Annotated in this window: 55 protein-coding genes (2 of these 55 only partly in view); 28 read left to right on the forward strand and 27 right to left on the reverse strand. The window is 67.1% G+C overall.

The window, feature by feature from the left end; all coding sequences use genetic code 11:
- A protein-coding gene (locus M2282_RS17965) for a carboxypeptidase-like regulatory domain-containing protein (protein WP_280810139.1) crosses the window boundary here: on the forward strand, positions 1-1011 show its 3' portion. 600 nt of this gene lie to the left of the window's left edge; the window shows 1011 of its 1611 coding nt (coding positions 601-1611); its start codon lies off the left edge, out of view; the stop codon is at positions 1009-1011.
- A gap of 50 nt (positions 1012-1061) precedes the next feature.
- A complete protein-coding gene (locus M2282_RS17970; RefSeq protein ID WP_280810140.1) occupies positions 1062-1985 on the forward strand; it encodes a DUF2272 domain-containing protein in 924 nt (307 codons plus the stop codon).
- 10 nt (positions 1986-1995) lie between these two features.
- On the opposite strand, the gene M2282_RS17975 is transcribed toward M2282_RS17970, so the two are convergent.
- From M2282_RS17975 to M2282_RS17985, 3 genes are read right to left on the reverse strand one after another with little or no spacing between them, the layout of a single operon-like run.
- Positions 1996-2244 (reverse strand): DUF3297 family protein, encoded by a 249-nt coding sequence (locus M2282_RS17975; RefSeq protein WP_280810141.1) that lies wholly within the window; start codon positions 2242-2244, stop codon positions 1996-1998.
- Between the two features lie 57 nt (positions 2245-2301).
- Positions 2302-2763: a ribonuclease HI family protein gene (locus tag M2282_RS17980; protein ID WP_280810142.1), complete on the reverse strand. Its 462-nt coding sequence runs from the start codon at positions 2761-2763 to the stop codon at positions 2302-2304.
- A 38-nt stretch (positions 2764-2801) separates the two neighbouring features.
- Positions 2802-3245 (reverse strand): DUF4124 domain-containing protein, encoded by a 444-nt coding sequence (locus M2282_RS17985; RefSeq protein ID WP_280810143.1) that lies wholly within the window; start codon positions 3243-3245, stop codon positions 2802-2804.
- A 96-nt stretch (positions 3246-3341) separates the two neighbouring features.
- Here M2282_RS17985 and M2282_RS17990 point away from each other — a divergent pair, with 96 nt between their 5' ends.
- Together M2282_RS17990 and M2282_RS17995 are read left to right on the forward strand one after the other, a co-directional pair.
- Positions 3342-4487 (forward strand): hypothetical protein, encoded by a 1146-nt coding sequence (locus M2282_RS17990; protein WP_280810144.1) that lies wholly within the window; start codon positions 3342-3344, stop codon positions 4485-4487.
- Positions 4480-5520, forward strand: a complete 1041-nt coding sequence (locus M2282_RS17995; RefSeq protein WP_280810145.1) for a DNA methyltransferase — start codon at positions 4480-4482, stop codon at positions 5518-5520. The genes M2282_RS17990 and M2282_RS17995 overlap by 8 nt, the downstream gene beginning before the upstream one ends.
- Positions 5521-5678: 158 nt before the next feature.
- On the opposite strand, the gene M2282_RS18000 is transcribed toward M2282_RS17995, so the two are convergent.
- Positions 5679-6485 carry an IclR family transcriptional regulator gene (locus M2282_RS18000; RefSeq protein WP_280810146.1) on the reverse strand — a complete coding sequence of 269 codons (807 nt, stop codon included), beginning with the start codon at positions 6483-6485 and terminating at the stop codon, positions 5679-5681.
- 98 nt (positions 6486-6583) lie between these two features.
- On the opposite strand from M2282_RS18000, the gene M2282_RS18005 reads away from it, so the two are divergent.
- Both M2282_RS18005 and M2282_RS18010 read left to right on the forward strand, forming a co-directional pair.
- Positions 6584-8206 carry a GMC family oxidoreductase gene (locus M2282_RS18005; RefSeq protein ID WP_280810147.1) on the forward strand — a complete coding sequence of 541 codons (1623 nt, stop codon included), beginning with the start codon at positions 6584-6586 and terminating at the stop codon, positions 8204-8206.
- Between the two features lie 51 nt (positions 8207-8257).
- The gene (locus tag M2282_RS18010) at positions 8258-9580 is read left to right on the forward strand and encodes an MFS transporter (protein ID WP_280810148.1); all 1323 of its coding nucleotides are present in this window, start codon (positions 8258-8260) and stop codon (positions 9578-9580) included.
- A 6-nt stretch (positions 9581-9586) separates the two neighbouring features.
- Here the strand turns inward: M2282_RS18010 and M2282_RS18015 are convergent, their stop codons facing one another.
- Genes M2282_RS18015 through M2282_RS18025 form a run of 3 tightly spaced genes read right to left on the reverse strand, consistent with a single transcriptional unit; the run spans position 9587 to position 12077 of the window.
- Complete coding sequence (locus M2282_RS18015; protein ID WP_280810149.1) at positions 9587-10225, reverse strand: DUF6134 family protein; 639 nt, start codon at positions 10223-10225, stop codon at positions 9587-9589.
- On the reverse strand, positions 10222-11037 hold the full coding sequence (locus M2282_RS18020; RefSeq protein WP_280810150.1) for a DUF1295 domain-containing protein: 816 nt from the start codon (positions 11035-11037) through the stop codon (positions 10222-10224). Before M2282_RS18020 ends, M2282_RS18015 begins: the two co-directional genes overlap by 4 nt.
- Positions 11034-12077: an SAM-dependent methyltransferase gene (locus tag M2282_RS18025; RefSeq protein WP_280810151.1), complete on the reverse strand. Its 1044-nt coding sequence runs from the start codon at positions 12075-12077 to the stop codon at positions 11034-11036. Before M2282_RS18025 ends, M2282_RS18020 begins: the two co-directional genes overlap by 4 nt.
- 301 nt (positions 12078-12378) lie before the next feature.
- On the opposite strand from M2282_RS18025, the gene M2282_RS18030 reads away from it, so the two are divergent.
- The 3 genes from M2282_RS18030 to M2282_RS18040 all read left to right on the forward strand — a co-directional run bounded on the left by M2282_RS18030 (position 12379) and on the right by M2282_RS18040 (position 15330).
- Positions 12379-13914 carry a cryptochrome/photolyase family protein gene (locus M2282_RS18030; protein ID WP_280810152.1) on the forward strand — a complete coding sequence of 512 codons (1536 nt, stop codon included), beginning with the start codon at positions 12379-12381 and terminating at the stop codon, positions 13912-13914.
- Between the two features lie 31 nt (positions 13915-13945).
- Complete coding sequence (locus M2282_RS18035) at positions 13946-14221, forward strand: DUF3253 domain-containing protein (RefSeq protein ID WP_280810153.1); 276 nt, start codon at positions 13946-13948, stop codon at positions 14219-14221.
- A gap of 89 nt (positions 14222-14310) precedes the next feature.
- On the forward strand, positions 14311-15330 hold the full coding sequence (locus tag M2282_RS18040) for a LysR family transcriptional regulator (protein WP_280810154.1): 1020 nt from the start codon (positions 14311-14313) through the stop codon (positions 15328-15330).
- Here the strand turns inward: M2282_RS18040 and M2282_RS18045 are convergent.
- From M2282_RS18045 to M2282_RS18070, 6 genes are all read right to left on the reverse strand, one after another.
- Complete coding sequence (locus M2282_RS18045; RefSeq protein ID WP_280810155.1) at positions 15248-16096, reverse strand: ABC transporter permease subunit; 849 nt, start codon at positions 16094-16096, stop codon at positions 15248-15250. The genes M2282_RS18040 and M2282_RS18045 overlap by 83 nt on opposite strands.
- Positions 16097-16133: 37 nt before the next feature.
- Positions 16134-16922, reverse strand: a complete 789-nt coding sequence (locus tag M2282_RS18050; protein ID WP_280810156.1) for a taurine ABC transporter ATP-binding protein — start codon at positions 16920-16922, stop codon at positions 16134-16136.
- Positions 16923-16936: 14 nt separating this feature from the next.
- Entirely contained in the window at positions 16937-17947 is a 1011-nt protein-coding gene (gene tauA, locus M2282_RS18055; protein WP_280810157.1) for a taurine ABC transporter substrate-binding protein, read from the reverse strand.
- 904 nt (positions 17948-18851) lie between these two features.
- On the reverse strand, positions 18852-19847 hold the full coding sequence (locus tag M2282_RS18060; RefSeq protein WP_280810158.1) for a bile acid:sodium symporter family protein: 996 nt from the start codon (positions 19845-19847) through the stop codon (positions 18852-18854).
- 188 nt (positions 19848-20035) lie between these two features.
- Positions 20036-20437 carry a response regulator gene (locus M2282_RS18065; RefSeq protein WP_280810159.1) on the reverse strand — a complete coding sequence of 134 codons (402 nt, stop codon included), beginning with the start codon at positions 20435-20437 and terminating at the stop codon, positions 20036-20038.
- Positions 20438-20558: 121 nt separating this feature from the next.
- A complete protein-coding gene (locus tag M2282_RS18070; RefSeq protein WP_280810160.1) occupies positions 20559-21545 on the reverse strand; it encodes a quinone oxidoreductase family protein in 987 nt (328 codons plus the stop codon).
- Positions 21546-21652: 107 nt separating this feature from the next.
- Between M2282_RS18070 and M2282_RS18075 the strand changes: the two genes are divergently transcribed.
- A complete protein-coding gene (locus M2282_RS18075) occupies positions 21653-22561 on the forward strand; it encodes a DMT family transporter (protein ID WP_280810161.1) in 909 nt (302 codons plus the stop codon).
- Here M2282_RS18075 and M2282_RS18080 read toward each other — a convergent pair.
- From M2282_RS18080 to M2282_RS18100, 5 genes are all read right to left on the reverse strand, one after another.
- On the reverse strand, positions 22558-24315 hold the full coding sequence (locus M2282_RS18080; RefSeq protein WP_280810162.1) for a DUF5672 family protein: 1758 nt from the start codon (positions 24313-24315) through the stop codon (positions 22558-22560). The genes M2282_RS18075 and M2282_RS18080 overlap by 4 nt on opposite strands.
- Positions 24316-24345: 30 nt before the next feature.
- On the reverse strand, positions 24346-25140 hold the full coding sequence (locus M2282_RS18085) for an SDR family oxidoreductase (protein ID WP_280810163.1): 795 nt from the start codon (positions 25138-25140) through the stop codon (positions 24346-24348).
- A gap of 11 nt (positions 25141-25151) precedes the next feature.
- A complete protein-coding gene (locus M2282_RS18090) occupies positions 25152-26120 on the reverse strand; it encodes a DMT family transporter (protein WP_280810164.1) in 969 nt (322 codons plus the stop codon).
- Positions 26121-26141: 21 nt separating this feature from the next.
- Positions 26142-27755 (reverse strand): gamma-glutamyltransferase family protein, encoded by a 1614-nt coding sequence (locus tag M2282_RS18095; RefSeq protein ID WP_280810165.1) that lies wholly within the window; start codon positions 27753-27755, stop codon positions 26142-26144.
- 128 nt (positions 27756-27883) lie between these two features.
- On the reverse strand, positions 27884-28861 hold the full coding sequence (locus M2282_RS18100; RefSeq protein ID WP_280810166.1) for a Bug family tripartite tricarboxylate transporter substrate binding protein: 978 nt from the start codon (positions 28859-28861) through the stop codon (positions 27884-27886).
- A gap of 97 nt (positions 28862-28958) precedes the next feature.
- On the opposite strand from M2282_RS18100, the gene M2282_RS18105 reads away from it, so the two are divergent.
- Positions 28959-29885 (forward strand): LysR family transcriptional regulator, encoded by a 927-nt coding sequence (locus M2282_RS18105; protein WP_280810167.1) that lies wholly within the window; start codon positions 28959-28961, stop codon positions 29883-29885.
- Between the two features lie 330 nt (positions 29886-30215).
- Here the strand turns inward: M2282_RS18105 and M2282_RS18110 are convergent, their stop codons facing one another.
- The 7 genes from M2282_RS18110 to M2282_RS18140 all read right to left on the reverse strand — a co-directional run bounded on the left by M2282_RS18110 (position 30216) and on the right by M2282_RS18140 (position 36989).
- Positions 30216-31727 (reverse strand): tripartite tricarboxylate transporter permease, encoded by a 1512-nt coding sequence (locus M2282_RS18110; protein ID WP_280810168.1) that lies wholly within the window; start codon positions 31725-31727, stop codon positions 30216-30218.
- Positions 31728-31743: 16 nt separating this feature from the next.
- Complete coding sequence (locus M2282_RS18115) at positions 31744-32232, reverse strand: tripartite tricarboxylate transporter TctB family protein (protein ID WP_280810169.1); 489 nt, start codon at positions 32230-32232, stop codon at positions 31744-31746.
- A 110-nt stretch (positions 32233-32342) separates the two neighbouring features.
- Positions 32343-34139: a GspE/PulE family protein gene (locus M2282_RS18120; protein WP_280810170.1), complete on the reverse strand. Its 1797-nt coding sequence runs from the start codon at positions 34137-34139 to the stop codon at positions 32343-32345.
- Complete coding sequence (locus tag M2282_RS18125; RefSeq protein WP_280810171.1) at positions 34136-34918, reverse strand: spermidine synthase; 783 nt, start codon at positions 34916-34918, stop codon at positions 34136-34138. Before M2282_RS18125 ends, M2282_RS18120 begins: the two co-directional genes overlap by 4 nt.
- Positions 34918-35445, reverse strand: coding sequence for a DNA-deoxyinosine glycosylase (locus M2282_RS18130; protein WP_280810172.1), 528 nt, complete (start codon positions 35443-35445; stop codon positions 34918-34920). The genes M2282_RS18125 and M2282_RS18130 overlap by 1 nt, the downstream gene beginning before the upstream one ends.
- A 79-nt stretch (positions 35446-35524) precedes the next feature.
- Positions 35525-35998: a hypothetical protein gene (locus M2282_RS18135; RefSeq protein ID WP_280810173.1), complete on the reverse strand. Its 474-nt coding sequence runs from the start codon at positions 35996-35998 to the stop codon at positions 35525-35527.
- A gap of 130 nt (positions 35999-36128) precedes the next feature.
- Positions 36129-36989, reverse strand: a complete 861-nt coding sequence (locus tag M2282_RS18140; protein ID WP_280810174.1) for a TatD family hydrolase — start codon at positions 36987-36989, stop codon at positions 36129-36131.
- Between the two features lie 88 nt (positions 36990-37077).
- Here M2282_RS18140 and M2282_RS18145 point away from each other — a divergent pair, with 88 nt between their 5' ends.
- The 4 genes from M2282_RS18145 to M2282_RS18160 all read left to right on the forward strand — a co-directional run bounded on the left by M2282_RS18145 (position 37078) and on the right by M2282_RS18160 (position 41268).
- Entirely contained in the window at positions 37078-38070 is a 993-nt protein-coding gene (locus M2282_RS18145; protein WP_280810175.1) for a S1C family serine protease, read from the forward strand.
- Between the two features lie 20 nt (positions 38071-38090).
- Positions 38091-39116, forward strand: coding sequence for an AAA family ATPase (locus tag M2282_RS18150; RefSeq protein ID WP_280810176.1), 1026 nt, complete (start codon positions 38091-38093; stop codon positions 39114-39116).
- Positions 39117-39226: 110 nt separating this feature from the next.
- Complete coding sequence (locus tag M2282_RS18155) at positions 39227-40234, forward strand: DUF58 domain-containing protein (RefSeq protein WP_280810177.1); 1008 nt, start codon at positions 39227-39229, stop codon at positions 40232-40234.
- A complete protein-coding gene (locus M2282_RS18160) occupies positions 40231-41268 on the forward strand; it encodes a VWA domain-containing protein (RefSeq protein WP_013539797.1) in 1038 nt (345 codons plus the stop codon). Before M2282_RS18155 ends, M2282_RS18160 begins: the two co-directional genes overlap by 4 nt.
- Here M2282_RS18160 and M2282_RS18165 read toward each other — a convergent pair.
- Complete coding sequence (locus M2282_RS18165; RefSeq protein WP_280810178.1) at positions 41252-41920, reverse strand: TetR/AcrR family transcriptional regulator; 669 nt, start codon at positions 41918-41920, stop codon at positions 41252-41254. The two genes, M2282_RS18160 and M2282_RS18165, sit on opposite strands and share 17 nt — an antisense overlap.
- 81 nt (positions 41921-42001) lie before the next feature.
- Complete coding sequence (locus M2282_RS18170) at positions 42002-42604, reverse strand: phenylacetic acid degradation protein PaaY (protein ID WP_280810179.1); 603 nt, start codon at positions 42602-42604, stop codon at positions 42002-42004.
- A 149-nt stretch (positions 42605-42753) separates the two neighbouring features.
- Here M2282_RS18170 and M2282_RS18175 point away from each other — a divergent pair, with 149 nt between their 5' ends.
- From M2282_RS18175 to paaZ, 13 genes are all read left to right on the forward strand, one after another.
- The gene (locus M2282_RS18175; protein WP_280810180.1) at positions 42754-43557 is read left to right on the forward strand and encodes an enoyl-CoA hydratase-related protein; all 804 of its coding nucleotides are present in this window, start codon (positions 42754-42756) and stop codon (positions 43555-43557) included.
- 2 nt (positions 43558-43559) lie between these two features.
- Positions 43560-44003, forward strand: a complete 444-nt coding sequence (gene paaI, locus M2282_RS18180) for a hydroxyphenylacetyl-CoA thioesterase PaaI (protein ID WP_280810181.1) — start codon at positions 43560-43562, stop codon at positions 44001-44003.
- Positions 44004-44017: 14 nt separating this feature from the next.
- On the forward strand, positions 44018-45328 hold the full coding sequence (paaK, locus tag M2282_RS18185) for a phenylacetate--CoA ligase PaaK (protein WP_280810182.1): 1311 nt from the start codon (positions 44018-44020) through the stop codon (positions 45326-45328).
- A 33-nt stretch (positions 45329-45361) separates the two neighbouring features.
- Complete coding sequence (paaA, locus tag M2282_RS18190) at positions 45362-46372, forward strand: 1,2-phenylacetyl-CoA epoxidase subunit PaaA (RefSeq protein WP_280810183.1); 1011 nt, start codon at positions 45362-45364, stop codon at positions 46370-46372.
- Positions 46369-46668: a 1,2-phenylacetyl-CoA epoxidase subunit PaaB gene (gene paaB, locus M2282_RS18195; RefSeq protein ID WP_013539788.1), complete on the forward strand. Its 300-nt coding sequence runs from the start codon at positions 46369-46371 to the stop codon at positions 46666-46668. Before paaA ends, paaB begins: the two co-directional genes overlap by 4 nt.
- A 17-nt stretch (positions 46669-46685) precedes the next feature.
- Positions 46686-47465 carry a 1,2-phenylacetyl-CoA epoxidase subunit PaaC gene (gene paaC / locus M2282_RS18200; protein ID WP_280810184.1) on the forward strand — a complete coding sequence of 260 codons (780 nt, stop codon included), beginning with the start codon at positions 46686-46688 and terminating at the stop codon, positions 47463-47465.
- Positions 47462-47986, forward strand: coding sequence for a 1,2-phenylacetyl-CoA epoxidase subunit PaaD (gene paaD, locus M2282_RS18205; RefSeq protein ID WP_432422912.1), 525 nt, complete (start codon positions 47462-47464; stop codon positions 47984-47986). Before paaC ends, paaD begins: the two co-directional genes overlap by 4 nt.
- An 11-nt stretch (positions 47987-47997) precedes the next feature.
- Positions 47998-49083 carry a 1,2-phenylacetyl-CoA epoxidase subunit PaaE gene (paaE, locus tag M2282_RS18210; RefSeq protein ID WP_280810186.1) on the forward strand — a complete coding sequence of 362 codons (1086 nt, stop codon included), beginning with the start codon at positions 47998-48000 and terminating at the stop codon, positions 49081-49083.
- A gap of 43 nt (positions 49084-49126) precedes the next feature.
- Positions 49127-50275, forward strand: coding sequence for an ABC transporter substrate-binding protein (locus M2282_RS18215; RefSeq protein ID WP_280810187.1), 1149 nt, complete (start codon positions 49127-49129; stop codon positions 50273-50275).
- 199 nt (positions 50276-50474) lie between these two features.
- Positions 50475-51503, forward strand: a complete 1029-nt coding sequence (locus M2282_RS18220; RefSeq protein ID WP_280810188.1) for a branched-chain amino acid ABC transporter permease — start codon at positions 50475-50477, stop codon at positions 51501-51503.
- Positions 51500-53401: a branched-chain amino acid ABC transporter ATP-binding protein/permease gene (locus tag M2282_RS18225; protein WP_280810189.1), complete on the forward strand. Its 1902-nt coding sequence runs from the start codon at positions 51500-51502 to the stop codon at positions 53399-53401. The genes M2282_RS18220 and M2282_RS18225 overlap by 4 nt, the downstream gene beginning before the upstream one ends.
- Positions 53398-54129, forward strand: coding sequence for an ABC transporter ATP-binding protein (locus M2282_RS18230; protein WP_280810190.1), 732 nt, complete (start codon positions 53398-53400; stop codon positions 54127-54129). Before M2282_RS18225 ends, M2282_RS18230 begins: the two co-directional genes overlap by 4 nt.
- A gap of 162 nt (positions 54130-54291) precedes the next feature.
- Positions 54292-56004 carry the 5' portion of a phenylacetic acid degradation bifunctional protein PaaZ gene (gene paaZ / locus M2282_RS18235; protein ID WP_280810191.1) on the forward strand. 342 nt of this gene lie beyond the right edge of the window, so only the first 1713 of its 2055 coding nucleotides appear in the window; it begins with the start codon at positions 54292-54294; its stop codon lies off the right edge, out of view.

Below are 56004 nucleotides of genomic sequence, written 5' to 3' on the forward strand. Positions count from 1 at the left end.
ACGGACGGCGGCAGCGCATCCATCGAGAGCTTCGGCGCCCTGGATGCCAGCTTCGTCGATGCCGACGGCGCACCGCTGAACCTCGCGGCCGGCACGGACGCCACGGTGCGCATCGCGCCCTCGTCGCGCGCCGATGCGCTGCCGGCGAGCGTGCCGCTCTTCCACTACAACACCACCACCGGCCTCTGGGTGCAGGAAGGCTCGGCCACGCTGCAGGGCACGGCGCCCTTGCAGTACTACGAAGGCACCGTCACCCACTTCACGACCTGGAACGCGGACCAGATCTACAACACCGTGCGCATCAATGGCTGCGTGCAGAACGCGGCCGGCGAGCGGGTGGGCGGCGCACTGGTCGCAAGCGAAGGCAAGACCTACACCGGCCTGGCCACCGCCCTGACCAATGCGAACGGCGAGTTCTCGGTGGCGGTGAAGCGCGCGAGCGGGGCCTACGTCATCGCCAGCACCGCGACCGAAGTCTCCAACGCGCCCACGGTGACCGTCGGTGACCAAGACGTCACGCTGGATGCCTGCCTGACGCTCACGCGCTCGGCCGTGTCGGTCAAGCTGACCTGGGGAGCGCGCCCTCTGGACCTGGATTCGTACACCTTCGGCGCGAACGCCGACGAGCTGGTGTATTACGAGCACAAGGGTTCGCTCACCGAGGCGCCGTTCATCGGCCTCGATGTGGACGATCAGTTCAGCTTCGGCCCCGAAGTCACCACGTTCGCGAAACTCGCGAAGAACCGCACTTACCGGTTCGTCGTCCACAACTATTCCGATACCTTCGATCCCGGCCAGACGGGCTCTCCGGCGCGGATAGAGGTGGCCAACCGCGGCGTGCAATCGATCTTCGCCCCGCCGGCCGGCGAGACCTCGTCGACGCGGATCTGGCATGTGTTCGACATGACCACCGACGCGAATTGCCAGGCGACCATCGTCCCCGTGCAGCAGTTCCTGGCCGACCCGCCTGCGCCGATCAATACCGACAACGACGCGCAGTACTGCAATTAGCAAAGGCGCATGGCGACAGGCGCATGGCCCACGGGCTATGCTCCTTCGCCATGAATCCGCCCACCGCCATCTCTTCAACTTCGAAGCGCCTGGCCGTGGGCGTTTTTCTTCTTTTTGGGCTGGCGGCATCGGGCGCCGCATCGGCAGCGGACTGCCTGGACACCGCCACGCAGATCCCGCCGCCCTCTCGCGCACTTGCGATGGCGACCTTCGCACAGCTGGAGCACCAGGCCTTCGGCGGCCAGGCCATGGATGCCGAAGGCCGCCTCACCTTTGCCGGCGCCTGGGAGGCCGAAGACTTCCGCGCCACCGCACAGGACCTCGCGCCATGGCAGCGCGTGCTCGGCTACTGGCAGGCGACCGGCGTGCGCCTGCGCGGCACAGATGCCGACGCGGCGACCGACTCATCGGAGCCGCAGTCCATCGACAACGCATTGAGCCGCATTGCGGTGGTCGACGCGCCGTGGTCCGCCGCCTTCATCAGCTGGATCGCGCGGCAGGCCGGGCTGGCCGCGGATGAATTCGTGTTCTCCGAAGCGCATGCGGACTACGCAGGCGCCGCATGGAAGGCGGGCCTCGACGAAACCGCGGGCCGGCCGACACGCTATGCGATGCGCGCCTGCGACCTGATGCGCACGCCGCCGCGCATCGGCGACCTCGCCTGCCATGCACGCGGCACTGGCGCGGTGTACGACACCTTCGACAGGATCGGCGAAGTGCTGGCCCGGCGCCCCACCGGCGGCGAGGCACTGACCATGCATTGCGATGTGGTGGTGGGTGTCGATGCCACGGGCTTCGAGACCGTGGGCGGCAACCTGATCCAGTCGGTCACCTTGAGGCGCCTGGCCTTTGCGCCCGACACGCGCCTGCTGGATCCGAGCTACCTGCCCGAGGGATGCACGACCGGCCGGCCGGGGTGCATCGACCGCCACATGAGCCGCCAGCCGTGGCCGCTGCTGCTGCAGTGGCGCTGAGGGGGCTGCTTCAGCGGTAGTAGGCCTCGACCGTGCCCTTGAGCTTGAGCAGCAGCGGGTAGCCCTTGCGGTCCACCGCCTTGCCTGCGGGCACCTTGATCCAGCCTTCGCTGATGCAGTACTCCTCCACGTCGAGCCGCTCCTTGCCGTTGAAGCGGATGCCGATGGGGAACTCGAAGACGGCCGGCACGTGGTGCGGGCTGCGCGCATCGGTGGAGAGGTGATCGGGAAGGGGCGGGCGGGATGTTTCTTCGGTCATGGGGATCCGGGTTTTCGGGAACGACCCGAATGATAAGGACCTCGCAGCGCCACCCTTCTAGCGCCGCTTTTTCCAGGGCTTGGGCGGCGGCTTCGGCCCGGCGCCGAGCGCAGCGCGCGCCAGCGCATCGGCCTCGGCGTTGCGATGGCGCGGAATCCATTGCACGCGGGCTTCTTCGAACGTGCCGAGCAGCACGCGGGCATCCTCGAACAGCGGGGCCAGGCGTGCGATCGGCTTCGCATCGGCGGCGGCGAGCTGCTCGACCAGGATGCTGTTGTCGCTGTACACCACCACGGCGCTCGCGCCGCGGGCGCGCAGGTCCAGCAGCGCGAGCGTCAGCGCCCGCAGCTCGGCTTCGTTGTTGCAGCCTGTGGTGTGCGTGGCTTGCGAGAGCGTGTGACGGGTGCCGTCGGGCTGCGTGATGACCGCGCCGATGCCCATGCGCCCCGGGTTGGGCATGGCGCTGCCGTCGCAGTAGACGGTCCAGTGGCGAGGCCGCTCGGGCGCGGGAAGGGTCATGAATGGAAATGCGGGGGCCGGTGGTGCCCTGCCGGCGTTCAGCAGTTGCCGCGCTTGATGCCGGCGAGGTTCTGGCACGGCCGCTGGCCGGGCGGCGGACCCGGATCGCGCACGCGGGGCGGACGCTGCGCGTGCCGCTGCGGCCCGTCGTAGTAAGGCTCCGGCCCCAGGATGTAGACCGGCGGATCGGCCGGCGCCGCCTCGGCCACCGGGTGACGCGGAATGATCGCCGGACCCGACGGCGCAGCCACCGGCGGCGGCGTGTAGGCCGGCTGGCGCGATTCCTGGGGCGGTGGGGGCGGCATCGGTACCGGCGGTGGCGGCGAGTCGTCGATGGGCACCTGCCGCGACTGCCTGGTTTCCGAGGGGCACTTGCCGTCGGTGTACGAGATCTTGCCGTTGGCATCGGTGCAGCGCACCACGTCCGCATTCGCAGCCAGGGCGGCGAAGAGCAACGGAATGAGGAGGATCGATGTGCGCATCGGGCGGTTCTAACAGATTGCGCGGCAATTCCAATCGGCGGCGGCGCTGTCGTATCGTCGCGGGTGCGGCGATTTTCCGCCCTTCCAACCCCTGCCATGCGCCCCCTTGCCATCCCCGTCGAAGTTGCCCTTGCCGACCTGCCGCGCAGCGCGGGCTCGCCGCTCTTCGAACGGCTGCGCGCGTCGGTGGACCGGGTGAACCGGCGCACCCCGCTGCCGCATGAAGCCGCGCGCTGGCACACGCACACCCTCGGCGGCGTCGAGCGGCGCTTTGCGCAGCCCATCACCTTCACGCCGTATGCCTCGGTCAAGCCCTGTTCGGCGCGCTGCAGCTTCTGTTCGGAGAATCTGCGCAAGGCCGATGGCGGAACGCCGGCCTCGCGGCTGCGGCCCGCGCCCGATTACTTCGATGGCCTTTCTCGTGCGCTGCAGGCATTGCGCGGCGTGCCGCTGTCGTGGTCGCTCTCGGGCCTGGAGACGAGCGACGACGCCGACTGGATGCTTCGGTTGCTCCAAGTGCTCGCCGCGAGCGAAAGCCACGGCCCCCTCGTCGAAGACCGCGTGCTCTACACCAACGGTGCCGGCTTCGCAGCACCGCAAGGCGAGGTGCTGCGGCGCGCGCTGCAGACCTTCGGCCTGAGTTGGCTGGAGCTTTCCCGCCATCACCACGATGGCGCAACCAATCAAACCATCATGCGGTTCCGTCCCGAGGTGGCCGTGGGCGACCAGGCCGTGTTCGAACGCACCGCAAGACAACTGGCCGACGCGGTTCCGCTGCGCCTCGTGTGCATCCTCCAGCGCGGCGGCGTTGCTCAGCCGCAGGACGTGGTGGCGTACCTCTCGTGGGCAGGGCAATGCGGCGCCGGCACCGTCGTGTTCCGCGAGTTCTCGCGGCTGGACGACGGCTACCGGGACAACGCCACCGCGCGCTACCTGCGCGCAGAGCGCGTGTCGATGGACGCACTGCTGGCCGCCTGCCTCGACGACCGCGAGGTCTCCCGCGACTGGACCCTCGAGAGCCTCACCGAGGGCTACTACTTCTGGAACCTGCGCCTGCGCACCGCGAGCGGCCTCGCCGTCGTCTTCGAAAGCGCCGACTACGGCGCGATGCACGAACGCCACGCGACCGGCGACGTCTACAAGCTCGTCTACTTTGCAGACGGCCGACTCTGCGCCGGCTGGGAGCCGGGGCACGATGTGCTGCTCGACACGCGCATCGAACAGGCACAGACCCATGCCTAGCCACAGCTGGCTGCTGCTCGACCGCGAATCGCCGCGCTACCGGCTGCCGGACGACCTGCGCGCGCACGACCCGATGGCCGGGCACGATTGCGGATGGGTCGAACAGATGCTGCCATTCGTGCGCCAGTTCTCGCGACCAGGCGACACAGTGTTCGATCCGTTCGCCGGCTTCGGCACGACCTTGCTGGCCGCACGGCTCGAAGACCGGTTGGCCCTGGGCTGCGAAGTCGATGCAGGTCGCATCGATCTCATCCGCGAGCGGCTGGCACGCCACGAACTTGCGCACGGCACCACGCTCCTGCACGGTTCATGCGATGCACTCGACGACGCCGCGCTCCCACCCTTCGACCTGTGCCTCACCAACGTGCCCTACTTCGGTTGCCGCTGGACCGGTGCACCGTCGGCCTCCCAGCTCTATAACAGCCAGAGCTATGCCCAACACCTAGACGGCCTGCGCAACGTGTTCCACCGCGTCCGCGCCGGGCTGCGCGAAGGAGGCGCCTGCATCGCGATGGTGGAGAACATCCGCCTCGGCGACCGCGTGCTGCCACTGGCCTTCGACCTTGCGCGCATCCTGGGCTCGTTGTTCAGCATGGAAGACGAGCGCGTGCTGGTCTATCCACACGAGAGCGATGAAACCGACGCCGATACCCGCACCGACCGGCGTCACGAATACGCACTGGTCTTCCGCAAACAGCGCGAGCGCATCGACCTGCAAGGCACCGCCGACCTGCTCGATGCCCTCCGCGCACAAGGACACGCCTTCACATTGTTCGGCAGCTTCGTGCGGTGGCAGCAAGACCCGCAAAGCCCACCCCCCGCAGACGCCGACATCCGCGTCGACCCCGATCCGCAGCGCCTCGACGCCTTGCTGCAATACCTGCGCGACCAAGGCTTCGCATTGACGAGCTGGGGCGATCCCGTCCCCCTGCCCATTCACTTCGACAGCTATCGCGGCCGCTACTACTTCCGCGCCGACCGCATCGACGACCAGGGCGCCTTGATCAGACTCGACATCTGCTACGAGCAGTAGCGCGCGATCACCCAGGCCCAACGACAGCGCGTCCAAGTGCGCGGGGCATCGGGTGCTCCCCGCAGCGAAATCAAGGGGGAGGCCGCAGGCCGGAGGACATTCGCGGAGGGGAGCACCCGGTGGCCCGCGCACCCGCCCTGAACAAACCTGACAAGGCGTCAAAGCAGCCCGCTCATCTTCTCAGCCGCAGCCTTCAACGCATCGATGCGCTTGACCGCATCCTCCATCGACATCCGCGCCGTCGGCGCATGCACCGCCAGCGCAGCGCGCACTTCGCCAGCCGCATCGCGCACCGGCACCGCCACAGCCACGAGCCCCGCAATGAACTCTTCACGGTCGCGCGAGTAGCCACGCCTGGCGATCTGATCGCACTCGGTGCGCAGCGCTTCGGCATTGGTGACCGTGTTGGCCGTCTTGCGCACCAGCGGCAGGCTGTCGATCAACACATCGCGCGCATGCTTGGGCATCAGCGCCAGAAAAAGCTTGCCGCTCGCGGTGCAATGCAGCGGCACATGCGAGCCCACGTCGAGCGTCAACCGCAGCGGCCACTGCGCCTCGACGCGATCGAGGTACAGCACCTGCGCACCGTCGAGCGTGGTGAGGTTGCAGGTCTCGCCGACCTGCCGCACCAGCTCGGACAGCACCTCGTGCCGCAGCCCCCGCACCACGCCGTGGTTCAGCGTATCGAACGCCAGCTTGCGCAAGGCAGGCCCGACGCTGAACGAGCGCTCGTCCACATCGCGCGCCAGGAAACCCGTCGCCAGCAATTGCGTGCAGATGCGGTGCGCCGTGCCCTTGGGCAACCCGAGCTGCGCCGCCAGTTCGGCGAGCGTCAAGGCCCGCCCTTCATTGGCCAGCAACGCCAGCAGCCGCAAGCTGCGCTCGGCGGACGAACCGGAGGCCGACTCTTCGGCAACAGGAGGGACAGGACTGACTGCGTCAGGCGGGCGCGCGGCTCGTGGCATGCGGGTAAACCTTAAAAATGGAACATTGCGTTCCAAAAAACAATAACCTAGGATGCAGCGGAATCGGAAGCGATTGTTCCACTCCCCGGGTGCCCTGCATGCGTGATGAAGAGTTCGACTACATCGTCGTCGGCGCCGGATCGGCCGGCTGCGTGCTGGCGGGCCGGCTGAGCGAAGACCCCGCCACGCGCGTGCTGCTGCTCGAAGCCGGGCCGCCCGACAGGTCGCTCTGGATCCATTTGCCCATCGGCTACGGCAAGACCATGTGGAGCTCCACCTACAACTGGCGCTTCGAGACCGACCCCGATCCCAACATGAATGGCCGCCGCATCTACTGGCCGCGCGGCAAGACGCTCGGCGGATCGAGCGCGATCAACGGCCTCATCTACATCCGCGGCCAGCGCGAGGACTACGACCACTGGGCCGCGCTCGGCAATGCCGGCTGGAGCTACGACGAGGTGCTGCCCTACTTCATCAGGTCCGAAGGCAACCAGCGCGGCGGCGATGCATTCCACGGCGGCGACGGACCGCTGAAGGTGTCGGACATCGCGGCGAAGCACGAGCTCATCGAGGCCTTCATCGACGGCGCGCAGCAGACCGGCGTGCCGCGCACCGAAGACTTCAACGGCGCCGCTCAGGAAGGCGCTGGCTACTACCAGCTGACCACGCACAAGGGTTGGCGCTGCAGCACCGCCAAGGCCTACCTCAGGCCTGCGAAGCATCGCTCCAACCTGCGCATCGAGACGGATGCACTCACAAGCAAGCTGGTGTTCGAAGGCCGTCGCGCCGTCGGCATCACCTACCGGCAAGGCGGCGAGTTGAAGACCGCGCGCTGCCGCGCCGAGGTGCTGCTCTCGGCCGGCTCGATCCAGTCGCCGCAGCTGCTGCAGCTCTCGGGCATCGGGCCGCGCGCGCTGCTCGATCGCTTCGGCATTCCGGTGGTGCACGAACTGCCCGGTGTCGGCGAGAACCTGCAAGACCACCTGCAGATCCGCCTTGGCTACGAGTGCACCAAGCCCATCACTACCAACGACCAGCTCAACTCGTGGGCCGGGCAGATCGGCATGGGCATGGAGTGGCTGCTGCACCGCACCGGCCCGCTCGCAGTGGGCATCAACCAGGGCGGCTGCTTCATGCGCGCGCTGAAGGACGAACACGGCAACCCCGTGGCCGCCACGCCCGACATCCAGTTCCACGTGGCCACGCTCTCGGCCGACATGGCCGGCGGCAAGGTGCATCCGTATTCGGGCTTCACGATGTCGGTGTGCCAGCTGCGGCCCGAGTCGCGCGGGCACATCCGCATCCGCTCGCTCGATGCGGCCGAGCCGCCCGAGATGCAGCCCAACTACCTGGCCACCGCGCTCGACCGCGCCACCACCGTGGCCGGCGTGCGGGCCGCGCGCGCCATTGCCGATGCGCCCGCGATGCGCCCCTACGTGAAGCGCGAAGTGAAACCCGGCCCCACGGCCGCGAGCGACGGAGACCTGCTCGAGTTCTGCCGCAACAACGGCGCCACCATCTTCCACCCCACCGGCACCTGCCGCATGGGCAGCGACCCGCTCGCGGTCGTCGATGCGCGCCTTCGCGTGCACGGCATCGCGGGCCTGAGGGTCATCGATTGCTCGGCGATGCCGACGCTGGTGTCCGGCAACACCAACGCACCCGCCGTGATGATGGCCGAGAAGGCCGTCGACCTGATCAGAGAGGACGCCAGGCACTAGCACCGAAGGCCCGAAGAGGCCACCCGACAACAACGCATTGGAGACAAACACATGAGCGCAACCGACGAGAAAGCGATTCGCAGGGTGGTCATCTCCGCCCTGGTGGGCGCCACCATCGAGTGGTATGACTTCTTCCTGTACGGCGTGGTGGCCGGCATCGTGTTCAGCAAGCTGTACTTTCCGGGCAGCGATCCGGTGGTGTCGGTTTTGCTGGCCTACACGACCTTCGCGGTGGGCTTCGTCACGCGGCCCCTGGGCGGCGTGATCTTCGGCCACTTCGGCGACAAGATCGGCCGCAAGAGCATGCTCATCATCACGCTGATGATCATGGGCGTGGCCACATTCCTGATCGGCCTGGTGCCCACCTATGCGCAGATCGGCATTGCGGCGCCCGTGCTGCTCCTGCTGCTGCGCATTGCACAGGGCATTGGCCTGGGCGGCGAATGGGGCGGCGCGGTGCTCATGGCGTATGAATACGCGCCGAAGGAAAAGCGCGGCTTCTATGCCTCGCTGCCGCAGATCGGGCTGGCCATTGGCCTGTGCCTGGCTTCGGGCGTGGTGGCGCTGCTGTCGTCGCTGCTCACCGATGCGCAGTTCATGGCGTGGGGCTGGCGCATCGCGTTCCTCATCTCCGGCGTGATGGTGCTGGTGGGCATGTACATCCGCCTGCACGTGCAGGAAACGCCCGAGTTCGCGGCCGTGAAGGCACGCAACGCCGAGCTGCGCATTCCGTTCATGGACATGATCCGCCGCTACCCCGGCAATGTGTTGAAGGGCATGGGCGCGCGCTACATCGACGGCGTGTTCTTCAACATCTTCGGCGTGTTCTCGATCAACTACCTCACGAGCACGATCAAGATCAGCCGCACCGAAGCGCTGCTGGGCGTGATGGCCGCGGCGATCGTGATGATCTTCTTCATCCCCTTCTTCGGCCGGCTCTCCGACAAGGTGGGGCGCGCCAAGGTCTACATGTGGGGGTCGCTGATCACGGCGGTGTCGGCGTTTCCGGGCTTCTGGCTCATGACGCACAGCGGCGGCAACGTGCTGCCGGTGTGGCTCGCGATCATCGTGCCCTTCGGCATTCTGTATGCCTCGGTGTACGGGCCCGAAGCCGCGCTGTTCTGCGACCTGTTCGATGCGAAGGTGCGCTACACGGGCATCAGTTTCGTCTACCAGTTCTCGGGCATCTTCGCCTCGGGCATCACGCCGATCATCGCGACCGCGCTCCTCAAGTCTGGCGGCGGCGAGCCTTGGCAGATCTGCATGTACGTGCTGTTCGCGGGTGCGGTCTCGGCGCTGTGCGCGTGGATGATCGGGCGCAGTCCGTCGCCAGCGGACACGGCCGATGCGCCGGTTGTCGTTGCCTCGCGTTGAGGCGATCTACTTCAACCGGTAGCTGAGCTTGCGGCCGCCGCTGACGGTGGAATCTAGGCCGATCCACTCGCCCTCTGCCGAGTACCAGATGTCGATGGGCTGGGCCGTCGTCGTGATGCGCCAGCGCGTGCCCGCCACCGGCTGGCCGCGCACCTCCACCGTGCCGCTGCCGGCGCGGCTCACCTGCACCGCTTCGATCTTGCCGCTCTGCGAGTTGAGCAGCCGCTCCTGCTTGCGGATGGCGGGGTTCCAGTAGGCGAAGCTCATCAGGCAGCCGTCGAGCGATTGCGTGCCCTTGGCCGTGGTGACCGTCAACGCGCTGCTATCGCCGGTCGTGCTCGCGTCCACCTTCTCGGGCGTTCCGTCGTCGTCGGTCTTCGATGCGAGCTGGCGCAGGCAATCGCCCCGCCATTGCTCGGTCGCCGAATGCCGGTAGCGATAGACCGTGACGCCCAGCAGCTTGACCGCGAACGCCGCCTCGCTGGTCAGCCTGCGCTCTTCGCCATTGGTGGCGAGTGCGAAGCGGTGCTCGCCGATGGGCGAGTCGTCCAGCAGCACGCGGAAGTTCCATTCGCCACTGGCGGGGCCGGTGGCCGCAGCGGCGCCGCACCACAGCGCGATCAGTAGGAAGAGTGTGTTTTTCATGAAGGCTTGGGGTTGTTGTTGTTGTTGTCGCGCACCGGACCTGGCACGAAGGCGTTGGTGCGCGCGATGTAGTCGCGGTACGCGGGGCGGCGCTCGCCGATGTCTTCCTCGAGCATGCGCACGCCCGAGACGCGCAGCAACAGCCAGGTCATGAGCAGCGGCGAGACGACCGTCCACCCGCCGCTCCAACCCGCGCCCGCCATGGCGATGAGCCATAGCCCCCACCAGACGCAGGCCTCGCCGAAGTAGTTGGGGTGCCGGGTGTAGCGCCAGAGGCCGCGGTCCATCACCCGCCCCTCGTTCGCACGGTCGGCCTTGAAGCGCGCCATCTGCGCATCGCCGATGGCCTCGAAGAAGATGCCGAAGAGCGCCAGCGCGATGCCGACCCCATCGAGCCACCCGAGCGGCTTCGCCGTCGCCACGCCCGGCAGGAACGGCGCGGAAACGATCCACGCGAGCACCGCCTGCAGCGCGAAGACGAGGTACAGGCTCTTGAACGCAAAGCCCGGCTGGTTGCGCGCGCGTATCGCCTGGTAGCGGCGGTCTTCGCCGTGGCCCCAGTTGCGCCAGGTGATGTAGAGGCCAAGCCGCACCGCCCAGGCCGTGCCCAGCACCGCCATGCACAGGCCGCGCGGCGTGTGGCCCGGCAACAGCGCGAAGTAGACGAGCCCCGCGCCGACGATGCACACGGGCCACACGCGATCGACCAGGCTCACGTCATGGCGCGCGAGGCTCGCGAGCCAAGTGAGCAGCGCGACCAGCGCGGTCCATGCCAATCCGGCGAATGCGATGCCGAGCGTGCCCGCTGTCATGCGCGCCGCTCGAACAAGTAGTGGCTCACCCACCAGCGCTGCCCGCCGTCGAAGCCGAACAGCTCCGCCACCGACATGAAAAAGAGCCGCCAGCGCGTCCACCACACGTTGGCCTCGGCGCCGTAAGTGGCCTGGAACAGCGGGCGCAGCTGGTCGCGGCGCGCGTCCATGTTGCGCAGCCATGCCTCGGCCGTGCGCTGGTAGTGGCTACCCTCCCAACGCCAGCGGCGCAAGAGGCGCAGGTCGTCCTGGCAATGCAGCGCGAGATCGTCGCTGGGCATCATGCCGCCGGAGAAGAAGTACTTGCTCATCCAGTCGCTCGCGTCGCGCACCTCGAAGGGGTACGGCGCCTCGCGGTGCGCGAAGACGTGCATGAAGAAGCGCCCCTGCGGCTTGAGCCAGCGCGCGACGTTGGCGAAGGCCTGCGGCCAGTTGCGCAGGTGCTCGAACATTTCGACGGAGACGATGCGGTCGAAGCGGTCGGTAGTGTCGAAGGCGTTGATGTCGCGGGTCAGCACGCGGACGTTGGAAAGGCCGCGTTGGGTGGCCTGGCCTTCGATGTATTCGCGTTGGGAGTTGGAGTTGGAGAGCGCCGTGATCCAGCTGTTCGGGTACTTCGCGGCCATCCAGAGCGTGAGGGAGCCCCAGCCGCAACCCAGCTCGAGGATCTCTTGCCCGTCGACAAGGCCGGCGCGTTCGCAGGTGGCGGCGAGGGCGGCGGATTCGGCTTGCTCCAGCGTGTGGGTGCCTTCGGGCCAGTAGCAGCTGCTGTATTTGCGGTGGTTTCCCAGGACCTGGGCGAAGAAGGCGGCGGGGACTTCGTAGTGCTGCTCGTTGGCTTTCGCCGGGAGCGGGGCCAGGTGGGCGGAGCGCATCTGGGTGAGGAAGTCCTGGGTCATCTCGGCTGCGGCCAAGGGGTTGCCGGCCTGGAGCTCGGTCAGGCGTGCCTTGAGGAGGCGGCGGATGCCTTGGCGGAGGAAGGGGTCGGGGATCAGGCCTTTTTCTGCCCAGTGGAGGGCGGAGGTGATGTTCTGCGGCATGGTGGTTCTCCTCGGAGGGCACGTTGAACAGGTGCGGTGGAGGGCTGTACGCAGACAAAGCAAGTTTGGATGTTGACCGCGATGGCGCGCGGGCTGCCCAGCACCGAAGACGGCATTGCCACGCCCTGCTCGGTGAACACGCAGGGAGCGGCGCCTCGGGCTAGAGTTGACGCCGGGTTCATGTGAGAAGCTGACATCGGCTTGAGTGGACGACTGAAAATAGCAGCGACATTCTGATGGCGATGCACTCGCGCCGATTGACCATGCAAGCACTTCCCTACCTTCGCCGATGACACATGCCATGCGCAATCTCGTCGTGGTCCTTGGCGACCAGTTGAGCCCATCCAGCGTGGCACTCGAAGGCTTCGACCCCGCCCAAGACCGCGTGTGGATGGCCGAGGTGCGCGAGGAGTCCGAGCACGTTCCGAGCACCAAGATGCGCACGGCCATCTTCCTGTCCGCGATGCGCCACTTTGCCGAGGCCATCGCCGCGCGCGGCATGCCCATCGACTACTTGAAACTCGGCACGCACGACTTCCCCTCGATCGAGGCCGCGTTGACGCACGCGCTGTCGCACCATCGCCCCGATGCGGTCGTGATGATCGAGGCAGGCGAATGGCGTCTGGAACAGACGATCGCAAGGGTCTGCCAGGCCGCGAGCGTGCGGCTCGTGGTTCGCGACGACCTGCACTTCATGGCCTCGCACGCCGAGTTCTCGGAGCACGCGCACGGAAAACGCCGCCTCGTGATGGAAGACTTCTACCGCCGCATGCGGCTCAAGCACAAGCTGCTGCTCGACGAAAGCGGCCAGCCCGAAGGCGGGCAATGGAATTACGACCACGACAACCGCGGCGCCTTCGGGCGCAACGGGCCGGGCATGCTGCCGCCTTCGCCCTCCTTCGCGCCCGATGCCGTCACCCGCGAGGTGCTGGCCGACGTCGAAACGCATTTCGGCGGCCACTACGGCAGCGCCGCGCAATTCGACTGGCCGGTCACGCGCGAGCAGGCACTCGCTGCCATGAACGACTTCATGGCCTTCAGGCTGCAGGACTTCGGGCGCTTCCAGGACGCGATGTGGACCGATGAGCCGGTGCTCTATCACGGGCTCTTGTCTTCATCGCTGAACCTGAAGCTGCTCGATCCGCGCGAAGTGATCGATGCGGCCGTGGCGCAGTGGCGCGCAGGCGCAGCGCCGCTGGAATCGGTGGAAGGGTTCGTGCGCCAGATTCTCGGATGGCGCGAGTTCATGCGCGGTGTGTACTGGTGGCGCATGCCGCAGCTGGCCGATGCCAACGCACTGGATCACCACGAAGACCTGCCGGATTGGTACTGGACGGGCAACGTCGGCATGAACTGCATGAAGCAGTCGATCGGCCAGACGCTGAGAACCGGCCATGCGCACCACATCCAGCGGCTGATGGTCACCGGCAACTTCGCGCTCACTTTCGGCGTGGCGCCGGCGCAGGTGCATGCGTGGTACCTGTCGGTGTATGTGGATGCGGTGGAGTGGGTCGAATTGCCGAACACGGTGGGCATGTCGCTCTACGCCGATGGCGCGCGTTTCGTGACCAAGCCCTACGCCGCCGGCGGCGCCTACATCCACCGCATGAGCAACTACTGCGACGGCTGCCGCTACAAGCCGGGCACGCGCGGCGGCGAAGGCGCCTGCCCGATGACGGTGATGTACTGGGACTTCGTGGCACGCCATGCGCGCATGCTCGAGAACAACCCGCGCACGAAGGTGATGACGCAGAACCTGCGGCGCTTTGGCGCCGACGAGTTGGCCGCGATACGGCGCACCGCGGACCGCATGCGCGAGCGGCCGGATTCCCTGTAGACCACCGCACGCCAAGCCGACCGACCGACCGATGACAAACCAGGCCCCCACGCACGCGACCGACGAGAAGATCGAGCAGACGATCCTGGCGCTGCTGCAGCAACGCGATGCCGCCGCCTCGATCTGCCCGTCGGATGTTGCTCGCGCGCTGGCGACAGGCGAGCCCGGCTGGCGGGCGCTCATGCCCGAGGTGCGCCGGGTGGCTGCGGCGTTGGCGGCCAGGGGATTGCTGACGGTCACCCGTGGTGCGGAAGAGGTCGATGCGATGTCCTCGGGTGGACCGATCCGCCTGCGCCGGCCGAGGTGACGAGGGCCTGAGCCTGACCAGCCGCCGGGCCGCCGGATGCCCCTACAGCAGGCAACCCCACTCCCGATGCTGGAACAATGCGCCCATCCATGGACGGTCTCGATCTCATCAAAACATTCCGCGAGGTTGCGTTTCGCCGCAGCTTCTCCCGCGCCGCCGATTCGCTCGGCATGTCCAAGGCCACGGTCAGCCGCTATGTGGCCGAACTCGAAACGCGCAGCGGCGTGCGGCTGCTCAACCGCTCCACCCGCGCGCTGAGCCTCACCGATGCCGGGCAGGTGCTGCTGGACCGCAGCGCCGAGCTGGTGGCCATGGCCGAGAACACGCTCAACGACCTGCAGGCGCACGGCTCGCATCCCAAGGGCCGGCTGCGCATGAGCGCGCCGAACGGGATGATCGCCGGCTGGCTCTCGGACGTGATGGCCGCGTTCATCAACCTCTACCCCGACGTGTACGTGAGCCTGGTGTTCACCAACCGCGACATCGACCTGATCGAGGAAGGCATCGACATCCACCTGACGGGCGGGCGCATCGACGACATGAACCTCATCGTGCGCCGGCTGGTGCAGTACGACATGGTGGTGTGCGCCTCGCCGGCCTATTGGGCGCGGCGCGGCATTCCGCAGGTGCCCGAGGACATGGGCCGCCACGACATCCTGAGCTATGCGTCGATGCCGACCACGCACCTGCCCTTCGAGACCGGCGGCAAGCCGCACGAAGTGGCGGTGCACAGCCGCATGGAGGCCAACGACGCGATGGCGCTCATCGAACTGGCACTGCGTGGCGTGGGCGTGGCCTATGTGCCGGAGCCGCTGGCGCAATCGCACCTGGAGCGCGGTGCGCTGGTGCCGGTGCTGCGCGAGCACATGCCGCGCGACCACTGGCTGTATGCGGCCTACTCGCAGCGCCGCCACAACAGCGCGGCGATGCGCGCGATGCTCGACTTCCTGGAGAAGTCGATGGAGCCGCTGGGCGACCCGCCCACCTTGCCGGCAATGCCGCCCGCCTCGCCGGTCTCGCCCCCTGTCACATGCGCCCTTTCCAGGGCACGAGACGTCGCTCGAGCCACCGCATCAGCAGGTCGAACAGATACGCCACCACGCCAATGACGATGATGCCCATGATGACGATGTCGGTGCGCAGGAAGTTCGACGCGTTCAGCACCATCTGACCCAGCCCCATGTTGGCCGCGACCATCTCGGCGGCCACGAGCGTGGTCCAGCCGAAGCCGATGGCGATGCGCATGCCCACGAGGATGTCGGGCAGCGCCGAGGGCAGGATGACATGGCGGACCACCTGCATGTAGCTCGCGCCCATCGAGTACGCGGCGTTGATCTGCTCCTGTGAAGCACTGCGCATGCCCGAGCGCGCGGCCAGTGCCAGCGGCGCGAAGCAGCTCAAAAAGATCAGCAGCACCTTCGGCAGCTCGTCGATGCCGAACCAGATGATGATGAGCGGCAGGTACGCGAGCGGCGGCAGCGGCCGGTAGAACTCCAGCGGCGGATCGAAGATGCCGCGCCAGAAGCGGCTCATGCCCATCGCGATGCCGACCGGAATGGCTGTGGCGCATGCGAGGAAGAAGGCCGAGAACACGCGGAACATGCTCGCCAGGAAGTGCTGCCACAGCGGCTTGTCGTTGGCCTGGCCGGTGAGGTATTCGTAGAACTGCTGGAACACGGCCTGCGGCGTCGGCAGGAAGAGCGGCTTGACCCAGCCCATGTTCGTGACGATGAACCACAGCGCGAACAGCGACACCACGGTGACCACGCTGATGACGACGCTGGAGCCCTCGCCCGGCACCTTGAAGGCGCTGGTCTTGAGCTTGGCGCCCGGTGCGGGTGGCGGCGACGCGGCGGGCTTGGAAGGCGGTGTCATGGCGGCAGGAACAACACGTGGCGATGCGATGGTGACCTCAGGCATGCGCAACCTCGCGATGGTGAATGATCGACAAGACCTCCTCGCGCATGCGGATGAATTCAGGCTCGGACTTCACCTTGCGCGAATCGCCGTGCGCGAGGTACTGGCGCGAGAACGGCACGTCGTCGTAGACGTGCGAGATGCGCCCGGGGCTGGGGCTCATCACGATGAGGCGGGTCGCGAGGAACAGCGCCTCCTCCACCGAGTGGGTGATGAAGAACACCATCTTGTTCGACTTGGACCAGGCCTTGAGCAGGATCTCCTGCACCTGTTCGCGTGTGAACGCATCGAGCGCGCCCATGGGCTCGTCCATGAGCAGCACGGCCGGGTCGCTGGCAAGCGCGCGCGCAATGCCCACGCGCTGCTGCATGCCGCCCGAGAGCTCGTACACCGCGCGGTCGGCGTACTGCTGCAGGCCGACGAGGCCGAGCTTGTCTTCGGCGATGCGGTCGCGATCGGCCTTGCCCGTGCCGGCCAGGCGCAGGCCCAGCGCCACGTTGTCGCGCACGTTGAGCCAGGGCATGAGCGCGTGCTTCTGGAACACGACGCCGCGGTCTGCACCCGGGCCGACGACGGGTTTGCCGTCGAGCAGGATCTCGCCGGTCGAAGGCGGAAGGAAGCCGGCGATGCTGTTGAGCAGCGTGGTCTTGCCGCAGCCCGAGGCACCGAGCGCAACGACGAAATCGCCGTCGTGCATGGTGAGGTTCACGGGCGCCAGCGCCTGCAGCGTGCCGCCCTTGACGGCGTAGTTGACCGTGAGGTCGCGGATGTCGAGCGTGGGCATCGAGTGGCGCCCGCTTACTTGCTGCCCATCGCCTTGTCGACGTACACCGTGGTCACGAACGCGCCGTAGTCGGGCTTCACTTCCTGCACACGGCCCTGCTCTTTCAGGAAGGCCGCCGTGCCCGCCATCGCCTTGGCCGCGCCGCCGCCCAGCCATGTGGGCGAGACCTGCTCGGCCATGGTCGGGAAGGTGTAGAGCGCCATCGCGGCAGACACGTCCTTCGGGTCGGCCTTGGTCCACTTGGCCATGGCCTTGGTCTGCGGCGAATCGGGTGTCCAGCTCTTGCCGGTGGCCTTGTATTCGTCATTGGCGCGGTTCAGTGCCTTGACGAACGCGATCATGAAAGGCTCGTTGGCCGCGGCCCACTTGGCGTTGACGACGATGCCCTCGAAGGTCGGCGCGCCGCGCTTGCCGATGCTGCCCGAGGTGGCGATGGTCTTGCCCGTGCCCTTGATCTTGGAGAGCACCGGGTCCCAGATGAAGGTGGCGTCGATGTCGCCGCGCTCCCATGCGGCGGCGATTTCCGGCGGACGCATGTTCATCACGTTGACGCTCTTGGGGTCGACGCCGTCCATCTTCATGCCGGCCATGAGCTGGTAGTGGGCGGTAGAGACGAAAGGCGTGGCCACCTTCTTGCCGGCCAGGTCCTTCATGCTGTTGATGCCCGACGCGTTGCGCGCGATGAGCGCCTCGGCGTTGGCGATGTCCGCCGAGATCCAGAAGAGCTTGATGTCCTGGCCCTGGCTGGCTGCGGCGGTGAGCGGGCTGGAGCCGGTCTCGCCCATCTGCACGTCGCCTGAAGCCATCGCGCGGATGACGTCGCCGCCGCCGGAGAACATGCGCCAGTTGATCTTGTAGCCGGTGGCTTTTTCGACCTCACCGGATTCCATGACAAGGCGCAGCGGGACGAGCATGTCCTGGTGGGCGAAGGTGAGTTCCTTGGTTTGTGCGTTCGAGATACCGCACAGCGTGAGCGCGGCGGACAGGATGGCGAGTTGGAGGGGGAGACGGCGGGACGTGGGCATCGGGTTTCTCCATTGGGTGAATCGGAGCGACTTTGCGCTTAACGACTGCGGCAAGGAAGTACCAGCGGGGTGGGGGGGATGGAGCCAGCTTGTCCGTGAATACCCTTGTTGTGGTGCATATGGCACTCAGACGGGGCGTCTGGGGCTTTTCTTCGCCCTCCCCGTGCGGTTCCGGGGGCTGATGAGGGATGTGCTTTCTTTTGGGTTTCGAGGCCGGGTCTCGGCCCGGCGGCCGACTTACTTTCTTTTGCTTCGCCAAAAGAACGTAAGCAAAGAAAAGGCGACCCTGCTGTCTGCGTCCCTTCGCTTCGCTGCGGGCAACCTGCGGTGCTCACGTTCCGCGGGGTCTCGCCCAAACTCGCTTCGCTCAAACAAGGGCGAGCCCTGATCCGCGAAACGCTCCGCTCCTCGGCGCATACAGAAGGGCTTTGGGGCGCGCCATCGCTGCGCTCGGCGCTCAACACAATGCGGGCCATCGCTTTGCTCGGCCCGTATTACTCCCTCTCCCCTCGGGGAGAGGGTTGGGGTGAGGGCAGCGGCGTAGCTAATCGAGCGCTCTGCCTGCCCCCATCCCAACCTTCCCCCAGAGGGGGAAGGAGCAAGTCCGGCGCCGAGCGAAGCGAAGGCCCGGCTGAATCCAAAGGCCGAGCGAAGCAAAGGCCCGTTTGGTCTCCACCCCCCTCTGGCTGCGCCGAGGAGCGCAGCGTTTCGCGGATCAGGGCTCGCCGCTGTCTGAGCGCAGCGAGTTCGGCGAGACCCCGCGAAACGCGAGCACCGCAGGTTGCCCCGTAGCAACGCGAAGGGGTCGCAGACAGTGGGGTCGCCTTTCTTTTGCCTACTTTTCTTTGGCGAAGCAAAGAAAAGTAGGTCGCCCGCCGGGGCGAGTCCCGGCCTCGGAAAAAAACTACTCAGCCGTTTTCAAAACAGAAGCACCGCGCCCTCGCCGCGCATACCGCTGAGCCAACACAGCACAAACCATCAACTGCATCTGATGAAACAACATCAAAGGCAACACGATGGCCCCCACAGCATGCGAAGGAAACAGCACCTTCGCCATAGGAATCCCACTCGCCAGGCTCTTCTTCGAGCCACAAAAGACGATCGTGATCTCGTCCTCCGTATCGAACCCCAGCTTGCGCGCCATCAAAGTAGTGAGCCCCAATGCCAGCCCCAGCACCACGGCACAAGCCACCAGCAACCCGACCAGCGCATGCGCAGGCACCTGCCGCCAGAGCCCCTCGATCACGGCCGCACTGAACGCCGTATAGACCACCAGCAGGATCGACCCCTGATCCACGAACTTCAGCACCGCCGCACGCCGCTGGATCCATTTCCCGATCCAGGGACGCAGCAGATGCCCGACCAGAAACGGCACCATCAACTGCAGCAGAATCCGCCCGATCGACCCCAGCGAAGAAGTCGCATGCCCCCCGTTCGGCAGCACCACGAGATTGACCAGCAAGGGCGTGATGAACACCCCCAGCAACGTCGACGCCGACGCACTGCAGATAGCAGCCGGCAAATTGCCCCGCGCCATCGCCGTGAACGCAATCGCCGACTGAACCGTCGCCGGCAGCACGCAGAGGTACAGCACCCCGGTGTAGAGCTCAGGCGTCATCAGCGGCAGGAGCAGCGGCTTGAGCGCCAAGCCTAGCAGCGGAAACAGCACGAAGGTGCTGCCGAACACCAGCAGGTGCAGCCGCCAGTGCGTGATGCCGTTCATGATCGCCTCGCGCGACAGCTTGGCGCCATGCAGGAAGAACAGGAGGCCGATGGCCACTGTCGTCAGGATCTCGAACAGGTGCGCCACCTCGCCACTCGCGGGCAGCAGGCTGGCCAGGGTGACGACCGAGAGAAGCGCGAAGGTGAAGTTGTCGGGAAGAAAGCGGGAGCGGGACATGACGGGAGGAAGCGCCCCACGACACGGCCCGTGCGGCAAGAAAAATTCAACGGCAGAAAAATGAGTGATTTCCGCGCATGAATCTCGTCGCCAATTTGCGGAGCCCGGCGCGTGCTCCTCGCGCCCTGAAGGGGTGATTTTCGGCGAAGACCCGCATCCCTTGCAGGCAGGCCGCCGAATGCCCGACCTCAGTGTGCAGCTTGAGAGCTGAACCGCTCCTGACGGCGGCGCTGGCAGTAGTCGATCAGGTCGTCGATCTCGGTGGCCTTGTCGAACACGGCGTCGGCACCGAGGTTCGCGCATTTGCGTCGGATTTCGGGCGTGGCGTAGTTGCTGAGCACCACGATCTTCTGGCTCGGATGGCGCTGGCGGCAGGCTTCGAGCACGCGAAACCCCGTGCCGTCTTTCAGGAACAGGTCGACGATGGCGAGGTCCCACTGCGCCGGGTTGCGCGTCAGCCAGCGCGAACCCTCGGCTTCCGTATCGGCCTCGCCGACCGGATCGACCCTTGCCACCTCGCGCAGCGTGCCCACGAGGCTCTCGCGGATGGTGGGGTTGTCTTCGACGATGAAGGTTCGGATGGTGGTCATGTCAGCAGTCCTGCCTCTGTGCTTTGGAGACAGCCTACAAAATGCGCCCGCCGCAAGTCGAAGGCATGACACCCCACCCCGGGTAGGACAAGGCTGGCGGCACGCCAGTCCGTCCGTTTGGTCAGAGCGTCAGGATCGTGCAGCCCGTGGTCTTGCGCGCTTCCAGGTCGCGGTGCGCCTGCTGCACATCGGCCAGGGCGTAGCGCTGGTCGATCGGGATCTTCACCGCGCCGCTTTCCACCACGGCGAACAGGTCGTCGGCCATCGCCTGGGTGGCTTCGCGCGTGGCGATGTGGGTGAACAGCGTGGGCCGCGTCACGTAGAGCGAGCCCTTGGAGGCCAACGTGCCGAGGTTGATCGGCGGCACCGGGCCCGAGCCGTTGCCGAAGATGGCGAGCAGGCCGAAGGGACGCAGGCAGTCGATGGACCCCTCGTAGGTGTCCTTGCCCACCGAGTCGTACACCACCTTCACGCCCTTGCCGCCGGTGATTTCCTTCACGCGGGCCGCGAAGTTCTCGGTGCTGTAGTTGATGGCGTGCGCCGCGCCGTATTCGAGGGCCAGCTTGCACTTGGCATCGCTGCCCGCGGTGCCGATCAGCTGCAGGCCCAACGCCTTGGCCCACTGGCAGGCGATGAGGCCGACACCCCCTGCCGCCGCATGGAACAGGATGAAGTCGCCGGGCTGCAGCCCCTCAGCAGGCAGTGTCTTCTTGAGCAGGTACTGCGTGGTCAGGCCCTTGAGCATCATGGCCGCGCCGGTCTCGAAGGAGATGGCCTCGGGCAGCTTGCAGACGTTCCTGGCCGGCATCACGCGCAACTCGCTGTAGGCGCCGGGCGGGCCGCTCGCATAGGCGGCACGGTCGCCGGGGGCCAGGTGCGTGACGCCCTCGCCCACCGCTTCGACCACACCCGAGGCCTCCATGCCCAGCTGCAGTGGCATCTGGAACGGATAGAGCCCGCTGCGCTGGTAGGTATCGATGAAGTTCAGGCCCACGGCCTTGTGGCGGATTCGGATCTCGCCGGGGCCGGGCTCGCCGACTTCCACGTCGACGATCTTCAGTTCTTCGGGGCCGCCATGGCGGTCGATACGGACAGCTTTGCTCAACATCGTTGCAGTCTCCACGCACAGGATAAGAAGAGGCGCATCGTGCCATGTTTGGCCCTTTCAGGACGGCCAGGGGCGATGCACCCGCAGAGCCGGTAGAGTCGGCGGCAATGTCGACATCGCAGCCGCGCCTCACGTTTCTCACCGTCCTTCTTCTCACCACGCCGCCGCTGCTGTGGGCCGGCAATGCCGTCGTCGGCCGGCTGGTGCGCGACTTGGTGTCGCCGCTCACGCTGAACTTCGTGCGCTGGGTGATCGCCTTCGTGCTGCTGCTGCCCTTCGCGGCGTCGGTGCTGCGCATCGGCAGCCCGCTCTGGGCGCACTGGAAGCGGTACGCGGTGCTCGGGCTGCTGGGCATCGGCCTGTACAACGCCTTCCAGTACCTGGCGCTGCAGACCTCCACGCCGATCAACGTCACGCTGGTGGGCTCCAGCCTGCCGCTGTGGATGCTTGCTGTCGGCATGCTTTTCTTCGGCGCCCGCACCAGCGCGCGCGAGATCGCCGGTGCGCTGCTGTCGATGCTCGGCGTGCTGCTGGTGCTCAGCCGTGGCGAATGGCGGCAGCTGCTCGGGCTGCGGCTAGTGCCGGGCGACCTCTACATGATCCTGGGCACCATCGCCTGGGCCTTCTACAGCTGGATGCTGGCGCGCACGCACGAGCCCGCCCAGGTGCGGCGGGACTGGGCCGCCTTCCTGATGGCGCAGCTGGTGTTCGGCCTCGTCTGGTCGGGCGCGCTGGCCGCCGGCGAATGGACGCTGGCCGAGGCCCACATCGACCTCGGCTGGCCGCTCGTCGCCGCCATGGCGTTCATCGGCATCGGCCCCGCTGTGGTGGCCTACCGCTGCTGGGGCACGGGCGTGCAGCGCGCGGGTCCGCAGGCGGCGAGCATCTTCATGAACCTCACGCCGCTGTTTGCGGCGCTGCTGTCGGCGGCATTCCTGCGCGAGGCGCCGCACTGGTACCACGGGGTGGCGTTCGTGCTGATCGTGGGTGGGATCGTGGTGTCGTCGCGTCGCTAAGGCGCCGGCGCAAAGAGGTATGCCAGCGCCGGCTGGCCGGCCAGCCACTGCGGCGCTTCGTCGCGCTCCACCAGTCGCCACGCGTAGCCCGGGCGGTCGTAGAGGTCCCTGCCCGAGGCCAGCAGCGACGGGATGTCGATGGCGGCGAGAAATTCCGGCGCGTTGTATTCCTGATGCGCGAAGCCGCGGATCTTGGCGCGCACGGCGTCCTCGTCCATCGCAAGGTACGAGAGATGCCATCCGGCCTCCGCAAGGATCAGCGCCGGCTGCGCCCCGGTGCGCACCCGCATGCGCAACTGGTCGGGCGTGAGCACATCCAGCTGCGCGCGGGTTGCCGCCACCGTCCAGACCGACGAAGCCTCCGGCCCTTCGACATTGCGGTAGTTCGCGTAGAAGTAATAGAACGCCAGGCACAGCCCGAAGACCTGGTGCTGGCGGTCGTCCCGCATGGCGCGCACCCCCGACGCGCGCGGAATCTCGTCGGCGTCGGAGATCAGGATCAGGTCGTCGGGCATCGCATCGTGAAGGCCGCGCACGATCTGGTTGCGCTGGAATTTCTCGCGAATCCAGAAGCCGGACTTCGGCGTGTCGGAGAGCCAGTCGCCCACCACAGGCACCGCGTCCGCTGCCTCTTCGACGACAGGCATGTCGTGCACGGCAACATAGCGGATGCGAGGCAGGAACGATGCGATGCGCGGGTCGGTGGCATCGAAGCGCAGCGCCTTCGGCTTGCCGCTGAAGGTGCGATCGGCCTCGACGATGACGAAGCAGTCGACCACGTCGGCGAGTTCGTGCAGCCGCGCCGCAAGGATGTCGGCCTCGCCGTTGTAGGTGATGCAGTCGTACACCTTGCGCGGCGTGGCATCCAACGCCACGGGCTCGGGCGCGAACTCGATGCGGTAGCCGTTGCGCTCGAACATCTGGAGGATGTCGCGCTCGCCGTACCAGGCGTCGAGCTGCGAGAGCGGAATCAGCGAGCGCAGCGTGAGCGGCGCAAGGCTCGCCAGTTGCCGCACCTTTGCATGGTGTCCGAACAGCAGCATCGCGTTGTAGCCCTGGTGCAGCTGCGGCCCCGCATGCTCGATGGCAAAGCTGCGCGCCAGCTCCAGCGGCGCGAAGCGCATGCCGGCGGCTTCGAGCGCCGGACGCAGCACCCCGCTGAGCTGCACGTCTTCGAGCAGCGCGTTGTGCTGCCAGTGCATCCTGAGCGGATCGCCCTCCACCGCATCGGGCGGCGGAATTTCGATGCGGATGTGCGGATGGTCGACAAGCGCCCGCATGAAGCGGCGGCTGCGCAGGCTGAAGCCGCCGTTCTGGATCGGCGTGACGACATGGCCAAGCTTGTGCAATTCATCGTTCCACTCGAAGCGGTTGCGCCAGTACGTGCCTTCTGGCGTGTCGATCTTCGCAAGGTGGATCGGCGCACCGATGTAGTCGCAGTCGAGGAACTCGTCGCGCCAGTTGTCTGCGTTGACGACCCAGCCGTCTTCCTGCACCACCAGCGCGAACTCGGTCTGCACCACCCGCCAGAGCGCGAACATCATGAACCAGCCGTACTCGTGGTAGTTCAGCGGCGCGATCGGCACATGGTCGATGCCCGGTGCCAGGTCGGCGGGCGCCTGCGGGCTGCACAGGAGCGCACGGGCGCCGGGCATCTGCGCCTGGCTGTGCTGCAGGGCCATGGCCGCGCCGCGTGCGTCGGCTAGGCCGGTGACCGACACCAGCGTGATCTTTTCAAAAGACGCCCTGTTCACGACGCGCCTCCCCTCGACCCGCGATCCAGCTCAGTGAGTGCCGGGGTAGGCGCCGCCGTCCGCCAGCACGTTCTGCCCGGTCATGTAGCCGGCCTGCTGGCTGCAGAGAAATGCACAGATGGCGCCGAACTCGGCCGGCGTGCCGAAGCGCTTGGCGGGAATGTTCTTTTTCCGGGCTTCCCACACGGTGTCGAAGTCCTGCCCGGTCTTCTGCGCCGTGCCTGCCATCGTGCCCCTGAGGCGGTCGGTCTCGAAGGAGCCGGGCAGGAGGTTGTTGATGGTCACGCCCTGCGCCGCGATGGGCGTGCGCGCCACGCCGGCCACGAAGCCCGTGAGACCGCTGCGCGCGCCGTTCGAGAGACCCAGGATGTCGATCGGCGACTTCACCGAGCTCGACGTGATGTTCACGATGCGGCCGAACCCGCGCTCGGCCATGCCGTCCACCGTGGCCTTGATGAGCTCGATCGGTGTGAGCATGTTCGCGTCGACCGCCTTGATCCATGCCTCGCGGTCCCAGTTGCGGAAGTCGCCGGGCGGCGGGCCGCCGGCGTTGGTGACGACGATGTCGAAGTCATGGCCCAGCGCGAACACGGCCGCGCGGCCGGCTTCGGTGGTGATGTCGGCCGCCACGTGCTTGACGAACGGAGCGCCCGATGCGACGGCCACGTCTGCCAGCTTCTTCGCAGCCGCTTCCAGCGCCTCGGCGCCGCGCGCCACGATCACCACGTTGACGCCTTCGCGCACCAGCGCCTCGGCGCAGCCGTAGCCCAGTCCCTTGCTCGCGCCGCACACCAGCGCGGTCTTGCCTGCAATGCCCAGATCCATGTTTGTTGCTCCTAACGTGCAGGGGCTTCGCGCCCCTTGCGTGTGAAAACGAAGATGCCCGCAATGACGAGCACCGTGCCGGCCGCGATCCACGCGGTGAACGGCTCATCGAGTATGACCACCCCCATGAGGATGGTCGACAGGGGGCCGATCATGCCGGTTTGCGCCGCCACCGCGGGGCCGATGCGCTCGATGGCCATCATGACCATCAGGACAGGCACCGCCGTGCACACCGTGGCATTGAGCACCGAGAGCCAGATGACCTGGGGTGCCAGTTGCAATGCCACGTCGATCGGCCGCGTGAGCACGAACTGCAGGATGCACAGCACGCACGCCACCGTGGTGGCCAGGCCCACGAGCCGCAGCGAGCCCAGGCGCTTGACGAACTCGCCGCTGTAGACAAGGTAGCCCGCATAGCTCACCGCGCTCAGGAACACGAGGAACGCGCCCCAGGCCGCGGCGCCGCCGCCCTTGCCGCCACCACCGGTCCAGAGCTCGTGGCCGAACACCAGCAGCACGCCGGCATAGCTCACGATCATGCCCAGCACCTGCGGGCGCGTGGCACGCCGTCGGTACAGGAGCCAGCCGAACAGCAGCACCAGCGTGGGGTTGAGGTACAGGATCAGCCGCTCGAAGCTCGCCGAGATGTAAGCGAGCCCCGCAAAGTCCAGAAAGCTCGCGAGGTAGTAGCCCGAGAAGCCCAGGCCGACGACACCGAGCCAGTCGCGAAAGCTGAGCGCCGGCTTGCCGCGCCCCGCCCACCACGCCATCACAGCGAACAGCGGCAATGCAAAGAGCATGCGCAGCATGATGAGCGTGATGGCATCGACGCCGTAGCGGTAGGCCAGCTTGACGATGATTGCCTTGCCGCTGAACGCGATGGCGCCCAGCGAGGCGAGGATGAGGCCGGGCGCAATGCTCCTTGCGTCGCCTGCAGTAGAAGAATGGGGAATGCCGGTCTGCGCGGCGGTCTTGGTCATCCCCCGATCATCGCGCGCTCGTTAAAACCCTGCCGCCACGCCGTCACGGCGGGGGTCGCTGGCGGCCACGTAGCCCTCGACCGACGGATCGCCCGCACGCCAGATGAACTGGCCGGCGCCGAAGTCCTGGTACGAGTCGTTGATCACGTCCAGGTGATGGCCGAGGTCGCGCAGGCCCTGCACGGTGTCCGCGTTCATCGCGGCCTCGACGTTGATCTCCAGCCCCGCGTTGAAGCGCCAGCGCGGCGCATCGCAGGCGGCCTGCGGGTTCTGCTTGTAGTCGAGCATGCGCACCAGCGTCTGCATGTGGCCCTGGGGCTGCATGTTGCCGCCCATCACGCCGAAGCTCATGACCGGCTGGCCGTCCTTGGTCAGGAAGGCCGGAATGATCGTGTGGAACGGCCGCTTGCCCGGTGCCACCACGTTCGGGCTCTCGGTCTTGAGGCTGAAGCCGTGGCCGCGGTTCTGCAGGCTGATGCCGAACTCGGGCTCCACGCAGCCCGAACCGAAGCCCATGTAGTTGCTCTGGATGAAGCTCACCATCATGCCGCTCTCGTCCGCCGCGGTGAGGTAGATGGTGCCGCCCTTGACGGGGTTGCCGGCCTTGAAGTCCTGCGCTTTTTTCACATCGATGAGTCTGGCACGGGATGCGAGGTAGGCGTCATCGAGCATTTGCGCGGGGGTCACCGTCATCGACGATGGCTCCGACACGTAGCGGTACACGTCGGCGAAGGCCAGCTTCATCGCCTCGATCTGCAGATGCTGCGATGCGACCGAATCGACCGGCAGCGACGCGATGTCGAACTTCTCGAGGATGCCGAGCGCGATCAGCGCCGCGATACCCTGGCCGTTCGGCGGAATCTCGTGCAGCGTGTGGCCCCGGTAGTCGCGCGAGATGGGCTTGACCCACTCGGGCTGGTAGGCCGCGAGGTCGGCCACCGTGAGCGAGCCGCCCTGCTCGCTCGAAAACTTCGCCAGTGCCTCGGCAATCTCGCCGGTGTAGTAGGCCTCGCCCTTGGTGCGGGCAATGGCCTTGAGCGCGCGCGCCGCCGCGGTAAAGCGGAACAGCTCGCCCACTTCGGGCGCGCGGCCCCAGGGCAGGAAGGCCTGGGCAAAGCCGGGTTGCGAACCCAGCAGCGGCGTGGCCGCCGCCCACTTGCCCTGCACCACCGGCGGCACGAGGTAGCCGCGCTCGGCGATGTCGATGGCCGGTGCCAGCAGGTCTGCGAACGGCAGCTTGCCGAAGCGCTCGCTCATCGCGACCCAGCCGCGCACCGCGCCCGGCACGGTGACCGAGTCGATGCCGCGCATCGGCGGCGTGGCGGCATCGGCGCCGTACTTGGCCTTGAAGTACTCGGGCGTCCAGGCCTTGGGCGCAGGGCCCGAGGCATTGAGGCCGTGCAGTTCCTTGCCGTCCCACAGGATGCAGAAGGCATCGCTGCCCAGGCCGTTGCTCACGGGCTCGACCAGCGTCATGACGGCCGCGGTGGCAATGGCCGCATCGACCGCATTGCCGCCCTGCTGCAGGATGCGCAGGCCCGCTTGCGAAGCGAGCGGGTGCGAGGTGGACACCACGTTGCGCGCGAAGATCGGGATGCGCGTGGAGAGGTAGGGGTTGGCGTAGTCAAACTTCATACCGAGCTTTCAGGGTTGACGTTTTTTTCAGGAACACCGCGGAACCGGCTTTGCCGGCCCGCAGGTGTTGCCCCCGGTAGGGGGTTGGCGAAGCGACACGAAGTGCGCGCAGACTGGGGGCGAGCCAATTACTCGTTGGTGATCTTGCGGTCCACGACGATCTTTTTCCATTTGGCGGCGTCGATGGCCACCATCTTCGCGAACTGTTCGGGCGTGCCTGCGGCGGCCGGCTCGATGCCCAGGCGCGCGAGCTTGTCCTTCACTTCCGGATCGGCGATGGCCTCGTTGGCCGCCTTGTTGACGCGCGCCACGATGTCGGCGGGCAGGTTCTTCGGACCATAGAAGCCGAACCAGGTGTTCGACTCGTAGCCCGGCAGCGTGTCGGCAATCGGCGGCAGTTCGGGCGCGAGCGGCGAGCGCTTGAGCGTGGTCACGCCCAGGGCGCGCAGCCGGCCGTCGCGCACATGCGGCATGCCGGTGGGGAGCGAGTCGAACAGCACGTCGATCTTTCCGCTGATCAGGTCGGGAATGGCGAGCGCCGTGCCCTTGTAGGGAATGTGCGTCACGAACACGCCGGCCTGCGCCTTGAAGAGCTCCGCCGTGAGCTGCACGATGGTGCCGTTGCCGCTCGATGCGTAGTTGAGCTTGCCGGGGTTCTTCTTCGCGTAATCGATCCACTCGCGCACTGTCTTCGCGGGCGAGGTGACCGGCACCAGCATGATGCTGGGCGCATCGCCCACATGGCCGATGGGCGTGAAGTCGCGCACCGTGTCGTAGGGCAGCTTCTGCATCACGGCCGGGCCGATCGAGTGCGTACTGGTGGTGGCCAGCAGCAGCGTGTAGCCGTCGGGCGGGGCCTTGGCGGCCTGGTCTGAGCCGATGGCACCGCCGGCGCCGGGCTTGTTGTCGATGATCAGCTGGGTGCCCAGCTTCTCGCCCATCTTCTGCCCAAGCGTGCGGGCGAAGAGGTCGGTGGCGCCGCCCGCAGGGAAGGGCACGATCAGGCGAATCGGCTTGTTCGGATAGCCCTGCGCCAGGCTGGCGGACGATGCGGCCATGCACAGCAGCGCAACGGCGGCCCCTTGAAGGAACTGGATTCTTTTCATGGTGCTTGGATTCTGGCCCCGTGGCAAAACTCGAATGCTATGCAGCCGCCGCGCATCAAGCCAGATAATTCCGCTTATTCAACTATGAGCGCGGCTTATGACAAAGAACGCCACGGAAGAGGTCTCGCTGCAGCAACTGCGGGCGCTGGCGGCGGTGGCCGAATCGGGCAGCTTCACGCTGGCGGCCGAGAGCCTGCAGCTGACGCAGCCGGCCATCAGCCATCTGGTCAAGCGCATGGAGGAACAGCTCGGCCAGCCGCTCATCGTGCGGGGCCGCCGCATCCAGCTGACGAGCGCGGGCCAGGTGATGGTCGAGACGGCCGTGCGGGCGCTGCGGCTGATCGACGAGTCGGTTGGCGCCTGCCGTTCGCAGTCGCAGCTGCGCGAGGGGCGCGTGGTACTGGCCGTGGGCCACCTCACGGCGGGCGCCCTGCTGCCGCCGATGCTCGGGCGCTTTTCGCAGAAGCACCCGACGCTGGCGACCACGCTGCTGGACAGCACGGCCGAGCAGATGATTTCGCGCATCCTCTCGCAGGAGGCCGACCTGGGCTTCGGCTCCGACATCGGGCAGAAGCACTCGGAACTGGCGACCGAGCCGCTGTTCACTGAACGCATGGCCCTCTTCGTGCGCGACGACCATCCGCTCGCGCAACGCGTGGTGGTCGATGCGAAGCACCTGGACGCGCTGCCCTTCATCCACGTCAACCCCGGCGCCAACATCTGGCGCGCGGTGAGCCGCCAGCTGTCGAGCGTGGCCAACGTTTATCCGCACGTGGTGCACCACGTGTCGATGCTGTCGACGGCCTTCGGCCTCATACAGGCAGGCGCGGGCGTGGCGCTGCTGCCGCGCTACGTGGAGGTGCTGATGCCCGGAAACCTGCGCGCGGTGGCGGTCACGCGTCCCACGCTCGAATACCCGGTCGTCGCGGTGCGGCTGGCCAAGCATCCGCTCAGCCCGGCTGCACTGGCTTTTCTCGCGATGGCTCGGCAGCACATGAAGCCGCTGCGTGCTAGCAAGCCGTAGGAGGCATTCGGGGCGCGATCACGCCGACGGGGTACCTTGCTCCGCGAATGTCCCCCGCCCTTCGGGCTCCTCCTTGATTTCGCTGCGCAAGGCACCCCATCGGCGTGATCGTCATACACAGCGGTTGTTGATCGGCCGCACACCGGCAGCGTGCCCAAGTGCGCAGGGCATCGGGTGCTCCCCGCAGCGAAATCAAGGGGGAGGCCGCAGGCCGGAGGACATTCGCGGAGGGGAGCACCCGGTGGCCTGTGCACACACCCCGAACCACAGCCACCGAAATAAAAAACGGCGCCCGAAGACGCCGTATTTCCAAAGAGAGCCGAAGCCCGTTTATTCCTCGACGAAGGCTTCCTCACGCTTCGACTTCACCGCAGGCAGCAGCACGATCACCAGCAGCAATGCAGCAGCAGCCAGCAGGCTCGCGGAGATCGGACGCGTGACGAACACGCTCCAGTCGCCACGCGACAGCAACAGCGAGCGGCGCAGGTTCTCTTCCATCATCGGCCCGAGGATGAAGCCCAGCAGCAGCGGCGCAGGCTCGCAACCCAGCTTGAAGAAGGTGTAGCCCACCAGACCGAAGATGCCCACCATCCAGATGTCGAAGGTGTTGTTGTTGGTCGAGTACACGCCGATCGCGCAGAACAGCACGATCGCCGGGAACAGGAACTTGTACGGCACCGACAGCAGCTTGATCCACATGCCGATCAGCGGCAGGTTCAGGATGATCAGCATCGCATTGCCCAGCCACATCGAGGCGATCAGACCCCAGAACAGTTCCGGATTGCTGGTCATCACCTGCGGGCCCGGCTGGATGTTGTGGATGGTCATCGCGCCCACCATCAGCGCCATCACCGCGTTGGGCGGAATGCCCAGCGTCAGCAGCGGGATGAAGGAGGTTTGCGCACCGGCGTTGTTGGCCGACTCGGGAGCCGCCACGCCGCGGATGTTGCCCTTGCCGAAGGGCACTTCGCCCGGCTTCAGCTTGGTCTTCTTCTCGATCGTGTAGGCCGCGAAAGCCGCCAGCAGCGCACCGCCGCCAGGCAGGATGCCCAGGGCAGAACCCAGCGCCGTGCCGCGCAGGATGGCGGGCACCATGCGCTTGAAGTCTTCCTTGGTCGGAAACAGGCCCGAGACCTTGGCGGTGAACACTTCACGCTCGTCGTCCGGACGCGAGAGGTTGGCAATGATTTCGCCGTAGCCGAACACGCCCATGGCGATCGCCACGAAGCCGATGCCGTCGGTGAGTTCGGGAATGTCGAAGCTGTAGCGCGCGACACCCGAGTTCACGTCGGTACCGACCAGTCCCAGCAGCAGGCCCAGCACGATCATCGCGATGGCCTTGAGCAGCGAGCCCGAAGCCAGCACCACGGCGCCGATCAGGCCCAGGATCATCAGCGAGAAGTACTCGGCCGGGCCGAACTTGAAGGCCAGTTCGGTCAGCGGCGGTGCGAAGGCGGCCAGGATCAGCGTGCCGACGCAACCCGCGAAGAACGAGCCCAGGCCCGCAGCCGCGAGCGCCGGACCCGCACGGCCCTTGCGCGCCATCTGGTAGCCGTCGATCACGGTCACCACCGAGGACGATTCGCCCGGCAGGTTCACCAGGATGGCGGTGGTGGAACCGCCGTATTGCGCGCCGTAATAGATGCCGGCCAGCATGATCAGCGCCGACACTGGCGGCAGCGCGTACGTGGCGGGCAGCAGCATCGCGATGGTCGCGACCGGGCCGATGCCCGGGAGCACGCCGATCAGCGTGCCCAGGATGCAGCCGACCAGGCAGTACAGCAGGTTCGTGAAGGTAAAGGCAACGCCAAAACCCATCGAGAGGTGTTCAAACAGTTCCATGTGAGCAGCTTTCTTCTCAACCGGTGATGAAGGTCGGCCAGACCTGGATCTGCAGCTTGAGCGCCCAGATGAATGCGATGTAGCTGCCGATGGCAAGCACCGTCGCCAGGACGAGCACGGTGGGCAGCTTGAACTCGTGGCCCGCGAGGCTGGAGATGATCACGAGCGCGTAGATCGCGATGATCATTCCCATGGCCGGCACGCCGATGCTCGGGAGGCCCCCCAGCAGGATGCCGAATGCGAGGTTGGCGCCCAGGATGAACACCACCTGCTTCCAGGCCCATTTGCCGATCTTTTCGCCGTCGGTCGTTTCAACGGTGAGGCCGCTGAACATGATCCCCAGGCCGATCAGGGACATCAGGATGCCGAGCATCAACGGGAAGTAACCGGGCCCCATGCGGGCGCCGCTGCCCACGCTGTAGGTGGTGGCGCCCCAGGCGAACCCCACACCCACGACGGTGAACATCAGTCCCGAGAAAAAGTCTTTCTGACTCTTGATTTTCACGAACAGTCTCCTCGAACAAGTTTCGATGCGGGATTGTCCAGTCAGCTGGCGGTCAGGCCGATGTGGATTTCACTAACCGATGGATTAGGGTTAACCCAAAGGGCAACACATCACTCCAGCGGAGGCGTGGCGCTCAGCACCTCTTCGATGGTGGTCACGCCTTCGGCCACGCGCAGCGCGCCGGCCAGGCGCAGGGGCCGCATGCCATCGATCACGGCCTGGCGCCTGAGGCCCGTGAGGTTGGGCTCCTTGGTGACCTTGTCCTTGAAGGCTTCGGTCACGCTCAGCAGTTCGTACAGGCCCATGCGGCCCATGTAGCCGGTCATGCGGCAGTCGACGCAACCCACCGGCTTGTAGGCACGCACCGAGCCGGTGATCTGCCAGGGCTTGACGATGGCTTCCAGGCTCTCGCGCGTGACCGCGTCGTCGGGCTGCTTGCAGTGCGGGCACAGCGTACGCACCAGGCGCTGCGCGAGCACGCCCAGCATCACGGCGGTGATGAGGTACGACGGCACGCCCAGTTCCATCATCCGCGTGATGGCGCTCGGTGCGTCGTTGGTGTGCAGCGTGCTGAACACCAGGTGGCCGGTGAGCGCGGCCTGCACCGCCATCTCGGCGGTGGCGAGGTCGCGGATTTCGCCGACCATGATGATGTCCGGGTCCTGCCGCATCAGCGCGCGCAGGCCCTCGGTGAAACCGAAGTCCAGCTGCGGCTGCACCTGCGTCTGGTTGAACGAGGGCTCGATCATTTCGATCGGGTCTTCCACCGTGCTCACGTTGACTTCTTCGGTCGCCACGCGCTTGAGCGTGGAGTACAGCGTGGTGGTCTTGCCCGAACCCGTCGGGCCGGTCACCAGAATGATGCCGTTGGGCCGCGTCACCAGTTGCTCCCAGCGCTGCGCATCGTGCTGCGCGAAGCCCAGGGCGTCGAGGTCCTTCACGGCGGTGTCGGGGTCGAAGATCCGCATCACCATCTTCTCGCCGAAGGCGGTCGGCAAGGTCGACAGGCGCATTTCGACTTCGTCGCCGCGCATGTTGCGGGTCTTGATGCGGCCGTCGAGCGGACGGCGCTTTTCCACCACGTCCATGCGGCCCAGCAGCTTGATGCGCGCGACCATCGCGTTCATCACGCCCATCGGCATCTGGTAGGCGGGATGCAGGATGCCGTCGATGCGGAAACGGATCACGCCCTGTTCGCGCCGCGGCTCCAGGTGGATGTCGCTCGCGCGCTGGTCGAAGGCGTACTGCCAGAGCCAGTCGACCACCTGCACCACGCTCTGGTCGTTGGCGTCGAGCTGCCTGGTGCTCTTGCCCAGTTCCACCAGTTGCTCGAAGCTTGCGCCGCCGGTGTTGCCGCCCGCCTTCTGCGCGGCGCGCACCGACTTCGCGAGCGCGAAGAACTCGGCGGTGTAGCGCTGGATGTCGGCCGGGTTGGCCACCACGCGCCGCACCGTGCGCTTGGACTGGCGCTCGACTTCGGAGATCCAGTCGGTGAGAAAGGGCTCGGCCGTCGCCACCACCACCTCATGGGGCAGCACCTGCACCGGCAGCACCTTGTGGCGCTCGGCGTAGGCCGCGCTCATGGTGTCGGCCACCTTGCCCACGTCGACCTTGAGCGGATCGATGCGCAGGTACGCGAGGCCCGCGCGGCCCGCGAGCCATTGCGTGAGCGCTTCGAGGTCGAGCGGCTTGTTGTCGCTCTCGCGGGTCATCGCCACGTTGGCCAGGCGGACCAGCGGCGCCTGGCGGCTCTCGGCCTGGGCGCAGCGCGCGATGGTGCGCTTGGCTTCGACGGGAGAAATCACGCCGTCGGTGGCCAGCCATTCGATCAGGCGACGCAGCTCGAGCGGGCCCTCGTGGCGGGTTGCCAGAGGTGCGGGGGCGGAAACGGCGGGAACAGCGCTCATGAGCCGGGAGGCCGGGTGATGGAAGTATTCAGGGGCTTGAACACCCGCAGCCACTTCGGCGCGGGCAGACTCCAGCGAGTCTGGATCGTTTGCGCGCGCTCGGCAAGCACCTCGCGCTTGGGACGGCTGGGCGTGCGCTGCGCCAGCACCACCGTGTTGCCTTCGCGCGTCGGCTTGAAGGCCCAGACGGCATCGGCGCCGAAGGCGGCGGCGATCTTCTCCAGGCTGCGCTCATAGCTGGACGAGCGGCCGAAGAGGTTGACCGTCATGCAGCCGTCTTCGGTGAGCAGCGCGCGGCAGTCGGCATAGAAGTCTTCGCTGTCGAGCACCGGCGCGGCCGCTTCATGGTCGTACAGGTCGACCTGCAAAGCATCGACCGTGCCGTGCCACTCGGGCTTGCGGATTTCCACCGCCGCATCGGCGATCACCACGCGCAGCTTCGGGTCGTCCGCCGGCAGCTTGAACCAGCCGCGGCAGGCCGACACCACCTGCGGATTGAGCTCGACCGCCGTGGTGCGCATGCGCAGCGTCTTGCGGCTGAACTTGGTGAGCGTGGCCGCGCCGAGGCCCAGTTGCATGGCATGGCGGCTGGCGACGGACTTGCCATCGACGAAGAGCAACCAGGCCATCATGCGTTGCACGTATTCGAGTTCGATCTCGAACGGCGCATCGAGCTTCATCGAGCCCTGGACCCATTCGGTGCCCAGGTGCAGATAGCGGATGTCGCCCCAGTCGGAAAAATTGACTTCGGGAAGGACAGGGGTGGTGCGCGTTGCCATCAGATGAGTTTGTGAGCGTCGAAGACCTCGCGCCAGGCCGCGAGCTTTCGCTCGAAGCTCCACGACGCATTGGCGGGGCTGGTGGAAGGCAGCTGGTAGACCGGCACTCCGAGGGTGCGCGTGTGGCGTGCATGCTTGAAGCTTTCGCCGCCGTTGTGGGCGATGGCGGCGAGCTTGGGCAGCGCGAGGCCGGCGATGTCGTTCACGACGGGCGAGCGGATCGCCGAATCGAGACTGCCTTCGCGCTCGCAGGCCGCATACACGTCCCACACGCCCAGGCCGCGATCGAGCAGCCACGCCTTCTTCTTTTCGTAGCTGTCTGCGCCGGTCGGCAGCGGGTGGTCGGGCCAGACGGCTTGCAAGATTTTCCAGAACTGGTTTTGGGGATGCGCATAGTACTGCTGCTGCGCGAGCGAACGAACGCCCGGGAAGCTGCCGAGGATCAGCACGACGGTGGCGGGCGAGACGATGGGCGCGAGGCCTGTGAGCACCAGGGTGTCGGGGTCGGGTGCGGTGGGGGGATTCATGGGCTGCATCTTGGCACTGTCGCCGCGCACAAAAAAACCCGCCGAAGCGGGTTCTCTTGTCGAGGCCGGAAAGCCAGTCTTATTGCTTCTTGGCAGCTGCGTTCTCCGCCGTGCCAGGAATCTTCTCGCCGATGGCCGCGCCGGTGCTGCGCATGCCGTCGGCCGTCTTGTGGCCGGCGGTTTCAACGGCGTCGCCGGTCTTCACAGCTGCGTTCTTGGTGGCGTTGGTGGCCTTCTTGGTGGTTTTCTTGGTCGCGGTCCAGGCCTTCTTGGTGCCGCGCTCGGTGGCATTCGCGGCCTTCTTGGTGGTGCTCTTGGTGGCATCCCAGGCCTTTTCGGCGCCATTTTCGGTGGCGTTCACAGCCTTCTTGGTCGTGCGCTTGGTGGCATCCACTGCCTCTTTGCCGGTTTCCTTCACCTTCTCGGTGGTGGTGGGCTCGGCCGTTGCAGGCGCGGCAGCCGGGGCGGTGGTCTGGGCCACGGCGGACACGCCGATGGAGGCGAGCGCCAGGGCGAGCACGACAGGCATGGTGCGAATGAAAGATGTGGTCATGGAAGACTCCTTTTTGAGTGAAGTGTTGGAGTGACGGACTTGCCACTGTGCAAGCAACGCCGCTCCGAACCTCAAGGATGACAGCAAAAAGTCGGACTCTGCCCGCGTCCATGCAACTCGGGGCGTTGGCCTACGCGGGGTGCGGCGCGCGTTCCGACAAAGCCATCAGGCTTTCGAGCTTCGGCAGCGTTTCGACTGCATTCCGGGTGGTGGCTGCGGCCAGCGCATCGATGCCGATGCCACGCAATCCAGCGACCACTTCGGCGATGCGCGGCAGCTCTCCGGGCTCATTGCGCCCCTGCGCTTCGCCCGCATCGCGCTGCGCCTGCGTGCGGTAGAGCCAGTGCGGCTGGATGTCGGGCGCATCCGTCTCCATCACGATCGCGCCGAGGGGCAGTGTGGTCGCGAGCCGCCTCAGCTGCAGCGCGCGTTCAAAGGTCACCGCGCCGCCGAAGCCGAGCTTGAGCCCGAGCGCGATGCAGGCATTGGCCTGCTGCTCGCTGCCGTTGAACGCATGCGCAATGCCCTGCCATGGCCGGCCGCCCGACGTCTGGCGCAGGTGCTTGAGCACCTGGTCGACGGAACGCCGCACATGGATCAGGACGGGTAACCCATGCTTGCGTGCCAGTTGCAACTGAGTGTGAAAAAAACGCGCCTGCTTCGGGCCGTCCAGGCCTTCGACGAAGTAGTCGAGGCCGATTTCGCCGACCGCCACGAGCCGCGGGTCGCCCTGCCGCGCGGTCAGTTCCGCATCGAGCGCTTCGAGGTCGGCGTCCTCGGCCTTGCCCGTGCAAAGTGGGTGGATGCCCAGCGCGTAGGCATCGCCCTGCTTGTGGGCCAGCTCGCGCACGGTGTCGAAGTTGAAGACGGCCACGGCCGGAATCACGCACAGGGAAACCCCTTGCGCCGCCGCGCGGGCGCGGATCTGCGGCATCTCGGCACCGAATTCGGGCGCGTCCAGGTGACAGTGGGTATCGACGAACGAAGGCATCGCGCCATGATGCCCGAAGGGATGCACAGGCGCGGAAAGCGTGCTACTGTGAACTCCTTCACGCTTCTTATTTGCCGGAGGTTCTCCGATGCGCAGGCCCGCCTTCTACAGCCGATCGCCCCGCACGCTGCCGCCGGCCGCAGAACAGGTGGATGCCGCGGCATCGCCGGACGCGGCAGGCGCAGGTGGCGCCGTGCAGCCACCGGCCGCCCGCACCGGCTGGCAACCGGGGCGCAAGAGCTTCGCCCTCCTCCTCGTGCTGTGCGCGGCGCTGGTCACCGGCGGCACCGTGTGGTGGCCGCGCCAGGGCAAGGCGATCACGCAGAAGGACATCGACGCGGCCGTGCTGCGCACGATGCAGACCGCCACCCTCCCCTCGCCCGCCGCCAGAGCCGCCGACATCATCCGGCCCTCGGTCGTGCGCGTGGTCGGCTATGGCACCGAGAAGGCCACGCCCGAAGCCAAGACCCAGAAGCGCGGCCGCAACATGGCAAAGGGCAAGCCGCCCGAAGCGCCGCTCGACGGCACCGCGCCCGGCGAAGTCGAGCGCGGCGTCGGTACCGGCGTGGTGATCGTCGACAAGGGCGTGATCCTGACCAACCTGCATGTCGTGGCCGGCGCCGAGAAGATCAGGGTCACCTTCGCGGACGGGCTGGAGGCAGTGGCCGTCATCACCGGCGTGCAGCCCGAGAACGACCTCGCGGTGCTGCAGGCGCAGAAGATTCCCGACGACCTGATTCCCGCCACGATGCGCTCCACCGCCGACCTGCGCCCCGGCGACCAGGTGGCGGCCGTGGGCTTTCCGTTCGGCATCGGGCCTTCGGTGTCGGCCGGCGTGGTGTCGGGCCTGAAGCGCTCGTTCCGCTCACCCGAGGGCAAGCAGGAGCTGGGCAACCTGATCCAGTTCGACGCGGCCGCCAATCCCGGCAACTCGGGCGGCCCGCTGATCAACATGGACGGCGAGGTGCTGGGCATCGTCACCGCCATCCTCAACCCCACGCAGCAGCGCACCTTCATCGGCATCGGCTTCGCGGTGCCGATCGAGAACGCGGCCTCTGCGGCAGGTTCGCCGCCGTTCTGATTTCTTCGAAAGCACTTCGCATGAGCACAGAGACCCCTCCCCTCTCGACCTTCTCCACCGCGCCCGCCACCGCCGAGTTGATGGAGCAGATCCTCTACGAGGTCAAGCGCGTGGTCGTGGGGCAGGACCGCTTTCTCGAACGCGTGATGGTCGCGATGCTCGCGGGCGGCCACCTGCTGGTCGAAGGCGTGCCCGGGCTGGCAAAGACGCTCACCATCAAGACGCTGGCCGACACGGTGCGCGGCCAGTTCAAGCGCATCCAGTTCACGCCCGACCTGGTGCCGGCCGACCTGGTGGGCACGCGCATCTACAACCAGAAGACGGGCGACTTCAGCACCTCGCTGGGCCCCGTGTTCGCCAACCTGCTGCTGGCCGACGAAATCAACCGCGCGCCGGCCAAGGTGCAGAGCGCGCTGCTTGAGGTGATGCAGGAGCGCCAGGTCACCATCGCCGGCGAAACGCACAAGGTGCCGCGCCCCTTTCTCGTGATGGCCACGCAGAACCCCATCGAGACCGAAGGCACCTATCCGCTGCCCGAGGCGCAGGTCGACCGCTTCATGATGAAGGTGTTGGTCGACTACCCGAGCGACGAGGAAGAGTTCGTCATCGTGCAGCGCGTGATCGGCCCGGCGGTGGAAGCCCGCCCGGTCGCCACCACCGAGCAGCTCGCGGCGCTGCAGGCCGAAGCGCGGCGCGTGTATGTCGATCCCTCGCTGATCCAGTACGCGGTGAAGCTGGTGTCGGCCACCCGCACACCCGAGAAGCATGGCCTCAAGGACATGCGCCGTTTCATCACCTTCGGCGCGAGCCCGCGCGCCAGCATCAGCCTGACCGAAGGCGCGCGTGCACTTGCGCTGCTGCGCGGTCGCAGCTATGCGCTGCCCGAGGACATGACCGCGCTGGTGGCCGACGTGCTGCGCCATCGCGTGACGCTTTCCTACGAAGGCTTGTCCGAAGGCCTCACACCCGACGGACTGGTCGAGAAGATCATGCGGGCTGTCCCCGCACCACCCAAACCCCTGGAACATGAAAAGCTGGTGGCCTGAAATGAGCACACCCCCAGTCTTCGCGCACTTCGTGTCGCTGCGCCAACCCCCTTGCAGGGGGCAACACCTGCGGCCCGGCAAAGCCGGTTCCGCGGTGTTCCCGAATCCATATGAAAAGCTGGTGGCGTAAGGCCCCTACGGCCGCGAACGACGAACGGCTTGCCGCTGAATCGGCCGTGGCCGGCGGGGCCGAACGCGCGCTGCGCCGGCTCGAATGGACAGTCATCCGCCGCCTCGACGGCCTGCTGCAGGGCGACTACCGCACGCTGATGCGCGGCAGCGGTCTGGACCTGGCCGACCTGCGCGAATACCAGCACCACGACGACGTGCGCCACATCGACTGGAATGTCACCGCCCGCCTGCAGACGCCGCACGTGCGCGTCTTCACCGAAGACCGCGAGATGGCGGCCTGGTTCGTGCTCGACCTGAGCCGCTCGGTCGACTTCGGCTCGGGCCTGAAGGCCAAGCGCGAGATCTCGGCCGGCTTCGTCGGCGTGCTCGCGCGGCTGCTCACGCGGCACGGCAACCGGGTCGGCGCGCTGGTCTACGGCAACGACCTCGAAGCCGTGATCCCGCCGCGCAGCGGCAGGCGCCATGTGCTGCACCTGTTGCACGCCATGGAGCGCCGCGCCGACAAGGCCGGCGCACCGGCGCAAAAGGGCATGACCCGCCTGGACGACCTGCTCAAGTCCGCCGCCAACCTGATGCCGCGCCGTTCCACCGTCTTCGTGGTGTCCGACTTCCTCAGCGAGCCCGGCTGGGAACGCCCGCTGGGCCAACTGGTGCAGCGGCATGAAGTGATCGCGGTGCGCCTCTTCGATCCGCTCGAACTCGAACTGCCCGACCTCGGCCTCGTGCCGCTGCGCGATGCCGAGACGGGTGAGCAGCTCTGGGTCGACACCCACGATGCCGGTTTTCGCAAGCGCTTTGCGCGCCTGGCCGCCGAGCGCGAGGCGGCGCTGCGCGCCTCGCTCGCCAAGGCCGGCGTCGATGCCCTGGAGCTTTCGACCAGCGACGACCTGGTGGAAGCCATCGTTCGTTTTGCCGACATGCGCAAGCGCCGCACGCGCTTCGGCGCAGGTTCAGGCAAGGGCAGTGTGAAGGCGGTGGCAGCATGACATTTCTCTGGCCTCAATTCCTCTGGCTGCTGGCGGCGTTGCCGCTGCTGGTGCTGCTCTATGTCTGGCTGATCCGCCGCAAGAAGAAGATGGCGGTGCGCTACGCCAGTCTTTCGATCGTGCGCGAGGCGATGGGCGCAGGCCAGAGCTTCAGGCGCCACCTTCCCCCCTTGCTGTTCCTCCTGGCCATGGCCGCGATGCTGGTGGCCGCGGCGCGGCCGATGGCCGTGGTGATGCTGCCCTCGAACCAGCAGACCATCATCCTCGCGATGGACGTCTCGGGCAGCATGCGGGCGGCCGACGTGCTGCCCAACCGGCTGGTGGCGGCGCAGGAAGCGGCCAAGAGCTTCATCAAGGACCTGCCGCGCACCGTGAAGGTCGGCATCGTCGCCTTCGCGGGCAGCGCGCAGGTGGCGCAGTTGCCCACCACCAACCACGACGACCTGGTGACCGCGATCGACAGCTTCCAGCTGCAGCGCGCGACCGCCACCGGCAACGCCATCGTGGTGTCGCTCGCCACGCTGTTCCCCGATGCCGGCATCGACGTCGAGCAGTTCAGCGCCCCGAGCCGCCAGCGCGGCACGCCGATCGACCAGACCGAGAAAAAGCTCAAGGACTTCACGCCCGTGGCGCCCGGCTCGTTCACCTCGGCCGCGATCATCATGCTGACTGACGGCCAGCGCACCACCGGGGTCGATCCGCTCGACGCTGCCAAGGCCGCGGCCGACCGCGGCGTGCGCATCTACACGGTGGGCGTGGGCACGGTCGATGGCGAGACCATCGGCTTCGAAGGCTGGTCGATGCGCGTGCGGCTCGATGAGGAAACGCTCAAGGCCGTCGCCAACAAGACCAATGCCGAGTACTTCTACGCCGGCACCGCGAACGACCTGAAGAAGGTCTACGAAACGCTGAGCTCCAAGCTCACCGTGGAGAAGAAGGAAACCGAAATTTCGGCGCTGTTCGCGCTGGGCGCGGCGGTGCTGACGCTGTTGTCGGCGGGGCTGTCGCTGCTCTGGTTCAACCGGATTCTTTAGCGCTCGGTGCGGCTGCGGCAGTTGCAGCGGCTGCGGCCTGCACCGCCGCATAGTCGGGCGACTTGACCGCGCCGACGCCGCCCAGGAACAGATCGGCCACGATCGGCGCGATGGCCGCGTGGTCGAGTTTTCCGTCGGGCTTCATCCAGGTGAACATCCAGTTGATCATGCCGAACAGCAGCATGGTCAGCGGCTTGGCCAGGTCGTCGCTGGGCGCGCCGGGCCTGAGGGCCGACACCGCGCGCGCAAAGCCCGCGACCACCTCGCGCTCCTTGTCGAGCACCCGCTCGCGGTCTTCTTCTTCGAGAAAGCGCACGTCGTCGGTCAGCACGCGGTGTGCGTCCTGCGCGCCGGCGTATTCCTCGACGATGCGGTAGATGAAGCGGCGCAGGCGCTCTTCGTCGGTGTGCGTCGAGGCCTCTTCCTCGGCCACCAGCGCCGCCAGCTTGGACACGTGCGTCTCGGCGATGCTGATCAGGAGGCTGCTCTTGTCCTTGTAGTAGTGATAGAGCGTGGCCTTCGAGAGCTTGCAGGCCTCGGCCACCTGGTTCATTGACGTGGCGGGATAGCCCCGCCGCGCGAACAGCTGGGCGGCCTGCGCGAGGATCAGTTCGCGCTGGTCGTCGTAGGTGGCGGATCTTCCACGCGGCATCGGGTCGGGTTCCTTGGAATCAAGCGGTTGAGGACAACGCGCGATCTTGCATGAAGCGGGCGGAGGGTCAGAGGCAGCCTCTCAGCCCCGGCGCGTGGCGATGAGCGGTTGCACGTCGATGGCCGGCAGGCGCGGGCGCTGTGCCTCCACCTCGGCGAGCGGCGCCACCTCGCGCAGGCTCTCGAGGCAGCGCACCGTGAGCGCCTGGTACACGTGCGTGCCGTCGAGCTTCCACGCGACTTCCTCGTCGGTGAGCTCGCGTTTCGCCTTCGCCGGTATGCCCGCCACCAGCGAGCGCGCCGGTACCTTCATGCCGGCCGGAACGAAGGCGCAGGCCGCGACGATGGCTTTCTCGCCGATCTCAGCCTCGTCCATCACCACCGCATTCATGCCCACCAGCGCATCTCGCCGCACGATGCAGCTGTGCAGGATCGCGCCGTGGCCGATGTGGCCGTTGACCTCCACCACCGTGTCGTTGTCGGGAAAGCCGTGGATGCAGCAGTGGTCCTGCACGTTGGAGCCTTCCTCCAGCACGATGCGGCCGAAGTCGCCGCGAAGGCTCGCGCAAGGGCCGACATAACAGTTCGGGCCGACGATCACGTCGCCGATCAGCACCGCAGTGGGATGCACGTACGCGCTCGGATGAACGACGGGAATCACGCCGTCGATGGAATAGCTGGGCATTCGGTCGGTCTCCTTTTTTTCGGGACTCAGGGTTTGCCCTGAATCAACCCGCTTGTGCCGGGATTGGGCTCGATCCTAAAATCAACCGAACGGTCGGTCAATAGTGTTTGCTAGCCGATTCGTACCCACACAAGGATGAGAGACACCCCATGTCAGAACCTTTAGTTCTCGTCGGCAACGCTGGCGCGGTCCGCACGCTGAGCCTCAACCGCCCCGCGGCGCTCAACAGCTTCACGACCGAACTGCACGCCGAATTGATGGCGGCGCTGGAATCGGCAGCCGGGGACGACAGCGTTCGATGCGTGGTCCTCACCGGCGCCGGCCGTGCCTTCTGCGCCGGACAGGACCTGGCCGACCCTTCGGTCGCCCCCGACCCCACGCCAGGCGCCGCATCCAAGGACCTGGGCCACGTCATCTCCACCTACTACGCCCCACTGGTCGCACGCCTGCGCTCGATGCCGGTGCCGGTGGTCGCAGCCGTGAACGGCGTTGCCGCCGGAGCGGGCGCCAACCTCGCGCTGTGCTGCGACCTCGTCGTGGCCGGCCGCTCGGCGAGCTTCATCCAGGCCTTCACCAAGATCGGCCTGGTGCCCGACACCGGCGGCACCTGGCTGCTGCCGCGCCTCGTGGGCTCGGCGCGCGCGCTGGGCATCGCGCTGCTCGGCGACAAGCTTCCCGCCGAAGAAGCCGCGCGCATCGGCCTCATCTGGCAGTGCGTGGACGATGCGGCGCTCGCCGACACGGCCGCCGCGCTCGCAGCCAAGCTGTCCGCCATGCCCACACGCGCCCTCGTCGCCACCCGCCAGGCCCTGGCCGCGGCACAGGACATGGGGCTCGATGCAGCCCTCGCCGAAGAAGCCCGCATCCAGCGCGAGATGGGCAACGCCAACGACTACCGCGAAGGCGTCGAAGCCTTCCGTGCCAAGCGCGCGCCTGTGTTCAAGGACCGCTGAGCATGACCGAACCGATCCGCACGCCCCAGCAAACGGCCGAGTACGTCCGCGACGGCATGTACGCGAACGACAACGCAACAAAAGGCCTCGGCATGCGCATCGTCGAGGTCGGCCCCGGCCAGGCCACCATCGAGATGCAGGTCCGCGACTACATGCTCAACGGCCATGCCACCTGCCACGGCGGCTTCATGGCCACGCTCGCCGACTCGACCTTCGCCTTCGCCTGCAACTCGTACAACGAGCTGACCGTGGCCTCGGGCTTCTCGATCGATTTCATCGCCCCCGCGCGCGAGGGCGATGTGCTCACCGCGCGCTGCCACGAAATCTCGAAGGCCGGCCGCACAGGCGTGTACGACACCGAAATCACCAACCAGCGTGGCGAGCGCATCGCGATGTTCCGCGGCCGCTCCTACACCGCCAAGGGCCGGCCCGCCGTTGCCGCCTGAGGAGACAACACACCATGACAGCCAGACACCCCGCCCCCGGCGAACTCGATCCCATCGAAACCGCGAGCCGCGACGAGATCACCGCGCTGCAGCTCACCCGTCTTCGCTCCACGCTGCAGCGCGCTTATGACAACGTGCCGCACTACCGCAAGGCCTTCGATGCGAAGGGCGTGCACCCGAACGACCTGAAGTCGCTCGCCGACCTGTCGAAGTTCCCGTTCACGGTGAAGAGCGACCTGCGCGACAACTATCCCTTCGGCATGTTCGCCGTGCCGCGCACGCAGGTGGCGCGCATCCATGCGTCGTCGGGCACTACCGGCAAGCCGACCGTCGTGGGCTACACGAAGAACGACATCGACACCTGGGCCGACCTCGTCGCGCGTTCGATCCGCGCCGCGGGCGGCCGGGCCGGCGACATGATCCACGTGGCCTACGGCTACGGCCTCTTCACCGGCGGCCTGGGCGCGCACTACGGTGCCGAGCGCGCGGGCTGCACCGTCATCCCGATGTCGGGCGGCCAGACCGAGAAGCAGGTCCAGCTCATCCAGGACTTCAAGCCCGACATCATCATGGTCACGCCCAGCTACATGCAGGTGATCATCGAGCAGTTCGAACGCCAGGGCCTGAGCGCGAAAGACAGCTCGCTCAAGATCGGCATCTTCGGCGCCGAACCGTGGACCGAGGCGATGCGCCGCGACATCGAGGCCAAGGCCGGCATCGACGCGGTCGATATCTACGGCCTCTCGGAGGTGATGGGCCCGGGCGTTGCCAGCGAATGCGTCGAGAGCAAGGACGGCCCGGTGATCTGGGAAGACCACTTCTACCCCGAGATCATCGACCCCGACACCGGCGAACTGAAGGCCGACGGCGAAGAAGGCGAACTGGTCTTCACCTCGCTGAGCAAGGAGGCGATGCCCATCATCCGCTACCGCACGCGCGACCTCACGCGCCTGCTGCCGCCCACCTCGCGCGCCTTCCGCCGCATGGGCAAGATCGTCGGGCGCAGCGACGACATGATGATCATCCGCGGCGTCAACGTCTTCCCCACGCAGGTGGAAGAAATCGTGCTCGCGCACAAGAGCCTCTCGGGCCTCTACCAGGTGCATGTGAGCCGCGCCGAGAAGCTGGACCAGGTCGAGGTGCACTGCGAGCTCAATGCAGCCGACGCCGCCGCGGCCGACCGCGCCGCCATCGGCGAATGGGTGCAGCACCGCGTGAAGACGCTCATCGGCATCTCCACGCGCGTGGTCGTCCATTCGCCGAACGAGATGGAACGCACCCAGACCGGCAAGGCCCGCCGCGTGATCGACACGCGCCCGCGCTGACCCGCCCCACACACCCACCGAAAGGACACGCACATGTACACCCAGGCAATGGACACCATGGGCAAGGACGCCGGCGACGACAAGAAGAGAGCCTTGCGCTCCGCCGAAGAAATGCAGCTCGAAGCGCGCTTCGACGCCCACATCGACGCCGGCGACTTCATCGAGGCCAAGGACTGGATGCCCGAGCACTACCGCAAGACGCTGGTGCGCCAGATCAGCCAGCACGCGCATTCCGAAATCGTCGGCATGCTGCCCGAGGGCAACTGGATCAGCCGCGCGCCGACCTTGAAGCGCAAGGCCATCCTTCTGGCCAAGGTGCAGGACGAAGGCGGCCACGGCCTCTACCTGTATGCCGCTGCCGAAACGCTGGGCACCTCGCGCGACCAGATGTTCGATGCGCTGCACAGCGGCAAGGCCAAGTACAGCTCGATCTTCAACTACCCCACGCTCACCTGGGCCGACATGGGCACCATCGGCTGGCTGGTCGATGGCGCGGCGATCATGAACCAGGTGCCGATCTGCCGCTGCTCGTACGCACCGTATGCGCGCGCCATGATCCGCATCTGCCGCGAGGAGAGCTTTCACCAGCGCCAGGGCTACGAGGCCCTGCTGACCATGATGACCCACGGCACCGACGCGCAGAAGGCGATGGTGCAGGACGCGGTGAACCGCTGGTGGTGGCCCTCGATCATGATGTTCGGCCCGCCCGACGACCAGTCGCCCAACTCGGCGCAATCGATGCGCTGGGGCATCAAGCGCTTCAGCAACGACGAGCTGCGCCAGAAGTTCATCGATGCGGCCGTCGAACAGGCCGCCATCCTCGGCGTGACCCTGCCCGACCCGGACTTGAAGTGGAACGAGGAGCGCCAGGCGCACGACTTCGGCACCATCGACTGGAGCGAGTTCTGGCGCGTGGTGGGCGGCGACGGGCCGTGCAACCGCGAACGCCTGCAAGCGCGCGTCGACGCCTGGGACGACGGCGAATGGGTCCGCGAAGCCGCGATGGCCCACGCCAACAAACAACCGATCAAGGAGGCCGCATGAGCGCCGATACGACCAAACAAGAGTGGCCCCTGTGGGAAGTGTTCGTGCGCAGCAAGGCGGGCCTGGACCACAAGCATTGCGGCAGCCTGCATGCGGCCGATTCGAAGATGGCGATCCAGATGGCGCGCGACGTGTACACGCGCCGCCAGGAAGGCAGCAGCATCTGGGTGGTGCGCTCCGAGCAGATCGTGGCGAGCGACCCGGGCGAGAAGGACATGTACTTCGATCCGGCGGAAGACAAGGTCTACCGCCATCCGACCTTCTACGCGCTGCCCAAGTCCGTGGACCACATGTGAGCAAGGACTGAACTGCCATGCAAGCATCGATCGAACTGAACCGCACGCCCGCCGTGCAATACCTGCTGCGCATCGGCGACACGTGTCTCGTGCTCGCGCAGCGCCTGGGCGAATGGTGCGGCCATGCACCCGTGCTGGAAGAAGACATCGCGATGGCCAACATCGCGCTGGACCTCGTGGGCCAGGCCCGCGCGCTGCTCACGCACGCCGGCAAGCTCGAGGGCGAAGGCCGCGCGCACGACGAAGACCAGCTCGCCTACCTGCGCGACGAGCGCGACTACTTCAACCTCACGCTGGTCGAGCTGCCGCGCGGCGACTTCGCCTTTGCCGTGTTGCGCAACACCATGGTTGCCACGCTGCTCAAGCTGCTGTGGCAGCGCCTGGCCGCATCGAGCGATGCCGAAGTGGCCGCCATCGCCGGCAAGGCCGTGAAGGAAGCGCGCTACCACCAGCAGCATTCGGCCGACTGGGTCGTGCGCCTGGGCGACGGCACCGATGAATCGCGTCGCCGCACCGAGAAGGCGCTGAAGCAACTCTGGCTCTACGTGCCCGAACTCTTCGAGAGCGATGCGGTGGACGAAACAGCGAGCGCCAGCGGCCTCGGCCCGGCCTGGAGCGAACTGCGCGATCCCTGGCTCGCCGAGATGCAACAGGTGCTCGACGCAGCCGGCCTCGCGATGCCGAAGGAAGCTGCCTTCCGCAGCACCGGCAAGCAGGGCGTGCACAGCGAGCACATGGGCTACATCCTCACCGAGATGCAGCACCTGCAACGGACTTTCCCCGGAGGCGTTTGGTGAACGCGCTGGCCTCGCGCGTCGATGCGGCATGGACCGTGCTGCACACGGTGCTCGACCCCGAGGTGCCGGCCGTGTCGGTCTGCGACCTGGGCATCGTGCGCGAAGTGATCGAACACGACGACGGTTTGGAGATCGTGCTCACGCCGACCTACTCCGGCTGCCCCGCGACCGAAGCCATCGAGCACGACGTGCTGGCCGCCATCGAAGAGGCCGGCCTCGGCCGCGCACGCGCCACCTTGCGCCGCGCACCCGCATGGAGCAGCGACTGGATCAGCGACGAAGGCCGCGCGAAGCTCGAGGCCTACGGCATCGCGCCCCCTGCTCACCTCACGCCCGAAGTCGCGGCCAACACCGCGATGCCGATCAAGCTCTTCGGCCGCATCTCAGGCGAACGCATCGCCTGCCCGCGCTGCGCGAGCGAACGCACCGAGCGGCTCTCGGCCTTCGGTTCTACCGCCTGCAAGGCGCTGTACCGCTGCATGGCCTGCCGCGAGCCCTTCGAACACTTCAAGCCAATCTAGGTCCCCAAGCGATGAGCACCCTCTTCCACCCCTTGCGCGTGAAGGCCATCGAGCCCGACACGGCCGAGGCCGTCATCGTCTCGTTCGAAGTGCCCACCGACCTGCAGGAAGTCTTCGGCTTCACGCAGGGCCAGTACCTCACCCTGCGCCACGACATCGACGGCCAGGACCTGCGCCGCTCCTATTCGATCTGCGCAGGCCTGGACGACGGCGAGCTGCGCGTGGGCGTGCGCAAGGTGCGCGGCGGCGTGTTCTCCAACTGGATAAACGCGAGCCTGCAACCCGGCGACACGCTGCAGGTGATGGCACCGCAAGGCCGCTTCTTCGTGCCGATCGAGCCGTCCTCGGTCCGGCACCACGTCGGCATCGCGGGCGGCAGCGGCATCACGCCGATCCTCTCGATCATGAAGACCGTGCTGGCACGCGAGCCCGCGAGCCGCTTCACGCTGATCTATGGCAACCGGCAGTTGCAGTCCACGATGTTCAAGGAAGAAATCGAGGACCTGAAGAACCGCTACATGACTCGCCTGGTGCTGCTGCATGTGTTCTCCGACGAGCACACCGATTCGCCGCTGGGCTTCGGCGTGATGAACCGCGAGAAGATCGGCGAGTTCCTCTCGTCGGTGGTGCCCGCCAAGCGGATCGACCATGTCTACGTCTGCGGCCCGTTCCAGATGAACGATGAAGCCGAGGCCGCGCTGCTCGCGGCCGGCGTGCCGGAAGAGCGCATCCACATCGAGCGCTTCGGCGTCGCATTGCCCTCGGCCACCCAGGTCGGCGCCGTGGTGCACGAGACATTGCCCGGCGATGCCAAGCAGGCCCGCATCACCATCGTGCGCGACGGCCTGCAGCGCGAGATCACTTTCACCGAAGGCCAGCCCAGCATCCTCGATGCCGCATCGGCCGCGGGCCTGGAAGTGCCGTTCTCGTGCACCTCGGGCGTGTGCGGCACCTGCCGCGCCAAGTGCGTGGACGGGGAAGTCCGCATGGAAAGAAACTTTGCGCTCGACAAGAATGAAGTGGCCGCCGGGTTCGTGCTGACCTGCCAGGCCCACCCCCTCACCGAGCGCGTCACGCTGTCCTTCGACGAGCGTTGATGCACCAGGCCCCGACCCCTTTTTCAACCCGGAGACAAGACCAATGAAATTCTTCTTCAAGCCCCTGCTGATCGCCGCGCTGTGCGCCACCGCCGCCGCGGCCTGGGCCGACGTCAATGTCGGCGTGACGGTGTCGGCCACCGGCCCGGCCGCCTCGCTCGGCATTCCAGAGAAGAACACCATCGCGCTGATGCCCAAGACCATCGGCGGCCAGAAGATCAACTACATCGTGCTGGACGACGCCTCCGACACCACCGCGGCCGTGGCCAACACCCGCAAGCTGATCGCCGAGAACAAGGTCGACATCGTGCTGGGCTCCACCACCACGCCCAACTCGCTGGCCATGATCGACGTGGTGAGCGAAGCCAAGGTGCCGATGATCTCCATCGCCGCTTCGGCCCGCATCATTGAGCCGATGGACGCCAAGAAGAAGTGGGTGTTCAAGACGCCGCAGAACGACATCATGATGTCGCTCGCCATCGCCGAGCACATGGCCGCCAACGGCGTGAAGACGGTGGCCTTCATCGGCTTCTCCGATGCGTACGGCGAAGGCTGGTCGGAAGAATTCGCCAAGGCCGCGGCGCTCAAGAAGATCACCATCGTCGCCAACGAGCGCTACTCGCGCAGCGACACCTCGGTGACCGGCCAGGCGCTGAAGATCATGGCCGCCAAGGCCGATGCCGTGCTGGTCGCGGGTTCTGGCACGCCGGCCGCGCTGCCGCAGAAGACCCTCAAGGAGCGCGGCTACGCCGGCAAGATGTACCAGACCCACGGCGTGGCGAATTCCGACTTCCTGCGCGTGGGCGGCAAGGACGTGGAAGGCACCTTCCTGCCGGCCGGCCCGGTGCTCGTGGCGGCACAGCTGCCTGCCGACAATCCGGTGAAGAAATCTGCGCTGGCCTACGTGTCGGCTTATGAGGCGGCCAACGGCAAGGGCACCGTGTCCACCTTCGGCGCGCACGCCTGGGACGCCGGTTTGCTGATGAGCTCGGCCGTGCCGGTCGCGCTCAAGAAGGCCCAGCCCGGCACGCCAGAGTTCCGCGCCGCGCTGCGCGATGCGCTGGAGCAGACCAAGGATGTGTCGGGCGCGCATGGCGTGTTCAACATGACGGAGAAGGATCACCTCGGCCTGGACCAACGCGCGCGCGTGATGGTGAAGATCGAGAACGGCGCCTGGAAATACCAGCCTTGATGTCTTCGCATTGCTCCCTCCCCTCCCGGGGGAGGGTTGGGGTGGGGGCCAGCGGCAATCGATGAAGCACTGCGCCGAACGAGCCAAGCCCCCATCCCAACCTTCCCCCGGAAGGGGAAGGAGCAACACGGTGCAGCGCCATTGAAAGCGCTCGCAGCAGACACCGATTCGACACACGGGCCGAGCCCAAAGGTTCTTTATGGATTTGCAGATCGCCCTGCTTCTGGGGCAGGACGGCATCGTCAACGGTGCCGTCTATGGATTGATGGCGCTCGCCCTCGTGCTGGTGTTCTCGGTCACACGCGTCATCTTCATTCCCCAGGGTGAGTTCGTCGCCTTCGGGGCCCTCTCGATGGCGATGCTGCAGGCCGGCCGCGTGCCGGCCACGCTGTGGCTGCTGCTCGCACTCGCGGTGATGGTGCTGATCGTCGAGTTCTGGCGCTGGAAGCGCGGCGCGGTGGTCAACTGGGCCTCGGCGCTCGCATGGTGCGTGGTGCTGCCGCTGGCCGCCGCCGCGCTGGTGCTGCTGCTTAAGCCCACCTCGATGGCGGGGCAGACGCTCACCACGCTGATCCTCATCATGCCGCTCGGTCCGCTGCTCTACCGCCTGGCCTACCGGCCGCTGGCCGATGCCAACGTGCTGATGCTGCTGATCGTCTCGGTCGCGCTGCATGGCGTGCTCGTCGGCCTGGGCCTGCTGTTCTTCGGCGCCGAAGGCTCGCGCACCACGGCCTTCTCGGACGCGCGCTTCGACATCGGCGGCATTCCGGTCAGCGGGCAATCGCTGGTGGTGGTCGGCGTCACGCTGCTGCTGGTGATCGCGATGTTCCTGTTCTTCGGACGCTCGATGGTCGGCAAGGCATTGCGCGCGACCGCCATCAACCGCGTCGGCGCACGGCTCTCGGGCATTCCGACCGAACTGTCGGGTGACCTGAGCTTTGCGCTCGCGGCGCTGATCGGCGCGGTGTCGGGTTTGCTCATCGCACCGATCACCACCGTGTACTACGACACCGGCTTTCTCATCGGCCTCAAGGGCTTCGTCGCGGCCATCGTCGGCGGGCTCGCGAGCTATCCGCTGGCGCTGGTCGGCGCGCTCCTCGTCGGGCAGCTCGAAGCCTTCGCCTCCTTCTGGGCCAGCCCGTTCAAGGAAGTGCTGGTCTTCACCCTGATCATTCCCGTGCTGTGGTGGCGTTCGCTGCGCAGCCATCATGTGGAGGACGAGGAATGAGCTCGCCATCCAACAACATCGCCGCCACCGCGCCGCCCGCCGGCAAGCCGCTGGCCACGCCGCGCCAGCTCACGCTGGTCTTCGTCGTCGCGCTCGCGCTGGCCTGGGGCTTCCTGCCCGAGTTCACCGTATCGGTGCTCAGCAACATCGGGCTCTATGCGCTGGTCGCCGTGGGGCTGGTGATGCTGACCGGTGTGGGCGGCATGACCTCTTTCGGCCAGGCCGCGTTCGTCGGCATGGGCGCGTACGCCACGGCGTGGATCTGCACATCGCCCACCGCCGCCGCATGGATGGGCGGCGCCGTCGGTCCCGCGCTGCTGCCATGGGCCGGCCTCGCACTCGGCCTCGTGTTCACTTTCGCGCTGGCCTGGGCGCTGGGCGCGGTCACGCTCAAGCTGCAGGGCCACTACCTGCCGCTGTGCACCATCGCCTGGGGCCTGAGCCTCTACTACCTGTTCGGCAACATGGAGTTCCTGGGCGGGCAGACGGGCATCACCGGCGTGCCACCGCTCGTGGTCGCAGGCGTGTCGCTCGCCACGCCGCGCGCGCTGGGTGTGGTGATCTGGGGCGTGCTGCTGCTCGCGCTGTGGGCGATGCACAACCTGCTCGACTCGCGCGAAGGCCGCGCCATCCGCGCCCTCAAGGGCGGGCGGCTGATGGCCGAATCGATGGGCGTCGATACGGCGCGCCACCGCATCAAGCTCTTCGTGCTGGCCGCGCTGCTCGCGGCGGTGTCGGGCTGGCTCTATGCGCACCTGCAGCGCTTCGTGAACCCGACGCCCTTCAACCTGAACATCGGCATCGAGCTGCTGTTCATGGCGGTGGTCGGCGGCGCAGGGCATCTGTGGGGCGCGGTGCTCGGCGCGGCGCTGATCACGCTGCTGAAGGAAAAGCTGCAGGACGTGCTGCCCGCGCTGCTGGGCACCAGCGGCAACTTCGAAGTGATCGTGTTCGGCCTGCTGATGCTCTTCGTGCTGCAGCGCTTTTCGGACGGGCTCTGGCCCACGCTGGCGCGGCTCGCAAGCCGCTGGGTGCGCGACGATGTACGCAAGGCTGTGCCAGCCGCTTCGAAGGTCGCCACCGTGCAGCTCGCACAACGCACCCTTCCGGCATCCGGCGAACTGCTGCTCGAGGCCAGCGACGTGAGCAAGCGCTTTGGCGGCCTCGTCGCCAACAACGCGATCTCGATGACGCTGAAGGCCGGCGAGATCCATGCGCTGATCGGTCCGAACGGGGCAGGAAAGAGCACCTTCTTCAACATGATCTCGGGTGTGGACGATCCGAGCTCGGGCGTCGTGCGGCTCTCCGGCCAGTCGATGGCGACCAAGCCCTCGCGCGCCTTCGCCGCGCTGGGCCTGGGCCGCACCTTCCAGCACGTGCGCTTGCTCGGCCAGCGCAGCGTGGTCGAAAACGTCGCGCTCGGCGCCCACCTGCGTGCGAAGCGCGGCTGGCTCGCCGCGATGCTGCGGCTGGACCGCGCCGAAGAAGCCGCGCTGATGGCCGAGGCCCGCCGACAGATCGAACGCTGCGGCCTGGGCGCGCATGCCGACACGCCGGCCGCATCGCTCTCGCTCGGCCAGCAGCGCGTGGTGGAAATCGCGCGCGCCCTCGCCGGCCAGCCTTCGGTGCTGCTGCTCGACGAACCCGCCGCGGGCCTGCGCCACCTGGAAAAGCGCGCGCTTTCCGTGCTGCTGAGCCAGCTGCGCGCCGAAGGCCTCGGCATCCTCGTGGTGGAACACGACATGGAATTCGTGATGAACCTGGCCGACCGCATCACGGTGCTCGAATTCGGCACCGTCATCGCCACCGGCACGCCCGCTGAAGTGCAGGCCAATCCGCGCGTGCTGGAGGCCTACCTGGGCGGCGCCGACGACGAACTGCTGGAAGACGCACGATGAGCCACCCCCTGCTTCAACTCGAGGACTTCTGCGTCGCCTACCGCACCGTGGAAGCGGTGCACAGCGTGCGCCTGCAAGTGAACGAAGGCGAGATCGTCACCGTCATCGGCCCCAACGGTGCGGGCAAGACCACGCTGCTGTGCGCGGCGATGGGGCTCCTGCCTTCCACCGGCGCACTCACGCTCTCGGGCGAGCGCATCGCGCGCCCCGGCGTGGAGACCATGGTGGCGCGCGGCGTGGCGCTGGTGCCCGAACGGCGCGAGCTCTTCGGCGAGATGTCGGTCGAAGACAACCTGCTGCTCGGCGGCTTCTACCAGTGGCGCAAGGGCAAGCGCGACCAGCGCGCGCGCATGGAGGAAGTGTTCGAGATCTTCCCGCGCCTGCGCGAGCGCAAGCCCCAGATGGCCTCCACGCTCTCGGGCGGCGAGCGACAGATGCTGGCCATCGGCCGCGCGTTGATGGCGCGGCCGCGCCTCCTGATGCTCGACGAACCCTCGCTCGGCCTGGCGCCGCTGGTGGTGCGCGAGGTGCTGCGCGTGGTGTCGCAACTGCGCAGCCATGGCGTGTCGGTGCTGCTGGTGGAGCAGAACGCGCGCGCGGCGCTGCAGGTGGCCGACCGGGCGTATGTGCTGGAGATGGGCGACGTGGCGCTCGAAGGCAACGCGCGCGATCTGCTGCATGACCAAAGAATCATCGATACCTATCTGGGCATCGGCAACAAGCACTGACCGGCGCCTGCATTTCTCCCTCCCCTTCCGGGGGAGGGTCGGGGTGGGGGCACGACGGCTTTTGACAAAGCACCGCGCCGAACGAAGGCCGCTTGCCCCCATCCCAGCCTTCCCCCGGAAGGGGAAGGAGCCATACCAGGACACCGACGAAAGGACATCACCATGACCACCACCCTCCAAAGCTACATCGCCGGCCGCTGGATCGGCCAGGATGCCGCGCAGCAATTGCGCAGCGCCATCAACGGCAAGCCCGTGGCCAGCACCCATGCCGAGGCCATCGACTTCGCCGAAGCGCTGAACCACGCGCGCCGCGTCGGCATCCCCGCGCTCATGAAGCTCGACTTCCAGCAACGCGCGGAGCGCCTGAAGGCGCTGGCCAAGTACCTCGCCACGAACAAGGAAACGCTCTACGCGATCTCGGCCCACACGGGCGCCACGCGTGCCGACAGCTGGATCGACATCGAAGGCGGCGCCGGCACGCTGAGCGCCTATGCCGGCATCGGCTCCAACGAGCTGCCCTCGGGCAACCTGGTGCACGAAGGCCCGGCCTTCCCGCTCGGCAAGAAGGGCGGCTTTGCGGGCACGCACATCCTGGTGCCGCGCGGCGGCGTGGCGGTGCACATCAATGCCTTCAACTTTCCGGTGTGGGGCCTGCTGGAGAAATTCGCGCCCAGCTTCCTCGCGGGCATGCCGTGCATCGGCAAGCCGGCCTCGGCCACCAGCTATCTCACCGAGGCCGCCGTGCGGCTCATCGTGCAGTCGGGCATCCTGCCCGAGGGCAGCCTGCAGCTGGTGATCGGCGGCACGGGCGACCTGCTCGATCGGCTCGAGGGCCCCGATGTCGTGACCTTCACCGGCTCGGCCGACACCGCGGCCAGGCTGCGCGTGCATCCGAACATCGTGCGCCAGTCGATCCCGTTCAACGCCGAGGCCGACTCGCTCAACTGCGCGATCCTCGCGCCCGACGTGATGCCCGACGACGAGGAGTTCGATCTCTTCGTGAAGGAAGTGGCGCGCGAGATGACGACCAAGGCCGGCCAGAAGTGCACCGCCATCCGCCGCGCGATCGTGCCGCGCCAGCACCTCGATGCGGTGGCCGAGCGCCTGCGCGCGCGGCTCGCGAAAACGGTCATCGGCGATCCGTCGCGCGAAGAGGTGCGCATGGGCGCCCTCGCCTCGCACGCGCAAAAGGCCGACGTGGCCGAGCGCGTGGCCACGCTGCTGCAGGGTGCCGAGCTGGTCTACGGCGAACGCGACGGCTTCTCGCCCGTGGGCGATGGCGTGAGCGACGGCGCCTTCTTCGCACCCACGCTGCTGTTGAGCCGCAAGCCGCTCGAACACGATGCGGCGCACGATGTCGAGGCCTTCGGCCCCGTCAGCACGCTGATGCCCTATGACGGCATCGACGAAGCCCTCGCGCTCGCCGCGCGCGGCCGCGGCAGCCTTGTCGGCACGCTGGTCACGCGCGATCCGGCCATCGCGGCCAAGGCCATTCCGGTCGCTGCCGCATGGCACGGCCGCCTGCTGGTGCTCGACCGCGAAGCCGCCGTCGAATCGACCGGCCACGGCTCGCCGCTGCCGCAACTCAAGCACGGCGGCCCCGGCCGCGCGGGCGGTGGCGAAGAACTGGGTGGCCTGCGCGCCGTGAAGCACTACCTGCAGCGCGCCGCAGTGCAGGGCTCGCCGACGATGCTGGCCGCGATCACCGGCGAGCATGTGCGCGGCGCGGCTGTGCGCGAGAGCGAGGTGCATCCGTTCCGCCGCTACTTCGAGGAGTTGCAGATCGGCGACTCGCTGCTCACCCACCGACGCACCGTCGGCGAGGCCGACATCGTGGCCTTCGGCGGCATCTCGGGCGACTATTTCTACATGCAC

This window comes from Variovorax boronicumulans (assembly GCF_029892485.1).
In the GTDB taxonomy this organism is placed as follows: Bacteria; Pseudomonadota; Gammaproteobacteria; order Burkholderiales; family Burkholderiaceae_C; genus Variovorax; species Variovorax boronicumulans_B.

Excerpts from the sequence above, each read along its gene's own strand:
- M2282_RS18060 (WP_280810158.1), bottom strand. The coding sequence starts at position 19,847 with ATGTCCCGCTCCCGCTTTCTTCCCGACAACTTCACCTTCGCGCTTCTC.
- paaB (WP_013539788.1), top strand. The coding sequence starts at position 46,369 with ATGAGCGCCGATACGACCAAACAAGAGTGGCCCCTGTGGGAAGTGTTC.
- M2282_RS17985 (WP_280810143.1), bottom strand. The coding sequence starts at position 3,245 with ATGCGCACATCGATCCTCCTCATTCCGTTGCTCTTCGCCGCCCTGGCT.
- M2282_RS18120 (WP_280810170.1), bottom strand. The coding sequence starts at position 34,139 with ATGAGCGCTGTTCCCGCCGTTTCCGCCCCCGCACCTCTGGCAACCCGC.
- M2282_RS18065 (WP_280810159.1), bottom strand. The coding sequence starts at position 20,437 with ATGACCACCATCCGAACCTTCATCGTCGAAGACAACCCCACCATCCGC.
- M2282_RS17975 (WP_280810141.1), bottom strand. The coding sequence starts at position 2,244 with ATGACCGAAGAAACATCCCGCCCGCCCCTTCCCGATCACCTCTCCACC.
- paaI (WP_280810181.1), top strand. The coding sequence starts at position 43,560 with ATGACCGAACCGATCCGCACGCCCCAGCAAACGGCCGAGTACGTCCGC.
- M2282_RS18030 (WP_280810152.1), top strand. The coding sequence starts at position 12,379 with ATGCGCAATCTCGTCGTGGTCCTTGGCGACCAGTTGAGCCCATCCAGC.
- M2282_RS18175 (WP_280810180.1), top strand. The coding sequence starts at position 42,754 with ATGTCAGAACCTTTAGTTCTCGTCGGCAACGCTGGCGCGGTCCGCACG.
- paaC (WP_280810184.1), top strand. The coding sequence starts at position 46,686 with ATGCAAGCATCGATCGAACTGAACCGCACGCCCGCCGTGCAATACCTG.
- paaA (WP_280810183.1), top strand. The coding sequence starts at position 45,362 with ATGTACACCCAGGCAATGGACACCATGGGCAAGGACGCCGGCGACGAC.
- M2282_RS18125 (WP_280810171.1), bottom strand. The coding sequence starts at position 34,918 with ATGGCAACGCGCACCACCCCTGTCCTTCCCGAAGTCAATTTTTCCGAC.
- M2282_RS18220 (WP_280810188.1), top strand. The coding sequence starts at position 50,475 with ATGGATTTGCAGATCGCCCTGCTTCTGGGGCAGGACGGCATCGTCAAC.
- M2282_RS18010 (WP_280810148.1), top strand. The coding sequence starts at position 8,258 with ATGAGCGCAACCGACGAGAAAGCGATTCGCAGGGTGGTCATCTCCGCC.
- M2282_RS18025 (WP_280810151.1), bottom strand. The coding sequence starts at position 12,077 with ATGCCGCAGAACATCACCTCCGCCCTCCACTGGGCAGAAAAAGGCCTG.
- paaK (WP_280810182.1), top strand. The coding sequence starts at position 44,018 with ATGACAGCCAGACACCCCGCCCCCGGCGAACTCGATCCCATCGAAACC.
- M2282_RS18020 (WP_280810150.1), bottom strand. The coding sequence starts at position 11,037 with ATGACAGCGGGCACGCTCGGCATCGCATTCGCCGGATTGGCATGGACC.
- M2282_RS18075 (WP_280810161.1), top strand. The coding sequence starts at position 21,653 with ATGTCGACATCGCAGCCGCGCCTCACGTTTCTCACCGTCCTTCTTCTC.
- M2282_RS18170 (WP_280810179.1), bottom strand. The coding sequence starts at position 42,604 with ATGCCCAGCTATTCCATCGACGGCGTGATTCCCGTCGTTCATCCGAGC.
- M2282_RS18225 (WP_280810189.1), top strand. The coding sequence starts at position 51,500 with ATGAGCTCGCCATCCAACAACATCGCCGCCACCGCGCCGCCCGCCGGC.
- M2282_RS18105 (WP_280810167.1), top strand. The coding sequence starts at position 28,959 with ATGACAAAGAACGCCACGGAAGAGGTCTCGCTGCAGCAACTGCGGGCG.
- M2282_RS18045 (WP_280810155.1), bottom strand. The coding sequence starts at position 16,096 with ATGACACCGCCTTCCAAGCCCGCCGCGTCGCCGCCACCCGCACCGGGC.
- M2282_RS18140 (WP_280810174.1), bottom strand. The coding sequence starts at position 36,989 with ATGCCTTCGTTCGTCGATACCCACTGTCACCTGGACGCGCCCGAATTC.
- M2282_RS18135 (WP_280810173.1), bottom strand. The coding sequence starts at position 35,998 with ATGACCACATCTTTCATTCGCACCATGCCTGTCGTGCTCGCCCTGGCG.
- paaE (WP_280810186.1), top strand. The coding sequence starts at position 47,998 with ATGAGCACCCTCTTCCACCCCTTGCGCGTGAAGGCCATCGAGCCCGAC.
- M2282_RS18160 (WP_013539797.1), top strand. The coding sequence starts at position 40,231 with ATGACATTTCTCTGGCCTCAATTCCTCTGGCTGCTGGCGGCGTTGCCG.
- M2282_RS18005 (WP_280810147.1), top strand. The coding sequence starts at position 6,584 with ATGCGTGATGAAGAGTTCGACTACATCGTCGTCGGCGCCGGATCGGCC.
- M2282_RS18015 (WP_280810149.1), bottom strand. The coding sequence starts at position 10,225 with ATGAAAAACACACTCTTCCTACTGATCGCGCTGTGGTGCGGCGCCGCT.
- M2282_RS18145 (WP_280810175.1), top strand. The coding sequence starts at position 37,078 with ATGCGCAGGCCCGCCTTCTACAGCCGATCGCCCCGCACGCTGCCGCCG.
- tauA (WP_280810157.1), bottom strand. The coding sequence starts at position 17,947 with ATGCCCACGTCCCGCCGTCTCCCCCTCCAACTCGCCATCCTGTCCGCC.
- M2282_RS18070 (WP_280810160.1), bottom strand. The coding sequence starts at position 21,545 with ATGTTGAGCAAAGCTGTCCGTATCGACCGCCATGGCGGCCCCGAAGAA.
- M2282_RS18040 (WP_280810154.1), top strand. The coding sequence starts at position 14,311 with ATGGACGGTCTCGATCTCATCAAAACATTCCGCGAGGTTGCGTTTCGC.
- M2282_RS18085 (WP_280810163.1), bottom strand. The coding sequence starts at position 25,140 with ATGGATCTGGGCATTGCAGGCAAGACCGCGCTGGTGTGCGGCGCGAGC.
- M2282_RS17970 (WP_280810140.1), top strand. The coding sequence starts at position 1,062 with ATGAATCCGCCCACCGCCATCTCTTCAACTTCGAAGCGCCTGGCCGTG.
- M2282_RS18155 (WP_280810177.1), top strand. The coding sequence starts at position 39,227 with ATGAAAAGCTGGTGGCGTAAGGCCCCTACGGCCGCGAACGACGAACGG.
- M2282_RS18110 (WP_280810168.1), bottom strand. The coding sequence starts at position 31,727 with ATGGAACTGTTTGAACACCTCTCGATGGGTTTTGGCGTTGCCTTTACC.
- M2282_RS18215 (WP_280810187.1), top strand. The coding sequence starts at position 49,127 with ATGAAATTCTTCTTCAAGCCCCTGCTGATCGCCGCGCTGTGCGCCACC.
- M2282_RS18100 (WP_280810166.1), bottom strand. The coding sequence starts at position 28,861 with ATGAAAAGAATCCAGTTCCTTCAAGGGGCCGCCGTTGCGCTGCTGTGC.
- M2282_RS18150 (WP_280810176.1), top strand. The coding sequence starts at position 38,091 with ATGAGCACAGAGACCCCTCCCCTCTCGACCTTCTCCACCGCGCCCGCC.
- M2282_RS18000 (WP_280810146.1), bottom strand. The coding sequence starts at position 6,485 with ATGCCACGAGCCGCGCGCCCGCCTGACGCAGTCAGTCCTGTCCCTCCT.
- M2282_RS18095 (WP_280810165.1), bottom strand. The coding sequence starts at position 27,755 with ATGAAGTTTGACTACGCCAACCCCTACCTCTCCACGCGCATCCCGATC.
- M2282_RS17995 (WP_280810145.1), top strand. The coding sequence starts at position 4,480 with ATGCCTAGCCACAGCTGGCTGCTGCTCGACCGCGAATCGCCGCGCTAC.
- M2282_RS18165 (WP_280810178.1), bottom strand. The coding sequence starts at position 41,920 with ATGCCGCGTGGAAGATCCGCCACCTACGACGACCAGCGCGAACTGATC.
- M2282_RS18035 (WP_280810153.1), top strand. The coding sequence starts at position 13,946 with ATGACAAACCAGGCCCCCACGCACGCGACCGACGAGAAGATCGAGCAG.
- M2282_RS17990 (WP_280810144.1), top strand. The coding sequence starts at position 3,342 with ATGCGCCCCCTTGCCATCCCCGTCGAAGTTGCCCTTGCCGACCTGCCG.
- M2282_RS17980 (WP_280810142.1), bottom strand. The coding sequence starts at position 2,763 with ATGACCCTTCCCGCGCCCGAGCGGCCTCGCCACTGGACCGTCTACTGC.
- M2282_RS18090 (WP_280810164.1), bottom strand. The coding sequence starts at position 26,120 with ATGACCAAGACCGCCGCGCAGACCGGCATTCCCCATTCTTCTACTGCA.
- M2282_RS18230 (WP_280810190.1), top strand. The coding sequence starts at position 53,398 with ATGAGCCACCCCCTGCTTCAACTCGAGGACTTCTGCGTCGCCTACCGC.
- M2282_RS18050 (WP_280810156.1), bottom strand. The coding sequence starts at position 16,922 with ATGCCCACGCTCGACATCCGCGACCTCACGGTCAACTACGCCGTCAAG.
- M2282_RS18130 (WP_280810172.1), bottom strand. The coding sequence starts at position 35,445 with ATGAATCCCCCCACCGCACCCGACCCCGACACCCTGGTGCTCACAGGC.